The 57,671-nt window shown below is 67.9% G+C and carries 43 protein-coding genes, 1 tRNA gene and 1 CRISPR repeat array (2 of these 45 cut by a window edge); of the genes, 24 read left to right on the forward strand and 20 right to left on the reverse strand.

Going from position 1 to position 57,671, the window contains the following annotated elements; translation table 11 throughout:
- The 4 genes from EBL85_RS02475 to EBL85_RS02490 form a co-directional block, all read right to left on the reverse strand.
- Positions 1-1,080, reverse strand: the 5' portion of a protein-coding gene (locus EBL85_RS02475; protein ID WP_123140689.1) for an AAA family ATPase. Its footprint begins 642 nt before the window's first position; 1,080 of the gene's 1,722 nt are visible here — the first part of the coding sequence; its start codon is at positions 1,078-1,080; its stop codon lies beyond the left edge, outside the window.
- Positions 1,081-1,157: 77 nt separating this feature from the next.
- Positions 1,158-1,451, reverse strand: coding sequence for a PilZ domain-containing protein (locus EBL85_RS02480; protein WP_123140688.1), 294 nt, complete (start codon positions 1,449-1,451; stop codon positions 1,158-1,160).
- Between the two features lie 107 nt (positions 1,452-1,558).
- A complete protein-coding gene (locus EBL85_RS02485) occupies positions 1,559-2,488 on the reverse strand; it encodes a chemotaxis protein CheV (RefSeq protein WP_123140687.1) in 930 nt (309 codons plus the stop codon).
- 294 nt (positions 2,489-2,782) lie between these two features.
- Positions 2,783-6,640: an FAD/FMN-binding oxidoreductase gene (locus EBL85_RS02490; protein WP_123142083.1), complete on the reverse strand. Its 3,858-nt coding sequence runs from the start codon at positions 6,638-6,640 to the stop codon at positions 2,783-2,785.
- 206 nt (positions 6,641-6,846) lie between these two features.
- On the opposite strand from EBL85_RS02490, the gene EBL85_RS02495 reads away from it, so the two are divergent.
- The 9 genes from EBL85_RS02495 to EBL85_RS02535 all read left to right on the forward strand — a co-directional run bounded on the left by EBL85_RS02495 (position 6,847) and on the right by EBL85_RS02535 (position 17,486).
- Complete coding sequence (locus EBL85_RS02495) at positions 6,847-7,821, forward strand: TIGR01212 family radical SAM protein (protein WP_123140685.1); 975 nt, start codon at positions 6,847-6,849, stop codon at positions 7,819-7,821.
- Positions 7,822-7,841: 20 nt separating this feature from the next.
- Positions 7,842-8,837, forward strand: a complete 996-nt coding sequence (locus EBL85_RS02500) for a peptidase U32 family protein (RefSeq protein WP_123140684.1) — start codon at positions 7,842-7,844, stop codon at positions 8,835-8,837.
- Positions 8,838-8,985: 148 nt separating this feature from the next.
- Complete coding sequence (locus tag EBL85_RS02505; RefSeq protein ID WP_123140683.1) at positions 8,986-9,924, forward strand: U32 family peptidase; 939 nt, start codon at positions 8,986-8,988, stop codon at positions 9,922-9,924.
- An 85-nt stretch (positions 9,925-10,009) separates the two neighbouring features.
- Positions 10,010-11,878: an ATP-binding protein gene (locus tag EBL85_RS02510; protein WP_123142084.1), complete on the forward strand. Its 1,869-nt coding sequence runs from the start codon at positions 10,010-10,012 to the stop codon at positions 11,876-11,878.
- Positions 11,875-13,236, forward strand: coding sequence for a sigma-54 dependent transcriptional regulator (locus tag EBL85_RS02515; RefSeq protein ID WP_005220922.1), 1,362 nt, complete (start codon positions 11,875-11,877; stop codon positions 13,234-13,236). Before EBL85_RS02510 ends, EBL85_RS02515 begins: the two co-directional genes overlap by 4 nt.
- A 626-nt stretch (positions 13,237-13,862) precedes the next feature.
- Positions 13,863-14,870 carry a TRAP transporter substrate-binding protein gene (locus EBL85_RS02520; protein WP_123142085.1) on the forward strand — a complete coding sequence of 336 codons (1,008 nt, stop codon included), beginning with the start codon at positions 13,863-13,865 and terminating at the stop codon, positions 14,868-14,870.
- A gap of 179 nt (positions 14,871-15,049) precedes the next feature.
- A complete protein-coding gene (locus EBL85_RS02525) occupies positions 15,050-15,595 on the forward strand; it encodes a TRAP transporter small permease (RefSeq protein ID WP_123142086.1) in 546 nt (181 codons plus the stop codon).
- A complete protein-coding gene (locus EBL85_RS02530; RefSeq protein ID WP_123140680.1) occupies positions 15,592-16,992 on the forward strand; it encodes a TRAP transporter large permease in 1,401 nt (466 codons plus the stop codon). Before EBL85_RS02525 ends, EBL85_RS02530 begins: the two co-directional genes overlap by 4 nt.
- Positions 16,989-17,486, forward strand: a complete 498-nt coding sequence (locus tag EBL85_RS02535; protein ID WP_082805985.1) for a universal stress protein — start codon at positions 16,989-16,991, stop codon at positions 17,484-17,486. The genes EBL85_RS02530 and EBL85_RS02535 overlap by 4 nt, the downstream gene beginning before the upstream one ends.
- A 101-nt stretch (positions 17,487-17,587) precedes the next feature.
- Here the strand turns inward: EBL85_RS02535 and EBL85_RS02540 are convergent, their stop codons facing one another.
- Positions 17,588-18,058 (reverse strand): SCP2 domain-containing protein, encoded by a 471-nt coding sequence (locus EBL85_RS02540; protein ID WP_005220913.1) that lies wholly within the window; start codon positions 18,056-18,058, stop codon positions 17,588-17,590.
- A gap of 127 nt (positions 18,059-18,185) precedes the next feature.
- Between EBL85_RS02540 and EBL85_RS02545 the strand changes: the two genes are divergently transcribed.
- From EBL85_RS02545 to EBL85_RS02555, 3 genes are all read left to right on the forward strand, one after another.
- Positions 18,186-19,121 (forward strand): DUF808 domain-containing protein, encoded by a 936-nt coding sequence (locus tag EBL85_RS02545; protein ID WP_123142087.1) that lies wholly within the window; start codon positions 18,186-18,188, stop codon positions 19,119-19,121.
- A gap of 22 nt (positions 19,122-19,143) precedes the next feature.
- On the forward strand, positions 19,144-19,584 hold the full coding sequence (locus EBL85_RS02550) for an NUDIX hydrolase (RefSeq protein ID WP_123142088.1): 441 nt from the start codon (positions 19,144-19,146) through the stop codon (positions 19,582-19,584).
- Positions 19,585-19,744: 160 nt separating this feature from the next.
- On the forward strand, positions 19,745-20,203 hold the full coding sequence (locus tag EBL85_RS02555; protein WP_123142089.1) for a hypothetical protein: 459 nt from the start codon (positions 19,745-19,747) through the stop codon (positions 20,201-20,203).
- A 438-nt stretch (positions 20,204-20,641) separates the two neighbouring features.
- Here the strand turns inward: EBL85_RS02555 and EBL85_RS02560 are convergent, their stop codons facing one another.
- Positions 20,642-25,801 carry a RecQ family ATP-dependent DNA helicase gene (locus EBL85_RS02560; RefSeq protein WP_123142090.1) on the reverse strand — a complete coding sequence of 1,720 codons (5,160 nt, stop codon included), beginning with the start codon at positions 25,799-25,801 and terminating at the stop codon, positions 20,642-20,644.
- 885 nt (positions 25,802-26,686) lie between these two features.
- Here EBL85_RS02560 and EBL85_RS02570 point away from each other — a divergent pair.
- From EBL85_RS02570 to EBL85_RS02580, 3 genes are read left to right on the forward strand one after another with little or no spacing between them, the layout of a single operon-like run.
- A complete protein-coding gene (locus tag EBL85_RS02570; protein ID WP_123142092.1) occupies positions 26,687-28,291 on the forward strand; it encodes an NADH-quinone oxidoreductase subunit L in 1,605 nt (534 codons plus the stop codon).
- A gap of 14 nt (positions 28,292-28,305) precedes the next feature.
- Positions 28,306-30,846 (forward strand): YbcC family protein, encoded by a 2,541-nt coding sequence (locus EBL85_RS02575; RefSeq protein WP_123142093.1) that lies wholly within the window; start codon positions 28,306-28,308, stop codon positions 30,844-30,846.
- Complete coding sequence (locus EBL85_RS02580; protein WP_123142094.1) at positions 30,825-31,169, forward strand: hypothetical protein; 345 nt, start codon at positions 30,825-30,827, stop codon at positions 31,167-31,169. The genes EBL85_RS02575 and EBL85_RS02580 overlap by 22 nt, the downstream gene beginning before the upstream one ends.
- Positions 31,170-31,346: 177 nt before the next feature.
- Positions 31,347-32,527: a CRISPR direct-repeat array (repeat unit 37 nt; unit sequence GTCTTAATCCCCTTTAGATCGGGTCTCTGGTTCGGAC).
- Between the two features lie 163 nt (positions 32,528-32,690).
- Here the strand turns inward: EBL85_RS02580 and EBL85_RS02585 are convergent.
- The 5 genes from EBL85_RS02585 to EBL85_RS17035 form a co-directional block, all read right to left on the reverse strand.
- Complete coding sequence (locus EBL85_RS02585) at positions 32,691-33,872, reverse strand: EAL domain-containing protein (RefSeq protein ID WP_123142095.1); 1,182 nt, start codon at positions 33,870-33,872, stop codon at positions 32,691-32,693.
- Positions 33,872-37,237: a PAS domain S-box protein gene (locus EBL85_RS02590; RefSeq protein WP_190288027.1), complete on the reverse strand. Its 3,366-nt coding sequence runs from the start codon at positions 37,235-37,237 to the stop codon at positions 33,872-33,874. The genes EBL85_RS02585 and EBL85_RS02590 overlap by 1 nt, the downstream gene beginning before the upstream one ends.
- A 48-nt stretch (positions 37,238-37,285) precedes the next feature.
- Complete coding sequence (locus EBL85_RS17375; RefSeq protein WP_305027528.1) at positions 37,286-37,786, reverse strand: GAF domain-containing protein; 501 nt, start codon at positions 37,784-37,786, stop codon at positions 37,286-37,288.
- Between the two features lie 244 nt (positions 37,787-38,030).
- A complete protein-coding gene (locus tag EBL85_RS02600) occupies positions 38,031-39,323 on the reverse strand; it encodes an HNH endonuclease domain-containing protein (protein WP_123142098.1) in 1,293 nt (430 codons plus the stop codon).
- Between the two features lie 301 nt (positions 39,324-39,624).
- Positions 39,625-39,840: a hypothetical protein gene (locus EBL85_RS17035; protein ID WP_148040509.1), complete on the reverse strand. Its 216-nt coding sequence runs from the start codon at positions 39,838-39,840 to the stop codon at positions 39,625-39,627.
- Positions 39,841-39,853: 13 nt separating this feature from the next.
- Here EBL85_RS17035 and EBL85_RS02605 point away from each other — a divergent pair, with 13 nt between their 5' ends.
- A complete protein-coding gene (locus EBL85_RS02605; protein ID WP_123142099.1) occupies positions 39,854-40,435 on the forward strand; it encodes a bifunctional 2-polyprenyl-6-hydroxyphenol methylase/3-demethylubiquinol 3-O-methyltransferase UbiG in 582 nt (193 codons plus the stop codon).
- Positions 40,436-40,864: 429 nt separating this feature from the next.
- Here the strand turns inward: EBL85_RS02605 and EBL85_RS02610 are convergent.
- The 5 genes from EBL85_RS02610 to rpsU all read right to left on the reverse strand — a co-directional run bounded on the left by EBL85_RS02610 (position 40,865) and on the right by rpsU (position 45,494).
- A tRNA-Ile gene (locus EBL85_RS02610) sits at positions 40,865-40,940 on the reverse strand.
- A 47-nt stretch (positions 40,941-40,987) separates the two neighbouring features.
- Positions 40,988-42,859, reverse strand: coding sequence for an RNA polymerase sigma factor RpoD (gene rpoD, locus EBL85_RS02615; protein WP_123140668.1), 1,872 nt, complete (start codon positions 42,857-42,859; stop codon positions 40,988-40,990).
- 73 nt (positions 42,860-42,932) lie between these two features.
- Entirely contained in the window at positions 42,933-44,663 is a 1,731-nt protein-coding gene (gene dnaG, locus EBL85_RS02620; protein ID WP_123142100.1) for a DNA primase, read from the reverse strand.
- Between the two features lie 41 nt (positions 44,664-44,704).
- Positions 44,705-45,148 (reverse strand): GatB/YqeY domain-containing protein, encoded by a 444-nt coding sequence (locus EBL85_RS02625; protein ID WP_123140666.1) that lies wholly within the window; start codon positions 45,146-45,148, stop codon positions 44,705-44,707.
- A 130-nt stretch (positions 45,149-45,278) separates the two neighbouring features.
- The gene (rpsU, locus tag EBL85_RS02630) at positions 45,279-45,494 is read right to left on the reverse strand and encodes a 30S ribosomal protein S21 (protein ID WP_005220880.1); all 216 of its coding nucleotides are present in this window, start codon (positions 45,492-45,494) and stop codon (positions 45,279-45,281) included.
- Positions 45,495-45,688: 194 nt separating this feature from the next.
- Here rpsU and tsaD point away from each other — a divergent pair, with 194 nt between their 5' ends.
- Both tsaD and EBL85_RS02640 read left to right on the forward strand, forming a co-directional pair.
- On the forward strand, positions 45,689-46,744 hold the full coding sequence (gene tsaD / locus EBL85_RS02635) for a tRNA (adenosine(37)-N6)-threonylcarbamoyltransferase complex transferase subunit TsaD (RefSeq protein ID WP_123140665.1): 1,056 nt from the start codon (positions 45,689-45,691) through the stop codon (positions 46,742-46,744).
- Positions 46,745-46,750: 6 nt separating this feature from the next.
- Positions 46,751-47,896 carry a TMEM43 family protein gene (locus tag EBL85_RS02640; RefSeq protein WP_123142101.1) on the forward strand — a complete coding sequence of 382 codons (1,146 nt, stop codon included), beginning with the start codon at positions 46,751-46,753 and terminating at the stop codon, positions 47,894-47,896.
- A gap of 75 nt (positions 47,897-47,971) precedes the next feature.
- Here EBL85_RS02640 and plsY read toward each other — a convergent pair whose 3' ends face one another.
- The gene (gene plsY, locus EBL85_RS02645) at positions 47,972-48,565 is read right to left on the reverse strand and encodes a glycerol-3-phosphate 1-O-acyltransferase PlsY (RefSeq protein ID WP_123142114.1); all 594 of its coding nucleotides are present in this window, start codon (positions 48,563-48,565) and stop codon (positions 47,972-47,974) included.
- Between the two features lie 99 nt (positions 48,566-48,664).
- Between plsY and folB the strand changes: the two genes are divergently transcribed.
- Together folB and EBL85_RS02655 are read left to right on the forward strand one after the other, a co-directional pair.
- Complete coding sequence (folB, locus tag EBL85_RS02650; RefSeq protein ID WP_123142102.1) at positions 48,665-49,027, forward strand: dihydroneopterin aldolase; 363 nt, start codon at positions 48,665-48,667, stop codon at positions 49,025-49,027.
- 209 nt (positions 49,028-49,236) lie between these two features.
- A complete protein-coding gene (locus tag EBL85_RS02655; RefSeq protein ID WP_123142103.1) occupies positions 49,237-49,563 on the forward strand; it encodes a multidrug efflux SMR transporter in 327 nt (108 codons plus the stop codon).
- A gap of 307 nt (positions 49,564-49,870) precedes the next feature.
- Here the strand turns inward: EBL85_RS02655 and cbiB are convergent, their stop codons facing one another.
- The 3 genes from cbiB to cobM form a co-directional block, all read right to left on the reverse strand.
- Positions 49,871-50,818: an adenosylcobinamide-phosphate synthase CbiB gene (gene cbiB, locus EBL85_RS02660; protein ID WP_123142104.1), complete on the reverse strand. Its 948-nt coding sequence runs from the start codon at positions 50,816-50,818 to the stop codon at positions 49,871-49,873.
- Positions 50,809-51,960, reverse strand: coding sequence for an adenosylcobinamide amidohydrolase (locus EBL85_RS02665; protein ID WP_123140661.1), 1,152 nt, complete (start codon positions 51,958-51,960; stop codon positions 50,809-50,811). Before EBL85_RS02665 ends, cbiB begins: the two co-directional genes overlap by 10 nt.
- A gap of 146 nt (positions 51,961-52,106) precedes the next feature.
- The gene (cobM, locus tag EBL85_RS02670) at positions 52,107-52,889 is read right to left on the reverse strand and encodes a precorrin-4 C(11)-methyltransferase (RefSeq protein WP_123142105.1); all 783 of its coding nucleotides are present in this window, start codon (positions 52,887-52,889) and stop codon (positions 52,107-52,109) included.
- Between the two features lie 185 nt (positions 52,890-53,074).
- Between cobM and tcuA the strand changes: the two genes are divergently transcribed.
- The 4 genes from tcuA to EBL85_RS02690 form a co-directional block, all read left to right on the forward strand.
- Positions 53,075-54,460, forward strand: a complete 1,386-nt coding sequence (gene tcuA / locus EBL85_RS02675) for an FAD-dependent tricarballylate dehydrogenase TcuA (protein ID WP_123142106.1) — start codon at positions 53,075-53,077, stop codon at positions 54,458-54,460.
- Positions 54,447-55,568 (forward strand): tricarballylate utilization 4Fe-4S protein TcuB, encoded by a 1,122-nt coding sequence (tcuB, locus tag EBL85_RS02680; RefSeq protein ID WP_123142107.1) that lies wholly within the window; start codon positions 54,447-54,449, stop codon positions 55,566-55,568. Before tcuA ends, tcuB begins: the two co-directional genes overlap by 14 nt.
- 775 nt (positions 55,569-56,343) lie before the next feature.
- On the forward strand, positions 56,344-57,015 hold the full coding sequence (gene bluB / locus EBL85_RS02685) for a 5,6-dimethylbenzimidazole synthase (RefSeq protein ID WP_123142108.1): 672 nt from the start codon (positions 56,344-56,346) through the stop codon (positions 57,013-57,015).
- On the forward strand, positions 57,012-57,671 hold the 5' portion of the coding sequence (locus tag EBL85_RS02690) for a cobalt-precorrin-6A reductase (RefSeq protein WP_123140656.1). It continues 105 nt past the right edge of the window; the window shows 660 of its 765 coding nt (coding positions 1-660); its start codon is at positions 57,012-57,014; its stop codon lies beyond the right edge, outside the window. Before bluB ends, EBL85_RS02690 begins: the two co-directional genes overlap by 4 nt.

A 57,671-nucleotide genomic window follows, 5' to 3' on the forward strand; every position in this document is an offset into this window, starting at 1 on the left:
GAACCAGCGCTGGTTCCAGATCGGCGTCGCCGGGACGGCGGCGGACTTTCCCGCCCTGACCGCTTTGCTCGCCGGCTGATCGCCTTTGGTTCGTCTCAGCAGCGACGCCAGCGCCTTGATCGATCGACCCGACGGCGCCGCGCCAGCCACCGCCTCGGCCGGTGCGCCGCGCCGCGCCACCGCCCCGGCCGGCGGCGCATCCTGGTGTTCATCGATACTCGCCGACAGCGCCCGGATACGCTCGGCGATCAGTTGCTCGGGGGTCTTCTCGCCGGTCTCAGGCGCGAGCTGCCGGGGAGGCGGAGCGGGTTCGGGCTGGCGCGGACCCGTCTCGACATCGTAACAGCGCGCCTCCAGCCACGCGCCGGCGAGCGTATTGAGTTCCTTCGGACAGCCCTGGCTGCGGGCATGCAATGACTCGACATCGGTATCCGCGAGCAGGCCGAGCGGATTGTCCAGACCGGCGGCCTCGAGCCGATGACAGAGATAGGCGCGGGCCTGCTCGAGATTCAACGGACGCAGACTGAGACGGCTGATCCGCCCCGGATCGTCGGACTCGAGCTGGAGTGGATAACGCGCCAGCGCAGGGTCGCCGGTCAGCACCAGACGCGGCGGCTCACCGGTGCGCTCGAGCAACCCATGACGCAACCGCATCAGGGCGTGGACCAGATCGATACCGAGATGATGGGCATCATCGATCGCGATACAGAGCTCGGCCCCGGTGCTCAACAGCTGCGCCAGCAACTGCTCGAGCGAACGCGCCACCCGCCCATCGGCGCCAAGCTGGGCGCGGAGGGTTGCCTCGAGCATCTCCACCGAGGTCCCGGGACGCGCGCGAAAGGCGATCAGCTCGAAACGATCCGGCAACAGACCGAGCAGACGCATCAACTGCAGCGTTCGACCACTGCCTGCCGGGCCGGTCAACATCAGCACCGCACCCGGCGCCTCGAGCAGCTCGACGGCGGACTCGAGCAACTGATCGAGCAGCAGGTCGGTGTAGAGAAAGGCCTCGCCGGCGCGCTCGTCGAAGGGGTCCTGGGTCAGCCGCAAGCGGCTCAAGCAATCGGGATCGAGCGCCATCAGAGAGTCGTCATCAAAAACCAGCGCGGGCCCGCCATAACCGGACGGGCCCGCGCCTGGGAGGTGAAGTAAGGGGATCAGCCGGCGTCGGAGACGAATTCGACCCCGACGACCTGGCGCTCGCCATCGCGATCGACGCGCACCACACGACCGCTGCAGACCAGCGGCGCAATACGGTCACTCGGACTGCTGATGCTGACCTCGAGCCGCTCGCCCGGGGAGAGCGGTGCCTCACAGACCAGCGCACAACCCGACGGGCTGAGGTCGGTCAGGCGCACCGAGAGCGTCTCATCGCCATCCAGACGCTTGACGTTGGCCTCGGTATCGGCGTTCAGTCTCAGGAATTTACGACGTTCGTCATCGACCAGCATAGCGCCTCCTCAATGGATAAAAGGGATCCTCATGATGGATCGAGCGTCCCTGTCTACCGCTCGGGGCGGCTCATGCACCGCTCCGAGCCCGCCCCCCCTGGCAACCCTCAGGCGCTGGTCGCCGGCGGCTCCTTCAACCGCTCCAGCACCGCCTCGGCCAGGTCGTCCGGGCTGTACTTCTGGATGAACTTATTGGCCCCGGTCCGTTTCACCATGTCGACGTTGAACTCCCCGCTGATCGAGGAGTGCAGCAGGATATAGAGATCCGCGAGACGCGGATCCTTGCGGATCTCCGAGGTGAGCTGATAGCCGTCCATCTCCGGCATCTCGATGTCGGAGACGACCATGCTGAAGTGCTCGGCAACGTCGATGCCCTCCTGTTGCATCTGGTGGATCAGGTCGATCGCATGTTTGCCGTCGGTGAGCAGGGTGCACTCGATACCGAGCTGCTCGAGCGCCCGCTGGATCTGGTGGCGCGCCACCGCCGAGTCATCGACCACCAGCACCCGGCGATTCTCGGCATGAATCCGTCCACTCAGGTCCTTGGAGACATCGGTGCTCACGTGCACCACCTGGTCGAGCACCTTCTCGACATCGAGGATCTCGACCAACTCCTCCTGGATCAGCGTCACCGCCGTCACATAGACGTTCTTGCCCAGATGCGAGGGCAGCTGCTGCACCTGGTCCCACTGGGTGTTGACGATGCGGTCGACGCGACGGATCAGGAAGCCATGTACCGAGCGGTTGTACTCGGTGATGATGATATAGCCCTTTTCCGGCTCGGCCATCTCCGGACCACCGACCGCCTGCGAGAGGTCGATGATCGGCATGGTGATGCCGCGCAGTGTCGCCATGCCCTTGACCAGCGGGTGGGCGCCGGCCGGGCGCGTCAGCGGCTGATAGGGAATGACCTCCTTGACCTTGAAGACGTTGATCCCGAACAGCTGCTTGTGTTCGAGCTGGAACAGCAGCAACTCGAGCCGGGTGCCAGCGGCCTGATTGGACTCGAGGGTCGACCCGGTATTGTTCTTCGACATGAGGAAATTCAATCGCTTCTGACGTCACAGGGTATCGCGCGATGCTACACGTCGCACACACACGCTTTCAAGGTTGCGCGGCCAGCGGCCAGCGGCCAGCGGCCAGCGGCCAGCGGCCAGCGGCCAGCGGCCAGAAGGATTGAACCGCAAAGGCGCGAAGGGCGCAAAGGGGAACAAGCCTTCTGAACCCAGTTAGGTCGCGAAAAGCGCAGCGCGTCCGGCGAAAAGACCGCCAACCGCCAGCTCAGCAGCGACCAGCCACCACTCCCCGCTGACTGGCGGCTGGCGGCTGACTCAGAGCAACACGCGCTCGACGCCGCCGGCGCGGGCCTGCGCGATGAAGCGCTGCTGCCAGTCCTCGCCGATCAGGCGACGCGCCATCTCGACCACGATGTAGTCGGTCTCGAGACCGGTCTCGTCATGATACTTGGCCAGACCCTGCTGACAGGCCGGGCAGGCGGTGAGCAGTTTGGCCTCGCCGTGCTCGACCCGAGGGGCGCCGGTGAGTGCGCGCACCCCGGCCTCGAGCTCCTCGCGCTTGCGGAAGCGCACCTGGTTGGCGATGTCCGGGCGCTGTGCACCCAGGGTGCCCGCCTCGCCGCAGCAACGATCCGAGAGCGTCACCGGGTCGCCGATCAGACTCGACGCGACCTTGATCGGCGCGTGGGTCTTCATCGGGGTGTGGCAGGGATCGTGGTAGAGATACTTGACCCCGTCGACGCCCCGCAGGCTCATCCCCTTCTCCATCAGCCACTCGTGGATGTCGAGCAGCCGGCACCCCGGGAAGATCCGCTCGAACTCGTACTTCAGCAGCTGATCCATGCAGGTTCCGCAGGAGACCACCACGGTACGGATATCCATGTAGTTGAGGGTGTTGGCCACGCGATGGAAGAGCACCCGGTTCTCCATGGTGATGCGCTGACCGCGCGCCTCCAGCCCGGCGGCGCGTTGCGGATAGCCGCAGCACAGATAGCCCGGCGGCAGGATGGTCTGGGCGCCGCCGCGCCAGAGCATCGCCAGGGTCGCCAGCCCGATGTCGGAGAACAGCCGCTCCGAGCCACAGCCGGGGAAGTAGAACACCGCCTCGGCCTCCTCCTGCGTGATCCCGGGGTCACGCAGGATCGGGATCTGGGTCTTGTCCTCGAGCCCGAGCACCTGGCGGAAGGTCTGCTTGGGCAGCTCCACCCGGATCGGTCGCGCCACCAGCTCGACCACCTGACCGACCGCCTTCGGCTTGCCGGTGGTGATCCCCGGATGACGCCTGGGCGCGCGTGTCAGCCCCAGCAACCGCGCCACCCGGTGTCCGAGATTGATCCCGGCAAAGCCCCAGCGTGCCAGCGCGGTGCGCAGCAGACGGATCGCCCGCGGATCGGTGACGTTGAGAAAGCGCATTGCCGCCCAGGCCCCGGGGGAGAAGCGGTTGCGTTTGCGCGCGACCAGGATGCGGCGCAGCCGCATGGTGACGTCACCGAAGTCGATGTTCACCGGACAGGGGGCGAGACACTTGTGGCACACGGTGCAGTGATCGGCGACGTCGTTCATCGCGTCGAAGTGACGCAACGACAGCCCGCGCCGGGTCTGTTCCTCGTAGAGGAAGGCCTCGATGATCAACCCGGTGGCGAGGATCTTGTTGCGCGGCGAGTAGAGCAGGTTGGCACGCGGCACGTGAGTCATGCACTTGGGCTTGCACTTGCCGCAGCGCAGACAGTTCTTGACGTCGTCGTTGAGGGCGCCGAGCTCGGTCTCCTCGAGGATGATCGCCTCCTGCTGCACCAGCCGCAGCGAGGGCGTATAGGCGCCCTCGAGCCCGGCACCGGGCATCAGCTTGCCGCGGTTGAAGCGCTGCTCCGGGTCGACCCGTTCCTTGTAGGCGACGAAGGCCTCGAGCTTCTCGGGTTCGAGATATTGCAGCTTGGTCAGACCGATGCCGTGCTCGCCCGAGATCACCCCGCCGAGCCCGGAGGCGAGCGCCATGATCCGTGCCACCACCTCGTCGGCCTCCTGGAGCATGGCGTAGTCCGAGGAGTGCACCGGGATGTTGGAGTGGACGTTGCCGTCGCCGGCGTGCATGTGCAACGCCACGAACAGTCGCGAATCGCGCAACCGGCGATGGATCTCGACCAGACGCGTGCGCACCCGCTCCAGGTCCTTGCCGGAGAAGATCTCGTTGAGCTGCGCGGCGACCTCGCGGACATAGGACTGACGCAGGTCGCGACGCAGCATCATCGCCAACAGGGTGTCGCCTTCACGCACCCGCGCGCGTTCCTTCTCGTGAAGCAGTTCGAGATGTTCGGCGGCCGGGGCCTCGAGGTGTTCGAGGATCGCGCGCCAGCGCGCCCGTGCCGTCTCCAGCACCTCGCGCGCGGCATCGCGCTTGGCCGCGAGGATGGCGACGTCCTCCTCCGAGACCTCGTAGTCGCCGGCACGCCGCGCCTCCTCCAGTCCGCTGCCGAGGTAGTCGAGCACCGCGGCCATGATCGCGTCCTTGTTGCGGATCGACTGCTCGATGTTGATCCGCTCGATGCCCCGGCTGTAATCGGAGAGCCGATCGAGCGGGATGACCACGTCCTCGTTGATCTTGAAGGCGTTGGTGTGGCGCGAGATCGCCGCGGTGCGCGCGCGATCGAGCCAGAAACGCTTGCGCGCCTCGGGGCTGACGGCGATGAAGCCCTCGCCGTCGCGCGCCCCCACCAGCTCCACCACCCGTGCCGCGGCAGCATCGAGCGCGGCCTCGTCGTCGCTGACCAGATCGGCGATCAACACCATCTTCGGCAACTCGCGGCGCGAGGCCTTGGTGCTGTAGTCGACGGCGCGCACATAGCGCTCGTCGAGGTGCTCGAGCCCGGCGACCAGCACCTCGGGCAAGGACTCGATATAGTCCTTGATCTCGACGATCGCCGGCACCGCGAGATCGAGATCGGTGCCGAAGAACTCCATGCACACGGTGCGCACGTGATCGGGCATGCGGTGGAGGATGAAACGCGCCGAGGTGATCAGCCCGTCGCAGCCCTCCTTCTGCACCCCCGGGAGGCCGGAGAGGAACTTGTCGGTGACGTCCTTGCCCAGCCCCACCTTGCGGAACGAGGCGCCGGGCATCTCCAGGATCTCGGGCTCACCGACCGGGGTGCGCCCGTCGGTGTCGTAGCGCGAGACACGGAAGCGCACCAGCGCCTGATCGTGGATGCGCCCGAGGTTGTGATCGAGCCGCTCGATCTCGAGCCACTGCGCATCCGGGGTGACCATCCGCCACGAGGCGAGGTTGTCGAGCGCGGTGCCCCACAGCACCGCCTTCTTGCCGCCGGCGTTCATCGCGATGTTGCCGCCGATGCAGGAGGCGTCCTGCGAGGTCGGGTCGACGGCGAAGGCCAGACCGTTGCTGTCGGCCAGGTCCGAGACCCGCCGGGTGACCACGCCGGCGCCGCAGCGCACCGTCGGCACCCGGCCCTCGACCCCGGGCAACTCGATTCGCTCGACGCCCGAGAGCGACTCGAGCTTCTCGGTGTTGATCACCGCGGTGTGCTGATGCAGCGGCACCGCCGAACCGGTATAGCCGGTGCCGCCACCGCGCGGGATCAGCGACAGACCGCAGTCGATGCAGGCGCGCACGATGGCGGCGACCTCGGCCTCGCTGTCGGGGGAGATCACCACGAAGGGCAGCTCGACGCGCCAGTCGGTGGCATCGGTGGCGTGCGAGACCCGCGCCAGCCCGCCGAAATCGAGGTTGTCGGGGTGGGTGATGCCGGCAAGCGCCTTGCGCAAGCGGTCGCGATGGGCCGTCTCCTGGGTGAACCAGTCCTCGAGCCGGGCGACCGCACCGCGCGCCGCCTCCAGCAGCTCGGCAGCACGCTGATTGTCGTTGAGTCGCTGTTCGAACTGATCGAGCCGGTGACGCATCGCCTGCAGCAGCAGCTGACGACGATCGAGATTCTCGAGCAGATCCTCCTGCAGATAGGGATTGCGCGAGACCACCCACATGTCGCCCAACACCTCGAACAGCATCCGCGCCGATCGCCCGGTCCGTCGACTCCCCCGCAGCGACTCGATCAGCCGCCACATGGGCTCGCCGAGAAACCGGATGACAATCTCGCGGTCGGAGTACGAGGTGTAGTTGTAGGGGATCTCGCGGATGCGGGGCTGGGATTCGGCTATCATGAAGTTCCAGTTCTTGAATTGGGTTTTTCTTGCATTACTACAAAATGGTACTGCAAAGCTGGCCCGAACATGCCCCCGAGATTGTCAGGGGTCAGCCTCCGCCCCAGATCCCGACCACCGCGTCGGCCTTCGCCCCGGATCCCGGATTGCCCATTCGTTGATCTGGATCAAACGGTTATTCATCGAGCACGGTTAGCTTTAGTCGGATGCCCCCGCCCCAAGCTCAACAGCGCATCCTCAGCGATCGCGTCAATACCTTTGGACAGTATCTGCTGAACCGCTATGGTCAGCGGGTGCACAAACTCGCCCTCAACGCGGGTTTCACCTGCCCCAACCGCGACGGCACCAAGGGCCGGGGCGGCTGTACCTTCTGCAACAACGTCTCCTTCAGCCCCAACGCCAAGGAGCCGCCCTCGATCGCCGAGCAGATCGAGTCGGGCCGCACCGTGCTCGCCAAGCGCACCGGGGCGCGCCGCTTCATGGCCTACTTCCAGGCCTACACCAATACCTACGACCCGATCGACGCGCTGCGCGAGCGCTACGACAGCGCACTCGTCCACCCCGATGTCATCGGGCTGTCGATCGGCACCCGCCCCGACTGCGTGCCCGAGGCGGTGCTCGACCTGCTCGCGCGCTATCGCGCCCGCGGCAAGGAGATCTGGCTCGAACTCGGACTGCAGTCGGCCGATGATCGCACCCTCGAGCGCGTCAACCGCGGCCACACCTTCGCCGACTACCAGCGCGCGGTGCAGGCAGCACACCGCCGCGGCATCCCGGTCTGCGCCCATCTCATCGTCGGTCTCCCCGGCGAGGGACGCAACCACGCCATCGAGAGCCTCGAGCGCGTGCTCGGCGTCGGTGTCGAAGGACTCAAGCTGCACGCCCTCCACGTCGTGCGCCACACCCGCCTGGCGGTCGACTGGCGACGCGGTCACTACCAGCCGCTCGCGCTGGAGGACTACGTCGACACCTGCGCCGACATCATCGAGCGCACCCCGCCCGAGGTGACCTTCCACCGGGTCACCGGCACCGCCTCGCGCGATATCCTGCTCGCCCCCGACTGGTGTAGCCAGAAATGGGCCGTGCTCAACGGCATCGAAGCCGAGCTGTATCGGCGCGGCACCCGACAGGGTGACCTGATCACGCCCTCGTCCTGCCGCAAACTTGCAAGTACCGCCTGACTCGCTGGAGACCATCCACCATGGAACTCGTCTGTCCCGCCGGCAACCTGCCGGCGCTGAAGGCCGCCGTCGACAACGGCGCCAACGCCGTCTACATCGGTTTTCGCGACGATACCAACGCCCGTCACTTCGCCGGCCTGAACTTCGGCGACAAGCAGATCCGTGACGGCCTGCGCTACGCGCACGATCGCAACGTCAAGGTGCTGGTCGCCGTCAATACCTATGCCCAACCGAATGGCTGGGAGCGCTGGAGCGCGGCGGTCGACCGCGCCGCCGATCTCGGCGTCGACGCCATGATCGCCGCCGACATGGGCGTGCTCGACTATGCCGCCAACACGCACCCGCAGCTCAACCTGCACCTCTCGGTGCAGGGCTCGGCGACCAACCCGGCGGCGATCAACTTCATGCACCGCCAGTTCGGTATCAAGCGCGTGGTGGTGCCGCGCGTGCTCTCGCTCGCCCAGGTCGCACACCTGATCGAACGCTGCGACGTACCGGTCGAGATCTTCGGCTTCGGCAGCCTGTGCGTGATGGTCGAGGGCCGCTGCCTGCTCTCCTCCTATGCCACCGGCCAGTCGCCCAATACCTTCGGCGCCTGCTCGCCGGCTTCCCACGTCGAGTGGATCGACACCGCCGAGGGCCAGGAGACGCGCCTCGGCGGGGTGCTGCTCGAACGCCGCGGTCACGGCGAGCCGGCCGGCTATCCGACCATCTGCAAGGGTCGCTATCAGGTCAACGGCAAGCTGCGCTATGCCATCGAGGAGCCGACCAGCCTCAACACCATGGAGATCCTCCCCGATATCATCGCCTCCGGGGTGAGCGCGATAAAGATCGAGGGACGCCAGCGCAGCACCCGCTACGTCACCCAGGTCACCCGGGTATGGCGCGAGGCGATCGACGCCTGCCGCCGCGACCCCCAGAACTTCCGCCCGCGCGACGACTGGCGGGCGGCACTGGCTCAGGTCTCCGAGGGCACCCAGACCACGCTCGGCCCCTACCACCGCCAGTGGCACTAGCGATCACCGGGAATCGGCGGCGCGTCACCACGCTCCGGTCGACGCGTCGCTCCCCGGCCGCCAGACCCGAACGGACACAGCCGGGGGCGTGACGACGATCGCCGCCCCGGTCAATCCATCCCAACAGCCCCACTGACACCCGATAGCCATGCAACCCCAGCACACGCCAAACCAGCGCCCCCGTCTCTCGCTCGGCCCCCTGCTCTACCATTGGCCGCGCGAACAGGTGATGGACTTCTACGCCGAGATGCTCGAGACCCCGGTGGCGACCATCTATCTCGGTGAGACCATCTGCTCCAAGCGCCGCCTGCTGCGTCCCGAGGACTACTGGGAGCTGGCCGAGCGCGTCGCCGCCGCCGGCAAGGAGCCGGTGATCTCGACCCTGGCGCTGATCGAGTCCGACGGCGAACTCAAGACCCTGGAGCGACTCTGCTCCGACCGGCGCTTCCTGGTCGAGGCCAACGATCTCGGCGCGCTGGAGTATCTCGACGGTCACCCCTTCGTCGCCGGTCACTCGATCAACCTCTACAACGATCGCACCCTGGCCTTTCTCGCCCGCCACGGACTCAAGCGCTGGGTGCTGCCGGTCGAACTCGGTCGCGACACCGCGCGCGCACTGATCGCAACCCGCCCCGAGGGCGTCGAGTGCGAGCTGTTCGCCTTCGGGCGGCTGCCGCTGGCCTACTCGGCACGCTGCTTCACCGCCTACAACCGCGATCTCGCCAAGGACGACTGCCAGTTCTGCTGCATCGACTACCCCGACGGACTGACCATCGACACCCAGGAGGGCGATCACTTCCTCACCCTCAACGGCATCCAGACCCAGTCGGCGAGCACCCACACCCTGCTCGGCGCGCTCGACGAGGTCACCGCGCTCGGCGTCGAGCTGCTGCGCATCAGCCCGCAGTCGCGCCACACCAGCGACATCATCGCCGTGTTCGACGCCTGTCTGCGTGGTGACATGAGCCATGGCGAAGGCCTGGCCAAGCTACGCGAGTACGCCCCTTCGGGGCTGTGCGACGGCTACTGGACCGGTGCCGCGGGCTATGCCGGCGGCACCGGCGTCGCCGTGCCCGGACCGGCCTGATCCCGCCACCCCGGCGCCTCGGGGCCCGAGGCGCCGCCCGCCATCACGCGGGACGGCGCGTCCGGCCCCGGGCCGGAAGACACGCTTGATCGTCGAGCAGCCGCCATCCCCCCGCCCGCACCCCGCCCGCCATCTCCCCTGGCTGGCGCTGTTCGCGCTCGTCTGCGCCGGGCTCTGGGGGCTGGCGCGCTGGGCCTATCACGACGGCGTCGAGCGGCTGGCCGAGCAGGCGCGCACCGACCTCGACCTCTACGTCGTCCATCTCCAGGGGCTGCTGGCCAAGTACGAACCGCTGCCCGAGCTGCTCGCCACCAACCCGCGCCTGACCGAGTTCCTCCGCACCCCGGGCGGGCGCGAGAGCATCGTCGCGCTCAACCGCTATCTGGAGACGGTCAACCGCATCAGCGACGCCACCGACACCTATCTGATGGACGCCGCGGGACTGACCATCGCCGCGAGCAACTGGAACGCCGAGCGCCCCTTCGTCGGCCGCGACTTCAGCTTCCGCCCCTACTTCCACGACGCCATGGACGGTGAGCTCGGGCGCTACTTCGCCCTCGGCACCACCTCCAAGCGACGCGGCTACTACTTCGCCTACCCGGTGCGCGAGAACCACGAGATCCTCGGCGCCGTGGTGGTCAAGATCGACGTCACCGAGGCCGAGCGACGCTGGGCGAAGTCCGGGCATGTCTTCCTCGTCACCGACCCCGACGGGGTGATCTTCATCTCCACCGAACCGGCACAACGCTTTCGCACCCTGCACCCGCTCGCCCCCGAGGTCAGACGGCGCATCCGCGCGAGCAACCGCTATCTCGACGCCAGCCTCGAGCCACTCGAGCTGGCTGTGCGCGACACCACCGCCGACGGCACCCTGGTCCGGCTCGGCCCGCCCGCATCCTGGCCGGAGCCACCGCCCTACCTGCTGCAATCGCGCGCGATGCAGAACGCCGGCTGGCAGGTCCACGTGCTCTCCAACACCAGCACGGTGATGCGCGACAGCCTCAAGCTCACCGCCCTCGCCGGCGCACTGCTCGCGGTCACCGCGCTCGGCGTCGCGCTGCTGTTACAGCGCCAGCGCAGCCGCCGCGCCCATGCCGCACTCACCGAGCGCGCACGCGCCACCCTCGAGCGCATCAACCTCGAACTCGAGGCCCGGGTCGCCACCCGCACCGAGGAGCTCACCCGCACCAATCGGCGGCTGCGCGCCGAGGTCGACGAGCGGCTGCGCGCCGAGCAGGCGCTGCGCGAGACCCAGCAGGCACTGATCCAGTCGGCCAAGCTCGCCACCCTCGGGCAGATGTCGGCGAGCATCAACCACGAACTCAACCAACCACTGGCGGCAATCCGCACCTATGCCGATAATGGACGGCTGCTGCTCGCCAAGGAGCGTCATCAGGAGGTCGCGGCCAACCTCGGTCAGATCCTCGCGCTCACCGAGCGCATGGCCAAGATCGGCTCCCAGTTCAAGCTGTTCGCACGCAAGACCTCGGGCGAGCTGACGCCACTGCCACTGGCGGCGGTGATCGAGGGGGCTACACGGATCATCACGCCGATGCTCGCGCGCTGTCACGGCGAGCTGATCGCGCGCATCCCCGACCATCTGCAGGTCCGCGCCAACGACGTGCTGCTCCAGCAGGTCATCGTCAATCTGCTCGGCAACGCCTGTCAGGCCATCGCCGAGGCCGAACAGCGCCGCATCGAGATCGATGCCCGCCGCGAGGGCGACACCGTGGTGACCTGGGTGCGCGACACCGGCCCCGGCATCCCCGAGTCCGACCTGGCGGTGATCTTCGAGCCCTTCTTCACCACCAAGGCCGCGGGCGACGGGCTCGGGCTGGGGCTGGCGATCTCCTCGCGCATCACCACCGAGATGGGTGGCGCGCTGGTGGCCAAGCCCGCCCGCGCGGGCGCCTGCTTCGAACTGCGCCTGCCGGCTGCGGAGAGCCCTGAATGAGTCAATCGCCACATGTCATCTTCGTCGACGACGAGCAACACATCCGTGCCGCCAACCGCCAGACCCTGGAACTCGCCGGGCTCACCGCCCAGGTGTTCGACCGCGCCGAGCGTGCCCTGCCGCTGCTCAGTCGCGACTGGCCCGGGGTGCTGATCACCGACATCCGCCTGCCCGGGATCGACGGACTCGAACTGCTCGCCCAGGCTCAGGCCATCGACCCCGACCTGCCGGTGATCCTGATCACCGGTCACGGCGACATCAGCACCGCGGTCAACGCGATGCGCGCCGGGGCCTATGACTTCATCGAGAAGCCCTACCCCGCCGAGCGCCTCCTCGACACCGTGCAGCGCGCACTCGACAAGCGCGCCCTGGTGATGGAGAACCGCAACCTGCGCGTCGAGCTGATGGCCAACACCGCGCTCGGTCCACGCATCATCGGCCACAGCCCGGCGATGCGCCGGCTGCGCGCGACCATCTCGCAGATCGCCGACACCGGCGCCGACGTGTTGATCCTCGGCGAGACCGGCACCGGCAAGGAGCTGGTGGCGCGCTCGCTGCACGAGCACAGCAACCGCCGCGACCGCAACTTCGTCCCGGTCAACTGCGGCGCGGTCCCCGAGAGCATGATCGAGAGCGAGCTGTTCGGTCACGAGGCCGGCGCCTTCACCGGCGCCAAGGCGCGGCGCATCGGCAAGTTCGAGCACGCTCACGAGGGCACCCTGTTCCTCGACGAGATCGAGAGCATGCCCGCACCGGCCCAGGTGCAGCTGCTGCGCGTGCTCCAGGAGCGCACCATCGAGCGGCTCGGCTCCAACCAGCTCATCCCGCTCGACTTCCGCGTGGTGGCGGCGACCAAGATCGACCTGCGCGAGGCGGCCACCGCCGGCGACTTCCGCGAGGATCTCTACTACCGGCTCAACGTGCTCACCCTGCACATCCCGCCGCTGCGCGAGCGTCGCGAGGACATCCCGCTGCTGTTCCATCACTTCCTGCTCGTCGCCCAGGATCGCTTCCAGCGCGACGCGCCCTTCCCCGAGCAGGACCAGATCAGCCGTCTGCTCGGTCACGACTGGCCCGGCAACGTGCGCGAGCTGCGCAACCTCACCGAGCGCTACGTGCTGATCGGCGAACAGTACGACTGGTCGCTCGAGACCCTGTTCGCCGGCGACCCCGACAGCGGCCTGCCGCAGACCCTGCCGACCCAGGTCGAGTGCTTCGAGCGCAGTCTGATCGTCCAGGCGCTGGCGGCCAACAAGGGCAGCATCAAGGACACCATGACCACCCTCGGCATCCCCCGCAAGACGCTCTACGACAAGATGCAGAAGCACGGACTCGACAAGGACGACTACAAGGACTGAGCACGGATCGGCGGATATCCGCCGTGCCGCTCACCCCGCAATGGGTGGGATTCCACCCACTCCACCACGCCCCGCCACGCGCCAGCCGTGGAATCGTCGACAGCGCCCCGCGACATCACCCCGCCGAGCAGCGCACACACAGCGCAACCTGCTGAAAGAAAAAAGTAATATTCGAAAGTCAGGGAACACCGAAATGGCACCGCCCCGGCGCTGAAAAAACCTGGCCCACGAATTGCTTTAATGTGGCGCTCGATCCAACTGGATCGGCGAGACATCACCCATTCTCGTGCGAAACGGCTACTCCCGCCTCGGCGGGGACGGCCATGCCCCGGGGCCCGGAGTGAATCCGACAGGAAGGCGAGCGGGAAAACAGGCCTTCACAATCAGGAACATGGGACACCATCGACCGCTCTGAACAGAACGGCACGAGGTGTCTGCGCCACGGATGGGCGCGAAGAGCGCCGAGACCCGCGCTACTCTTCCCGAGGGCGAACCCTGCCGAGCCGACAGCGCCAGCAGGACGCCCGCCCTGGAACAGACCGGCACTTGAGTGAAAAACCGCCGCCCACCGGGCGGCCCGCTAACCCACCCCGACCAGAAAGGCGGGGCCTCTTGCGGAGGAACTGATGAAACCGACCTTAGCCGCACTCTCCCTGGCTGCGATCACGGCCGCATCCACGCTCGTCACCGGCACCGCCAGCGCCGCCGATGATCCGATCGTGATCAAGTTCTCGCACGTCGTGGCCGAGAACACCCCCAAGGGCCAGATGGCGCTGAAGCTCCAGGAGCTGGTTGAAGAGCGCATGGGCGACCGCGTCGTTGTCGAGGTCTACCCCAACTCGCAGCTGTTCGGCGATGACAAGGTGCTCGAGGCGATGCAGCTCGGCGACGTGCAGCTGGCCGCGCCCGCACTCTCCAAGTTCGGTCGCTACACCAAGAAGCTCGCCCTCTTCGACCTGCCCTTCCTGTTCGAGGACCTCGACGCGGTCGATCGCTTCCAGCAGAGCGAGGCCGGTCAGGAGCTGCTCAGCTCGATGGAGAAGAAGGGGCTGATCGGTCTCGGCTACCTCCACAGCGGCCTCAAGCAGTTCAGCTCCAACGAGCCGCTGCGCGTGCCCGAGGACGCCGCCGGCATGAAGTTCCGCATCATGTCCTCCGAGGTGCTCGAGGCGCAGTTCAAGGCGGTCGACGCCACCCCGCTGAAGAAGCCCTTCTCCGAGGTCTTCACCCTGCTCCAGACCCGCGCGATCGACGGTCAGGAGAGCCCCTGGTCGAACACCTACACCAAGAAGTTCTTCGAGGTGCAGCCCTACATCACCGAGTCCAACCACGGTCTGCTCGACTACATGGTGGTGACCTCGGCTGAGTTCTGGAACGGTCTCCCCGACGATCTCCGTGCCGAACTCAAGGCCACGATCGACGAGGCGGTGGCCTACGGCAACCAGGTCGCCCGCGAGAAGGACCTCGACTATCGCCAGAAGATCGTCGACTCCGGTCGCACCGAGATCATCACCCTCACGCCCGAGGAGCGCGCCCAGTGGCTGCAGGCGATGAAGCCGGTGTGGGAGGAGTTCGAGGACGAGATCGGCGCCGAGCTGATCGACGCCGCCTACGCCTCGAACCGCGGCAACTGAGCCCCGCCGACCTGTCCTGACCTCCAGGACGGGTCGTCACGTCAGGCTCAATCAGCGCGCCCCGCGGCCCCGCCCGCGGGGCGCATCGCATCATCGACGGCCCGACCTTGCGTGCCAAGCGGCGCGCCAGTGTCTACCCTCAATCTGACCACCTTCATTCAACTCGAGCGTCATTGACCATGTTCTTGCGCTTCATCAACAAGACCGAGGAGGCCATCATTTCGCTGCTGCTGGTGGCGATGACCCTCCTGGTGTTCGCCGAGGTCGTCATGCGCTTCGGCTTCAGCACCGGCGTCTCCTGGGGCCAGGAGGCCACCCTGCACCTGTCGGCCTGGTTCGTCCTGTTCGGCGTCTCCTACGGCCTCAAGGTCGGCGCCCATATCGGGGTCGACGCCTTCGTGCGCCTGTTCTCGCCGCTCGTCCAGCGGCTGATCTCGGCGCTCGCCATCCTGCTCGCGCTGGCCTATTGCGGACTGTTCATCTACGGCGCCTGGATCTATCTGGGCAAGATGAAGATGATCGGCATCGAACTCGAGGACATCGCCATCCAGGCCTGGATCGCCGACAGCATCCTGTTAATCGGACTGGCCATGCTCTCGATCCGCCTGCTCGAGCTGCTGTGGGCCGTGGCCACCGGTCGCGCCACCGGCTTCCACCAGACCAACGAGGCAGAGGAAAGCATGCACCTGGCCGAAGAACTCAAGCGCGAGGTGGCCGATAAATGACCACTGCAACCCTGTTCCTGCTGCTGTTCGGTTGCATGCTGCTGGGCATGCCGATCGCCATCGCGCTCGGGCTGTCCAGCATCACCACCATCCTGCTGTTCTCCAACGACTCGCTCGCCTCGATCGCGCTCAAGCTGTTCGAGGCGCTCTCCGGGCACTACACCCTGCTGGCGATCCCCTTCTTCATCCTCTCCTCGGCGTTCCTCTCGACCGGCGGCGTGGCCAAACGCCTGATCCGGTTCGCCACCGACGTGGTCGGACACATCCGTGGCGGTCTGGCAATGGCCTCGGTGCTCGCCTGCATGCTGTTCGCCGCCGTCTCCGGCTCGTCGCCGGCGACCGTCGCCGCCATCGGCACCATCGTCATCGCCGGCATGGTCAAGTCCGGCTATCCGAAGGAGTTCGCCGCGGGCGTCATCACCAATGCCGGCACCCTCGGCATCCTCATCCCGCCCTCGATCGTGATGCTGGTCTATGCCGCGGCCACCGAGGTCTCGGCCGCGCGCATGTTCATGGCCGGCTTCATCCCCGGGTTGATGATGGGCCTGATCCTGATGATCGCCATCTATATCGTCGCCCGCATCAAGAAGCTGCCCTCGCAGCCCTGGCCCGGCTTCCGCGAGATCTTCCGCGCCGCCTTCAGCGCCTCCGGCGGCATCCTGCTGATCGTCATCGTGCTCGGCTCGATCTACGGCGGCGTGGCCAGCCCCACCGAGGCGGCGGCGGTGTCTGCGGTCTATGCCTTCCTGGTCGCGGTCATCGGCTACCGTGACATGGGTCCGCTCAAGACCGTGCCCTGGCGCTACCAGGGCGAGGGCTTCTTCCGCATGCTCGGGCGCAACACCTGGCAGGTACCCACGGCGCTGGCCACCAGCTTCGCCCACCCCGAGGTGCGCAAGGTGGTGCTGGATGCGGCCAAGGTCTCGATCATGCTGCTGTTCATCATCGCCAACGCGATGCTGTTCGCCCATGTGCTGACCACCGAGCGCATCCCGCACCAGATCGCCGAGTCGATCGTCGCGTGGGGCCTCGAGCCGTGGATGTTCCTCATCGTGGTCAACATCCTGCTGCTGATCGCCGGCAACTTCATGGAGCCCTCGGCGATCCTGCTGATCATGGCGCCGATCCTCTTCCCGATCGCCATGCAGCTCGGTATCGACCCGATCCACTTCGGTATCATCATGGTCGTCAACATGGAGATCGGCATGCTCACCCCGCCGGTCGGGCTCAACCTGTTCGTCACCGCCGGCATCACCGGCGAGAGCATCGGCTGGGTCATCAAGGCGGTGCTGCCGTGGATGCTGCTGCTCCTTGGCTTCCTGATGTTGATCACCTATATCCCGCAGATCTCGCTGTTCCTGCCGGAATACATCGACCAATTGCAGGGTTATAAATGATGACGAACCAGATGCCGACCTATCAGCACATCCTCTACGCATCGGACTTCGGCACCCACACCCGTCCGGTCTTCCACAACGCCGTGGCACTGGCCAAGAGCACCGGCGCGCGGATCACCATGCTGCACGTGGTCGAGCCGATGGGCAGCACCGGCCAGACGGTGGTCGGCGCCTATCTGCCCGACATGAACCGCAAGCAGCACGAGCAGGAGGTGCTCAAGGAGGTGCTCGCCACCCTCCACAAGCGCCTGGCCAAGTACTGCGCCGAGGTCCCCGGCTCGTGCAACGCCGAGTCGGAGATCGTCGAGGCGCTGGAAGTGGCCAGCGGCCTGCCCTCGGAGGAGATCCTGCGGGTGGCCAAGGCGCGCGAGGCCGATCTGATCGTGCTCGGCACCCGCACCCATGCGCAGATGGGGCTGGGTGCGATCGGTTCGACCGCTCGCAAGGTGCTGCACAACAGCCCGATCCCGGTGCTGATCGTGCCCAACCACTGAGAGGACGCGCCAGGGACGGCGCCAGGACGGCATCGCAACGAAAACGCCCCGTCAGGCTTGGCCTGACGGGGCGTTTTCATCTGCACCGAAGCGGCATCGGCTCAGTGACCGGGGAAGCGCACCCCGGCCATGCGATCGATCGCACGGGTCAGCGGCTGCCAGCGCTCCGGCGGCTCGAAGGCGTCGAGGAAGTTCTTCAGATACAGACCGAGCTCGGTGCTGCCCGACATCCGCAGCCGGCGTTGGAAGAACAGGGTGTCGGCGTCCTCCTGACGCGCCGCCAGCATCATGAATTCGCGGGTATCGCCGGCGATGCTGGCATCGGCCGGACGCTGCTCGCCGTAGCCCTGGATGCGGCCATTCTCGAAGCCGAGGCGATAGCGCACGCCCATGTCGGCGATCTCGATGGCGACCTGACGCCCCTCGAGGAAGTCGAGCTCGCCATCGGCGATCGCCTCCTTCATCACCTGATTGAGGATGCGCGCCAGCGCGCGGCTGTGAAAGGTCGTCGGCATCAGGCGCAGCGGCAGGGAGAGCGGGCGCAGCAGACGGGGGGGAAGGACAGACGACATGGTGGTAGTGATCTCTATCAAGGACTTTTATCAGATTAACATTGGATTTTCGCTGCTCTCTCGACACAAGCGAATGACGCATGTCAAATAGCCACTTTGGCCGTTCGCCACCGGGAGACCCGTCACCATGGCCACCAGCCTGCTCGCCCTGCTCGACGACATCGCCAGCGTGCTCGACGACGTCTCGCTGCTGACCAAGGTCGCGGCGCGCAAGACCGCGAGCGTCCTCGGCGACGACCTCGCGGTCAACGCCGAACAGGTCCACGGGCTGCGCGCCGAACGTGAACTGCCGGTGGTCTGGGCGGTGTTCAAGGGCTCGCTGCGCAACAAGCTGATCCTGGTCCCGGCCGCGCTGCTGATCAGCGCACTCGCCCCCTGGGCGATCATGCCGCTGCTGATGCTCGGCGGGCTGTTTCTCTGCTACGAGGGCTTCGAGAAGGTCGCCCACCGTCTCCACGGCAACCCCAAGGGCGAGACGCGCGAGACCGAGCTCGAACAGGCCCTCGCCGACCCCGCGACCGATCTCGCCGCCATCGAGCGCACACGCATCGCCGGCGCCATCCGCACCGACTTCATCCTCTCGGCCGAGATCATCGTCATCACCCTGGGCACCGTCGAGCAGGCCGGCTTCCTCACCCAGGTGCTGGTTCTCGCCGGCATCGCGCTGCTGATGACCATCGGGGTCTACGGGCTGGTCGCGGCCATCGTCAAGCTCGACGACGCCGGGCTCTATCTCAGTCGCAGCGGCGGCGAGGGGGCACTCGCCAGCGCGCGACGCCGACTCGGCAAGGCCATCCTGCGTGCCGCGCCACGGCTGATGAAGGGGCTGTCGATCGTCGGCACCATCGCCATGTTCCTGGTCGGCGGCGGCATCCTCGTCCATGGCCTGCCGATCATCGGCGAACCGCTCCACCATCTCGCCGAGGTCCTCGCCGGGCTGCCCGTGCTCGGCGCTCCGCTCGCAACCCTGGTGCCGCTACTGATCAACGCCCTGATCGGCATCCTCGCCGGCGCCCTGGTACTCAGCGTGGTCGAGGCCATCGGTCGGCTGCGTCGCGCATAGCCCCAACCCAGGAAGGTCAACGATGCCCGCACCCGTCACCCCGCTACTCACCGTCGACGTCATCATCGAGCTGATCGACCGACCCGAGCGTCCGATCGTGTTGATCGAGCGGCGCAACCCGCCCCACGGCTGGGCCATCCCCGGTGGCTTCGTCGATCCCGGCGAGCGGGTCGAGCGCGCCGCGGTCCGCGAGGCGCTGGAGGGGACCGCACTGCAGGTCGAGCTGCACGCACTGCTCGGCGTCTACTCGTCGCCACTGCGCGACCCGCGCGCCCATACCGCCAGCGCGGTCTATATCGCCACCGCCAGCGGCGAGCCCGAGGCCCGTGATGATGCCAAGGGCGTCGAACTGTTCCATCCCGATACGCTTCCCGAGCGTCTCGCCTTCGATCACGCCGAGATCCTCACCGACTATCGCCGCTTCCGCCTGGTCGGCACCCTGCCCCCGCCACGCCTGGGTTGATCCACCGTCACACAATCCGACGGCGCCACGACCAGACCGGCAAGCACCGAGCCGCTCGGCACCTCGTGACGGCACAGCCTGGGGGAACAGACCACTTGATCGAGATCGCCTGGGCGTCAACATCAAGCCCCGTCAACCGATCACCAGGAGCACCATCGGTATGCGCCCGATCCGCCATCTTGCCACCCTGCCACTGCTCGCGCTCCTCGTCGCCTGCACCGGCATGCCCACCACCGAGGATGACCTCACCGACACCGCCATCCCCCGCCTGCTCGGTCCCGACGAGACCCTGGTCGAGGTCCAGACCAGCGACACCGAGCCACTACGCCTCGAAGGCCGCATCGAGGGCTATGCCGGTCCCGCCTACGCCATCCGCAGCACCCCCGGCGAGCGCCTGAAGATCACCCTGGAGAGCGCGAGCAGCAACGTCTATTTCAACGTCCACGACGCCGCCGACGGCAGCGCCACCGCGGTCTTCCGCGGCGAGTTCGAGGGTCGCACCGCCACCCTCACCGCCACCGCCCCGACCGTCTGGCTGATCCGCCCCTTCCAGCCCCGCGCCTCGGCACGACGCGGCGAGCGCATCGACTTCAGCATCCGTATCACCCGCAACGGATAGGTCAGCGCCGCCAGCCGCCAGCCGCCAGCCGCCAGCCGCCAGCCGCCAGCCGCCAGCCGCCAGCCGCCGGGGGATTGAACCGCAATGGCGCGAAGGACACGAAGGGGGTTCGTAGGGTGGGCAAAGCGCAGCGTGCCCACCGCGTGCTGGCGAAGACGTGATCTGAGAGACAGGTCGTCGAGGCGGGGTTGTTCGGAATCCCTTCGGATCGAATCCCCCCCCTTTTTGACCAAAGGGGGCTTTCAGGCCCGCGTGTCATGACGGTTCGAATCAGCTTCCAGCTATCAAAGTAGGTAGGGTTGCCAACGGCAACCCAACACTTTCAAACCCTTCGCGTTCTTCGCGTCATCGCGGTTCAATCCCCCGGCGGCATGGGCATGATGCCGCAGCCCTGAGACGCCGACCGGCGCGGGACGCCGCCCCTGGTGCCCCGCGCGATCAACCCGCCGACAGCGCCGCCACCCGCCTCCGCGGCCGACCGATCAGCCGCGGCACCACCACCTCCCAGCGCGTGCAACGCAGCTTGCCGCGAAATTGCGGCTCGCTGTCCTCGGCCTCGCGACGGATGATGGCGACGACCTCGCAGACCGGATCGACCAGCCCCAGCCGGAAGGCGCGCGCGGTCCGCCCGACCACCTGACCGTCGGCGCGGCGCAGCAGATACCGCTCTCCCTCGGAATCGAGGAACAACCGCTCGCCCGGCGCGATCGCGGCGATCGCGGCATGGATCGGTGCCGTTGCGGGCTGGCGCCCCGGATAGCCAAGGTCGATCTCCTGCAACCCCAGCGGCTGATAACACACCTCCAGCTCGGGGGCGTGCGCGAGCCGCACCTGGCGCTCGAACAGCCCCTCGCCGAGCGCATCGAGACAGGGGTTCCCCGCGCCGATGGCGCACAGCGTCAGGGTCTCGCGGGCACGGGTCATGCCGACGTAATAGAGTCGGCGCATCTCATCGATCGCCTCGGGCGCCGCGCGCCAATCACCGTCGAGCAGCACCAGATGGCGGAACTCCAACCCCTTGGCCGCGTGCACCGTGCCGAGGAAGAGCCCGGGGCGCGGTTGCTGGCGGATCTCGCGGGCATGATCGTAGAGCCAGTCGATCAGCGTCGCCGGTGCGAGCTGGCAATCGCCGAGCTCGCCGGCCAGCGCCACCAACGCCTCGGCGAAGAAGCGCCGCCAGCGCGGCTCGAGCCCCAGCGTCGCGATCCGCGCCCGTACTGCGGCGGCATCGAGCACCTGCTCGCGAGGCAAGGCGCGCAACGCGTCGATCACCCGCAGGAAGCCGCGCTCGCGGGTCAGCGGCAGCGCCCGCCCCTGTTCGGCAGCGAGGTGATAGGGCACCCCGGCGCGCTCGCACCAGGCCTGCAGCGGGCGCAGATAGCGATGGCTGCGCGCCAGCACCGCACAGCCCTGCCACTCGCCCTCGCCCTCGAGCGCGAGCAGCCGGCGCAGCTCGCCGAGCGCGGCCTGGGCCTGTTGGTTACCGCTGGCGCGGTCGTGCTCGGGCAGACGCAGACAACACACCCGCCCCGCCGCCACGGGGTCGAGCCCCGCCCAGCGCCCGCCCGACGGCGCCTGCGCGCGCGCGGCATCGACCCGCACCGGGTGCGCCTCCTTGAGCCTGTCGGGATTGGTCGCGATCAGCCGGTTGGCGGCGGCGACGATGGCGCCGCTGGAGCGATAGTTCTCCACCAGATAGGCGATCTCGGCGTCGTACTCCTCGCGATAGCGCTCGATGTGGCGGTTGTTGCCACCACGCCAGGCATAGATGTTCTGGTCGTCGTCGCCGACGGCCAAGATGCACAGCCCGGCGTCCTGCTCGCCCTCGGCGCGCCGCCGCGCCAGCGCACTGACCAGACGGTACTGACGGTCGTCGATGTCCTGGTATTCGTCGACCAGGATGTAGCGATAACCGCGCAGCAGCTGCTCGCGCAGATCGTCCTCGCCGTCGACCTCGACCGCGCCCTCGAGCAACGCCGCGGCGCGGTCGAGCACCTCGCCCAGGCAGGCCTCGTCGACGCTGTCGCGCCGCTCGAAGCTGGTGCCGGTCAGGCGCATCGCCATGGCGTGATAGGTCAGCACCGTCAGCCCCCAGGCATCGCGCCCGACCAGGTCGAACAGACGCCGGCGGATCTCGTTGGCGGCGTGACGGTTGAAGGTGAGCGCGATGACGCTCGCCGCCGGCACCCGCAACACCCGCAGCAGATAGGCGATGCGGTGCACCACCACCCGGGTCTTGCCCGAGCCCGGCCCGGCGAGCACCAGCCGGTTGCGATCGTCGTGGGCGGTGACGATACCGCGCTGGATCGCGTTGAGCGGCTCGACGATCGCCTGCCACGACGCCTCGCTGGTGGCCAACTTCAACACCTCGGCCTTGCCGGCGAAGTAGCGACGCTGGAAGGCCTGGCGGGACTGGCTGAAATAGTCGGCCAGCAGCGTCCGTGCCGCGTCCATGCCGCTGTCGAGGGCGCGCTCGGCGTACTCGCGCATGGCATGGATCTGAAAACGGCGCTCGCGATAATGGGCATCGAGCCGATCATGGTCCTTGCGCTGGTAGCCATCGGTGCGCTCGGATGCGAGTTCGATGGTCATCGCCCGACGCATCACCGTCATGCCGTGATTGAGCGCCAGCACCTCTTGCTGATGGAGATAGAGCAACACGTGCTCGATGGCCGCGCGGCGCTGCTCCGGGCACAGGGTGGCAGCAAGCACCGCATCGCCCTCGATGCAGCCGAGCAGCTCACCGAAGGTGGTGCTGACCAAGACGTCCTTGCGCCGGACCCCCTCGGGGACCCGCGCGATGAGGAAACGCAACAAGGTCGCCGCGAGCGCGCGCCGGCGCTCGCCGAAGGCGTGAATCCGCCTCCAGCCCCAGCGCCCGCGCAACCGCAATCGGAGATGGTCGCGGCTGAAGGCATCCAGCTCGAAGGCGCCGGGCTGGCGACTGTCGCCATCGCGATCCTGCGCGAGCCCGCGCAACAGCCTCAGCACCCGTGGCGGGCTGAGCCCGTGCTGCCCGGTCTCCTCGCGCAGTCGCGCGGTGAGCCGGGGCAGATTGAGGTCCTGCCACTCGCCCTGGTCGGCATCCGGGGCAAGCTCCGGCAACAGCGCGAACAGCGCCTGTTCGAGCGCGAGACAGCGCTCCAGGCGCCCCTTCGCCGCACCACTGACGCCATGACGCAGATACAGCGTGAGCTGGGTGTCGTTGTCCACCAGCCCGAGCTGTTCGAGCTGGCGCAGCACCCCGGTCACCTCCTCACCGCTGGTCCCGGTCGCCCGCGCCAGGGCGTCGGTGTCGATCCGCGCATCGGCCGCGGCGGCGTAGAGACAGTCGAGCACGGTGTCGAAGATCGCGCGCTGGCGGCGCGGCAATCCCGCCCGGTCGAGACGGGCGGCGGCGCGCGCGCGATCCGGCTCGTGCAGCCGCGCGGGGAAGATGCGGGTCTCGTTGACGTCGCGTTCGAGCAACGCGGCGCGCTCCAGCCAGGCGAGCGCGGTCACCACCTTGATCTCGGCGTGATCGGCATCGGCGTCGAACCCGGCATCGAGCGCGGCGTGCTGGAGGATCTCGCCGCTGCTGACCACCAGTTCGGCGGCATCGCCACGCCGCCCGTGGATCTGGCGCAGCGCACGGAGGATCTGCTGGATGTCGCGCAGACTCAGCTGGGTGCGGGCAGCGAGCCCGAACTGGGTCTCGATGTCCTGCGGATCGTAGAGCAGCACGCAGCGCGCCGGTTGCTGGTCGCGCCCGGCGCGACCGGCCTCCTGCAGATAGTTCTCCAGCGAGCCGGGGATGTCGGCGTGCACCACCAGCCGCACATCGGGCTTGTCCACCCCCATGCCGAAGGCGTTGGTGGCGACGATCACCCGCAGCGCGCCGCGCTTGAAGGCGTCCTGAATGTCCTTCTTGGCGTTCGGCGCCAGCCCGGCGTGGAAGTGCCGACAGTCCCAGTCCTGCCCGCTGAGGAACTCGGCCAGCTCCTCGGCATGGCGCCGACTGGCGGCGAACACCACGGCACCGCCGGGCGAGTCGGACTCGGGAAAGGTCTCGGTGAGCAGCTGATGGATGCGCACCGGCTTCTCGGCGGCGCCGACCGGCAGCACCCCGTAGTCGAGATTGGCGCGTCGGGGCGTGCCGATCAGGTCGCGGAAGCCGATCCCCAGCACCTCGGTGAAATGGGCACGGATGTCCTCCAGCACATCGGGCTTGGCGGTGGCGGTGAAACAACCGATCGGCGCCACCGGCGCATCGTCGCCGCCGAAGCGGCGGATGAAACGCGCGACATAGAGATAGTCGGGCCGGAAGTCGTTGCCCCACTTCGACAGACAGTGCGCCTCGTCGAAGATCCAGGCACCGACATCGCGCTGGGCGATGGCGGCGCGGAAGGCGCGGTTGCGAAACTGCTCGGGCGAGACCAGCAGGAGACCGACCGCGCCGCGCCGGATGCGATCGAGCACGTCGGCACGCTCGGGCAGGGTCAGCAGGCCGTTGAGCGTCGCCGCGCAGTGCAGGTTGTGCGCCAGCAGCCCGTCGACCTGATCCTTCATCAACGACTGCAATGGCGAGACGATCACCGTCAGCGCGCCATTGCGCTGATAGCGGTTGAGCGCCGGGAGCTGGTAGCACAGCGACTTGCCGCCGCCGGTGGGCAACACCGCCAGCAGCGACTCGCCGCGCATCCCACCGAGCACCAGATCGTGTTGCAGGCTGCCGCCCTCGGGCTCGCGGCGGAAATCCTCGAAGCCGAAATAGCGCCGGAGCTGAGTCCTCGGGTCGTGGACCTGCGCGCAATAGGCGCAGGCGGGATCGCCACAAGGGGTGTCGCGCAGCCGCGCGATCAGCTCGGCGGTAGCGGGGAACTGATGGCGCACCCAGGGCGCAAGCACCGCCTCGCCCGCACCCGCCAGCAGCCAGGACAGCGCATAGGCCAGCGACCAGCGCCGCTCGGTGTCGATGACCAACCCGGCGAGCAGTGTCTCCAGCGCGGCGGGACAGACCCGCACACCCGCTTCTGTCGTCTCGTCGACGAGCAACCCGCGCAGCGCCCCGACCAACCAGTCCGCCGCGTGTGGCGCGTGCCCGGTCAGGCCCGCGAACCAGGCGCCGAGCCCGCCATCCGCGCGCTCCGTGAGCAGGGTCTGATAGCAGTCGAGCAACACGGGACGGCGCGCGCCCAGCGCGGCGAGGGCCTCGGTCTCGGCATCGAACAGGGTCGCGGTCGCGCGACAGTCGGCCAGCGGCGAGTTACGGCTTGCCGCAACGGCCTTGTAGTCCTTGACCAACTGGTGATAGGGGTCCTGGGGGAAGGCCAGCGGCGAGAGCCTGAGGGTATCGATCGCCGGCAGGCGCAACAGCCTCAGATCGGGGGCGGCAGCGCGCAACAGCGGCAGGTCGTGGTCGAGGACATTGTGACCGAGCACGCAGTCGGCCCCTTCGGCCAGGTCATCGAGGCGCTGCAGCGCGGCATCGAGCCCGCCGTCGGTGTCCAACTCCAGCGTCTCGCCGGCCCCCTGGCGCAGCGCACCGATCTTGAAGATCCGGGCAGGCGCCTCGTCGCCTGCGGGAACCACCTCGAGGTCGACGATCAACCCATCCACCGAACGCCCAGCTCCTGCTCGAATCCTGCATCCTCGACCGCCAACCACCGGGCGCGCCGCAAACCGTGGACGTTAGACGCAGATCGCGACCGATGCAAGATCGGTCGCCAGAAGATTGAACCGCGATGACGCGAAGGACGCGAAGGCTTTTTGTAGGGTGGGCAAAGCGCAGCGTGCCCACCAGCCACCAGCCACCAGCCACCAGCCACCAGCCGCCAGCCGCCAGCCGCCAGGAGCCAGGAGCCAGGAGCCAGGAGCCAGGAGCCAGGAGCCAGGAGCCAGGAGCCAGGAGCCAGGAGCCAGGAGCCAGGAGCCAGGAGCCAGGAGCCAGGGGATCGAACCGCGATGACGCGAAGGACGCAAAGGGCTTGAAAGCCCCCTTTGGTCAAAGGGGGTTGGGGGGATTCGATCCGAAGAGATTGCGATCAACCCGGGCTCGACGTCCCGTCCGCGCACCGCTCAGTCGACGAGCTGGGAACGCCCGTGGACGTGTCACCCGGCATCGGCGCGCCGTCATCGGGCAACGGCGCCGGTGTTGGGTTGCCGTCGGCAACCCAACCTACAGCTGGCGGCGGGGCGCGGGACGCCATCCTGGAACAACGGTGCCTTTGTCCACCTTGCGAAATCCCTTCGCGTCCTTCGCGTCATCGCGGTTCGATCTTCTGGCGGATGGCCCACGGTGGGCACGCTGCGCTTTGCCCACCCTACGATCGTTGCACACCCTTCGCGTCATCGCGGTTCACTTCCCTGTCGATCGCTCAGCGCAAACGCTTAACCATCGAAATAAATCGATACAAATCAGCTAAAAGATCGATTTTTTAAGGAGGGATGACCGACCTACCCTGAGTACATCGCCCATGGATTGCTCAGTCGGGAGGATTCGGTATGACGCTCACGCTCCCCACCCTCGCCGCCCTGCTCGCGCCCACCGTGCTCTGGACCGCCGGGGCGCTGCCCGGCCTGCGCGCGCGGGAGGCCGGGCCCGGGATGGCCCGGCTCTCCGGGCTGGCGGCCTGGACGGCCTTCGCGCTGGCGCTGGTCGCGCTCATCGGGCACGGCTTCGGCCCGGCGCAGTCGGTCACCCTGCTCTCGCTGCCGGTACCGCTGTTCGGCGGCCTCGGGCTCGGGGTCTATCTCGACGGGGTGACCGCGATCATGCTCTGTCTGGTGTCGCTGGTCGGCGCCGTGGTCACCCGCTATGCGCGCAACTACATGGCCGGCGACCCCGGCGAGGGGCGTTTCCACCAGTGGTTGCTGCTGACCCTGGCGGCGATCCTCACCCTGATCGTCGCCGGCAACCTGCTGCTGTTCGCGCTCGCCTGGATCGCCACCAGCCTGAGCCTGCACCGCCTGCTGCTGTTCTACCCGGAGCGGCCCGGCGCACAGCTCGCCGCGCACAAGAAGTTCGTCTTCAGTCGCATCGGTGATGTCAGCCTGCTGATCGCGGTGGTGCTGATCGGCGCCGAGTTGCACACCCTGGAGTTCGCCGGGCTGCACGCGGCCATGGCGGGGCATCTCGGACCGCTGTCGGCACCCTTGCAGTGGGCGGCCTGGCTGGTGGTGCTGAGCGCGGTGCTCAAGTGCGCCCAGTTCCCCTTCCACGGCTGGTTGTTGCAGGTGATGGAGGCGCCGACCCCGGTCTCGGCGCTGCTCCACGCCGGGATCGTCAATGCCGGTGCCTTCCTGGTGATCCGCATGAGCCCGATCATGTCCTTCTCGGGGGCGGCGCTCGACGCCCTCGCGCTGATCGGGCTCGTCACCCTGGTGGTGGCCTCGCTGGTGATGCTCACCCAGACCAGCATCAAGGTCTCGCTGGCCTGGTCGACCTCGGCGCAGATGGGTTTCATGCTGCTCGAGGCCGGGCTCGGACTCTACAGCCTGGCGCTGCTGCACCTGGTCGCCCACTCGCTCTACAAGGCGCACGCCTTCCTCGCCTCGGGCAGCAGCGTCGACGGCTTCCGCGCCCCCACGCCGCAGCTCGCGCAGGCCCCGCTCGCGTCCTGGCAGTGGCTGGTCGCCTTCCAGGGGGCGCTGCTGATGGCGCTGCTCGCCGCGCTGGCCTTCGGCATCGATCCAGGTCACCAACCGGCGCTGCTCGTCGCCGGGGCGATCGTCACCGTCGCCGTCGCCCAACTGTTGCTGCAGGCGCTGCGCCTCGGCGCCGAGGCCGCGCTGCTGCCGCGCGCGACCCTGATCGGCGCCCTGGTCTGCGTCGGCTACTTCGGGCTGCACCGACTGTTCGAGCTGGCCGTCGCCGACGATCTGGTGGCACTGCCGGTCGCCGCCGCGCGGCTCGGCACCCTCACCGCGCTGGCGATCGTCGCCGTCTTCGTCGGCCTGCTGTTGCTCCAGCATCTGTTCACCCGGCTGCACGGACCGCTGCGCCAGACGATCCAGGTCCATCTCTACAACGGACTCTATGTCGACATCCTGGTGACCCGGCTGATCACCCGACTGTGGCCGCCGCGTCCGGCGACCGTCACGGCCTGATGGAGGGATCTCCGATGAAGCCCAATGACCTGCACACCCCGGAGCCACGCATGGCCGGCCAACTGCCACTCGATGCCGAGACACCCGGTCCCGGCGAGCACAACCTGATCGAGGCGATCGAGACGGCCTGTGCGCGCATCGCACCGGTGTGGCCGCTCGACCGCTTCGTCGCGGTCAACCCCTTCCACGGGCTGCGCGCACTCGACTTCGACCACGCCGGGGATCTGCTGCGACGCATCGCCGGGGTGCGGATGTACATGCCGCGCGGCTATTTCCGCGAGCGGCTCGAGCGCGGCGAGATCGGCGAACGGGACCTCGTCGAGGCCGCCGCACGCTGCGCCAGCACGCTCACCCCCGAGCAGCTGCGTGCGGCGCTCGACCGGGAGCGCGCGCCACGCACCGGGGTGCCGCTGATCACCGCGCTGATCGACGAGCTCGACGCCGACGACTGGTCGGAATTCGTGATCGATCGCATCAGCCATCACTGCGCGGCCTACTTCGACATGGGTCAGGCGACCTGGCAGCACCCCTGGTCGGGGATGCGGCTCTACGACGCCTGGCGCGCCTTCGCCGCACTCGACTACAGCGCCGACATGATGGGCCAGAGCGGCATCCGTGCCCGGGTGCGCGCCCTGCCCGAGGCGCCGCGCGCCTGTATCGGCGCGGCCCTGGGACGGCTCGGCATCCCCCAGGCGGCCTGGGCCGACTATCTCCATGCCGCGCTGCTCGATGTCGGCGGCTGGGCGGCCTGGACCCGGCTGCTGCGCTGGGAGGCCGAACTCGAGGGCGGCAGCGACGACCACATCGAGGCGCTGCTCGCCATCCGTCTGGCCTGGGAGGTCCTGGTCTACGAGCACAAGGCCAGCCCCGGTCTCGCCACCCGCTGGCACGCGCTCTGCGCCGACCTCGAACGACGCGCCGGCGACCCCGACGCGCCCGACCCCGAGGACGCCATCGACCGGGTGCTGCTGTGCGCCCAGGAGCTGGCCTATCAACGCGGTCTGATCGCGCGACTGCGCGCACACCGCCACAGCGCACCCGCCACCCGCCCGCCGCTCCAGGCCGCCTTCTGCATCGACGTGCGCTCCGAGGTGATCCGCCGCGCGCTGGAGACCGTCTGCCCCCGGGTCCAGACCCTCGGCTTCGCCGGTTTCTTCGGCGCCCCCATCGCCCACCAGCCGTTCGGCGCCGATCGACCACGCCCGCAGCTCCCCGTGCTGCTCGCACCGCGCTACCGGGTCTGCTCCGAGCTGCACGAGGCCGAGCCCGAGGAGCAGGCCGAGGCGCTGGCCGCCCAGCACCGACGGCTCGGCATTGGCAAGGCATGGAAGACCTTCAAGATGGGCGCGGCCTCGTGCTTCTCCTTCGTCGAGGCCGCCGGCTTCTGGCTCTACGTGCCCAAGCTCATCGGCGACAGCCTCGGCTGGAGCCGCCCGGTCCCGGCCCCGGACGATCCCAGGCTCGACCCCGAGCAGGCCGCGCGCCTCGCCCCCAGCCTCGCGCCCTGTGGCCACCCTCATGCCGATCACGCACTCGGCATCCCCGAGGCCGAGCGCGTCGCGCTCGCCGAGGGCATCCTCCGCGGCATGTCGCTGACCACCGGCTTCGCCCGACTGGTGCTGCTGGTCGGACACGGCAGCAGCAGCGTCAACAACCCCCATGCCACCGGGCTCGACTGCGGCGCCTGCGGCGGCCAGAGCGGCGAGACCAACGCCCGCGTGGTGGCGGCGCTGCTCAACGCCCCGGAGGTCCGCGCGGGACTCGCCGAGCGCGGTATCGCGATCCCGGAGGACACCTGGTTCCTGCCCGCGCTCCACGACACCACCACCGACCGCATCCGGCTGTTCGACCACCAGCGACTCCCCGCCGACTCTGCCGAGGAGCTGGCCGAGCTCGGCAGCCGACTCGATCAGGCCGGCGAGCTGACCCGGCTGCAACGCGCCACACTGCTCGGGCTCGGCGGACGCGAGGGCCGGGCGCTGACCAAGCGGGTCGAGCACCGCGCCCGCGACTGGTCGCAGGTGCGCCCGGAGTGGGGGCTGGCCGGCAACGCCTGCTTCATCGCCGCACCCCGCGCGCGCACCCAGGGTCTCGACCTCGGAGGCCGCGCCTTCCTCCACGACTACGACTGGCGCGCCGATCACGGCTTCGCGACCCTGGAGCTGATCATGACCGCGCCGATGGTGGTCGCCGCCTGGATCAACCTCCAGTACTACGCCTCCTGCGTCGACAACCGCCGTTTCGGCAGTGGCAACAAGGTGCTGCACAACGTCGTCGGCGGCGCCATCGGTGTGATCGAGGGCAACGGCGGCGATCTGCGGGTGGGGCTGCCGCTGCAGTCGTTGCACGACGGCCGACGCTGGATCCACGAGCCGATCCGGCTGAGCGTGTTCATCGAGGCGCCGCAGAGCGAGATCGACGCGGTGATCGCGCGCCACGACCTGGTGCGCGAGCTGGTCGAGCACGGCTGGCTGCACCTGTTCCGCATCGAGTCGAGCGGCGACTGCGCCCGACGGACGGAGGACGGGGACTGGTGCACGGTCGAGCCGCACTGAGCACGCACGGGGCGGGGCACTGGACCCCGGCGGATCTCGCCGGGGTGGTCGCGGGACACTGGCTCGGCCCGATGCCCGCCGCCCTCGCCGCCGCCAGCGCCGAGCGCTGCATCCTCATCGGCCCCGGCTTCGCCGCCACCGCCGCACCCACACCATCAGCCCAGGTCGAGCATCATTCCAGTCAACCGCCGACACTGGCGGCACGGATCCTCGCCGACACCGATCCAGCGACCTGCATCCTCGTCAAGGGGTCACGCGCGATGGCGCTGGACCGGCTGGTCGAGGAGCTGAGTCAGCGCACCCCTTCCCTCGCCAACGACTGACCATCCCACCCTCGCCGACAGTCAGACGGCCCCGTCTCCCGGCCCCTTTCGATCACGTCCAGACAGAAAAAAACCGCCCAGGGGCGGCGCACAAGCAGGGGGTGTTCACGGATAGACCTGCCATCTCTGACCTCTGGTTTGGACCACCGAGCAACGCGCACTGCGCGAGCAGGTCGTGTCCTAACCCCCTTTAGATCGGGTCTCTGGTTCGGACGCCGACGTCCGCCAGGACGGCGCAGGCGGCATCGTGTCTTAATCCCCTTTAGATCGGGTCTCTGATTCGGACCATCGACCACCTCGCGAAAGGTGAGATGGACGCCGTCTTAATCCCCTTTAGATCGGGTCTCTGGTTCGGACCGATCCCCACTAACCTGCTGGGAGAAAAGAGGAAAGTCTTAATCCCCTTTAGATCGGGTCTCTGGTTCGGACCAATCAGGCAGCGGAAGCCGAACAGGCAACGCGGTCTTAATCCCCTTTAGATCGGGTCTCTGGTTCGGACGAGACCGCCTCGGCGCTGGAAGAGGCCGTCGCAGTCTTAATCCCCTTTAGATCGGGTCTCTGGTTCGGACCGCCGAGCCGCCAGCGGCCCGCGCGGGCAAGGGGTGTCTTAATCCCCTTTAGATCGGGTCTCTGGTTCGGACAACCCAACCCGCCGCCGGGCTAGCCTGGCGGCACCGTCTTAATCCCCTTTAGATCGGGTCTCTGGTTCGGACGTTCCCGCCAAACCTGCCAACTGGAGACTATGACGTCTTAATCCCCTTTAGATCGGGTCTCTGGTTCGGACCAGTCACTACAACGACTGGACTTTCTCTTTCCGCCGTCTTAATCCCCTTTAGATCGGGTCTCTGGTTCGGACCCGGGCAGACGCCGCACTGCCGAAGGCGGTGCGCGTCTTAATCCCCTTTAGATCGGGTCTCTGGTTCGGACAAATGAAGCAATATAGTGGACGTAAACGCGACACGTCTTAATCCCCTTTAGATCGGGTCTCTGGTTCGGACGCGCGACAGCCTGTGCCCGCGCTGCGCCATGCTCGGTCTTAATCCCCTTTAGATCGGGTCTCTGGTTCGGACCGCGGACAACAACCGCGACGTCGTCCGCAGACTGGTCTTAATCCCCTTTAGATCGGGTCTCTGGTTCGGACGGCGGGCCATGCGCCCGCCACCAGCCACCAACGGGGTCTTAATCCCCTTTAGATCGGGTCTCTGGTTCGGACTCCCTGAAAGGCCCGCTGCCGAGCGATCTGTTGCTGGTCTTAATCCCCTTTAGATCGGATCTCTGGTTCGGACAATGCTTCGTTCCGCTGTCAGCACAGAAATGCTCGGTCTTAATCCCCTTTAGATCGGGTCTCTGGTTCGGACTGCCAGTTGCCAGAAAGGCTTTCCAAACAAGCACCTGCGAGGGTGGTTCGCAAAAATTCCGGCAACCGAAAAGTTGACGTGCACGCGTGACTCTCCGAGGGCTGCGCCAAGGGTCCGAGGGACTCAAGGTAAGCGACCCGATGCCCGCTGTCCACCGTCCCACTCAAGACTCGATCTCGAGCAGTCGGCGCGAGGCCTCGCGGACCAGCTCGGGCAGGTCGATCGCCGGCACCGGGTAGCCGACGTGATAGCCCTGGATGGAGTCGCAGCCCTGGGCATGGAGATAATCGAACACATCCTGCGTCTCCACGCCCTCGGCGCAGACGGTCAGGCCGAGGTTGTGGCCGAGTTCGATGCTGGCACGGATGATCACCCGCGCCTCTGGCTGGTCGATGCAGTCGACCACGAAGGAGCGATCGATCTTGAGTTCGCAGAAGGGCATGCGATAGAGCTGCACCAGCGACGAGTAACCGGTGCCGAAGTCGTCGCAGGAGAGATTGAAGCCCTTGAGCCGCAACCGCGTGAGGATGTCCATGGCGCGCTCCGAGTCGCGCATCGCCCCGGACTCGGTGACCTCCAGGGTGAACCATTCGGGCGAGGCGCCGGCGCGCTCCACCAAGGCCGCGAGGCGGTCGGGATAGTCGAGATCCTGGATCACCGCCGGGGCGATATTGACCGCGACCGACAGGTGCAGCCCCTCGGCCCGCCACTGCACCAGCTGGCGAGCGCTCTGCTCGACCATGGTCCAGGTCAGCGGCAGGATCATCCCGGTCGATTCGGCCAGCGGGATGAACTGCGCCGGCTCGATCAGACCATGCTGCGGATGCTGCCAGCGCGCCAGCGCCTCGGCCTCGCAGATGGCCGGGCCACCGGGATGCACCAGACAGGCCTTGGGCTGGAAGAAAGGCAGGATGTCGCCTTGATCGAGCGCTTCGCGCAGATCCGCCGCGCCGGGCTTGAATGTCCGCACGCCGATGGGCGCGATCAGGTTTTCGAGATCCTGGATGGAGAACGGCTTCCTGAGCGAGCCGAGCATCCGCAGCCCGTGGGTCTGGCCGATGCGCATCGCCGAGCTGACCACGCGGGTGTCGAAGCCGCTGATGACGACGATCGGCGCCGCGCAGCCCTGGTCGGCGAGATAACGCAGGATCTCCACCCCGTCGCCACCGGGGAACTGCAGATCGAGGGTGATCAGGGTCGGATCGATCGCCGTGAACACCGTCTCGAAGTCATCGCGAGACATCACCACCTGGACCTCGTAGCCCAGGTCCTCGGCGACGTCGCGAATGAGATCACACACCCCGGGGGTGTCATCGACGACGAGAAGTCGCTCGCTATGCCTCATCAAGCATCATCCTTCGCTGAATTGACCGATTCGACAATGGCGCCGCCCTCCGGGTCGAGCAGCGTGCTCAGCACCTCGGCGAGCTTGCGCTCCGAGAACGGCTTGGAGATGAAGGGGTACGCGCCGAGTGCGCCGGCCAGATGGTCGCGAGGATGCCCCGAGGTCAACAGCACCGGCAACGTCGGACGCAGGGCGCACGCCTGCTCGGCCAGCTCGGGACCGGAGAGACCGCCGGGCATGACGACGTCGGAGAACAGCAGCGCGATCTCGGGGTTAGCACGCAGCAACGCCAGGCCTTGCTCGCCATCCTCGGCGCTCATCACCCGATAGCCGAGCTCCGCCAACAGCGCGGTATGGGTCTCGCGCACCCGGCGATCGTCCTCGACCAGCAGGATCAGCTCACCCCGGCCATGACGGACGAGCGCCCGCCGGGCACCAGCACGCCAGGCCCCACTCTCCTGATCGTCGTCGGTGGCCTGTGGCAGATAGATGCGGAAGGTCGCCCCCTGACCGGGCTCGCTGTAGACCTGGAGATCGCCCATCGACTGGCGCACGAAGCCATAGAGCATGCTCAACCCGAGCCCGGTGCCCTGACCGGCGGGCTTGGTGGTGAAAAAGGGTTCGAAGATGCGTCCCTGGATCTCGCGGGGGATACCGGCACCGGTGTCGGTCATGCCGATCATCACGAACTCGCCGGCATTGAGCTGGGGATGGGTGGCGGCATAACGCGCGTCGAGTTCGATGTTGTCGGTCTCGATCAGCAAGCGTCCGCCCTCGGGCATGGCATCGCGGGCATTGATCGCCAGGTTGAGCAGGGCCGATTCGAGCTGCACGGGGTCGACCATCACCGGCGCGATCCGCTCGCACAGCCGCAGCTCCACCTCGATCTGCGAGCTGAGGGTGCGCCGCAGCAGGTCGGTCATCCCCGAGACCAGCGTATTGACGTTGGTGAGCCGGGGCGCAAGCGGCTGACGACGAGCGAAGGCGAGCAACTGCCGGGTCAGCTCGGCGCCCCTGGCCGTCGCCTCCAGGGCGTTGCGCACGTTGGTGCGAACCCGGTCGTTATCGCGTACCCGGCGCTCGACCAGTTGCAGATTGCCCATCACCACTGCCAGCAGGTTGTTGAAGTCGTGCGCGATGCCACCGGTGAGCTGACCGATCGCCTCGAGCTTCTGCACCTGACGCAACTCGTCCTCGGTGCGTTTCTTGTCGGTGACATCGTTCATCACCGCCAGGGCGCGCACCAGCCGCCCCTCGGCGTCGACCTCGGCGATCGCCGAGAGCTCGATCTCCAGCGGCGTGCCGTCGCGACGCACGAGGGTATAGGCCACCCCCTCGCAACTGCCCTGACGCACCAGCATCGGCAATGCCTGCTGGGTGTAGAAGTGGCGTGACGCCGCGGTGAGGAACTCGACCACCGGACGACCGATGACCGCCTCGCGGGTATAACCGAGCTTGCGCAACCAGTAATCGCTGACCGCCACCAGCCGACCCTCGGCATCGATCGAGCTGAGCATCACCGGGGTGTCGTTATAGAGTGAGCGATAGCGTTCGCGACTCTCGCGCAACGCCTCCTCGGCACGGATGCGCTCGGTGACGTCGGTGAGGATACCGACGAAATGGACCAACTCGCCGTCGTTGTCAAAGACCGGTGCGAGCGAGATCTGGTTCCAGAACAGGCTGCCGTCCTTGCGATAGTTACGCAGCAACACCGTGACCGGCTGCCGCCCGCCGAGCGCCTCCCGGAGCGTCTCCACACCGGGCTGATCCGAGTCGCCGGCCTGCAACAGTCGGCAGTTATGACCGACGACCTCGCTGGCGCGATAGCCGGTGATGCGCTCGAACTCGGGATTGACATAGACCAGCGGGTTGTCGGCGCGGCGCGCATCGGTGATGAGGATGCCGCAACTGGCCGCCTCGATCGCGCGGTCGCGCAGATTGAGCGCGGCCTCGGCCAGCTTGCGCGGGGTGATGACCTCGGTGAACATGATGATCCCGCCGACCGACTCGCCGTCGAACCAGGGGTGGATCTCCCAGCGCACCCAATCGACCGTACCGTCGGCCCGGGTGAATGGGTCCTCCTCGCAACGCTCGATCTGCCCCTTCAGACAACGCTGATGGATGGCGCGCCAGCGCTCCGGGATCTCGGGGAAGATGTCGTAATGGCAGTGGCCGAGCAACGCCCGATCACCGAGCCCGTAATCGATGCGCCAGCGCTCGCTGCACAGCAGATAACGCATCTCGCGATCGAACATCGCCACCGCCGCCGGGGTATGACGGACGAAGGTCTGCAGCCGCGCGCGCTCCATGCGCAACGCCTGCGCGGCATCATGGCGCACCGAGACATCCCGCACCACGCAGATCGACAGCCGCAGACCGGCCGCGTGCATGGCGCTGCGCGAGACCTCGAGCGGGATCTCGCTGCCGTCGTCCCGACGCCCCCGCATCTCGCACGAGAGATCGACATCGTCCAGGGCCAGGCCGGGGATCAGCGTCTGGACATCGTGATCGACCATGGCGCTCGCCGCGCGCCCGAAGATCTGCGCCGCGGCCGGGTTCGCCGAACGCACCCGACCCTCGGCATCGACGGTGATGATGCCCTCGGCGACGTGCTCGGTGATACCGCGCAGCAGCTCGCGCTCGCGCATGATCCGGCGCGCCATCGGGCGGAAGCTGAAATGCCAGATCCCGACCAGACACAGCAGCAGCGAGAGAAACAGCGCCACGCCGAACCAACGGACCGCGCGGACGCCATCAGTCACCTCTTGCTCGAACTGCTTGGTGAGCGCCTCGAGCCCGAGCACCACCTCATTGCGCAACGCCCACAGCTCCGGGAGCACGCCCCCCGTGCCGCCGCGCTCGCCGAGACCGGATGCCAGCGACTCGCGCACCCGGGCAAGATAACGCACCATGGCGTCATCGAGCCGATAGGGCAGCTCGTGATAGATCGCCTCCACCGCGTGACTCTCCGCGCGCGCCAGCCGCAACTCGGCAGAGCCGTCGATCAACGCGCGATGCACCCGTTCGAGCTGGGCCAGATTGGCCGCGAGTTCATCGTGCAGGCGTTTCACCTGCCCCGGCTCCTCGGTCAGCGGCAGCCGGGTCATCAGGGCATCCACCCGGGTCACCAGCATCCGCTGCCGCCCCGAGAGATTGACCACCCGGCTCGCCCCCTCGAGTTCGCGCAAGCCCTCGGAGAGGACGAGAAAGCTTGCGCTCAGCAACAGCGCGATGATCGTCAGGCTGGCGATCAGATAACCACGCAGGGCGAAGACCTCACCGACACCGACCGCCCTCGGCAGCAAGACACGTCCACCGGTACGACCACCGGCGACCGTGAACGCACTGTCAGCTCGATCAGGCATCGCCCCCTGCCCCTCTGTCATGCTCGTCCCAGATTCATCCGGGCGATATCAATGGATCCCGCCACGCACCTGACGCAATTCCAGCAGATCCATGGTCAGGCGCGCGAGATCGCGCAGGATCAACTGATGCCCGCCGGACATCCCCGGGCGGGGCGTGGCGTCGATCACGCACAGGGTGCCGAGCGCGAAGCCGTCGGCGGTGAGCAGGGGCGCCCCGGCGTAGAAACGGATGTGCGGCGGCCCAGTCACCAGCGGGTTGTCGCAAAAGCGCGGGTCGCGCGTGGCATCGGGCACCACCATCACCTCGGTGCCCCGGATGGCGTGCGCGCAGAAGGCCCATTCGCGCGGGGTCTCGCGCCCGGCCAGCCCGCAGGCCGACTTGAACCACTGTCGATCCCGATCCACCAGCGAGATCAGCGCGATCGGCGCCGAGAACAGAAAGGCCGCGACCCGCGTCAACCGATCGAACCCTTCCTCGGGCGGCGTATCGAGCAGACCGTAGCGCGCGAGCGCGGCCAGACGATCCGCTTCGTTGCTGTCTTCGCTCATAATCCCCCGCTTGACCCCCATGAAGACTCCCGCTCGGCCCAGGCACACGACACGCAGCGACCCTCGGTCAACGGCGTGATGCAACCGTAGCTACAGGGATGGTGGCAGTGGGGGGGGAAGCCAAGCCGGAGGCGATGGGGGGCGGGGAAGCCTCAGAGCACTGAAAACCCGAAGTGATGAACGAACAGATCGTGCAATCCGGGAACGATGTTGATGAGCGCTTCGGTCGGGATGGTTTCGTCGATCAGGATGGGCAAAGCGCTGAGGGCGGGGGCGCGTGCCCGAGATCCTGACTGTCGGCGACCTGATCGGTCGCCGCTTCCAGGCGCATCGGGTGCGGGAGGGCCACCACACTCGGGGCAGTCATGGGGTCCACACTCAGGGACCTGTAGTGCCAGTCGGGAATGAAGCCCTGGTTGGTGGCCAGAGTCAGTAGAGGACCGAGAGTGCGCGCGTAGGCATTCTGGAGTTGATCGAAGTCCAACAGCGCTTCCAGCGACGGTAGATGCAAATCGGCCAGATAGTCCTCGACCACCTTGCCGAAGCGCGCCTCGCCGAGCGACTGGCGGGTGATCAACAAACCGCGATGCTGCAAGGACACGAAGCCCGGCAGATAGTCAACGCTCGGGAGCCGGTTGGATTTGGCCGAGTTCACCGCAGACGGGGTTGGGATCAGGTTCCAGAGCTGATCGTGAACCACGAACGACCACGGCAGATAGTGATCGAGGGCGAAGCTCGCGGCAGTCAGCGGCTCGCCGGAATAGATGCAGGTCAGCGGGGGACCGGTCTCCTGCTCCAGGATCCCGCGCCAATACTTCGTCTGCTTGGTCAGCGCCTCGCGCTTGGCCGGAGGAAAGAGTTTGTTCGACAGACTCGGAGTGGTTGGATTGCGCCGCTGCATGTAGTGCAGCCAGCGCCACGCCGCCCAGCTCTTGATGATCGACCAGTGTCGCTCCAAATAGGCCACCCAGGCTGGATGCCAGCGTATGGCCGAGCAGTGCTGATAGTCGTCGCTATCGAAGCGGTAGAGTGGACGTGCCGTCTCGAAGTGGGCATTAGTGATCGCGGGCATGGCGCGCTCGAACACCATCCAGGCACCGCGATCGACGCCCTGCAAGTGCGGTTCAAGGAAGGGAGCCAGCAGACGATAGGGGACGAACTCCATCAGCCGCCCGGCGTCCTTGAGCGAAGCCGCTTCCAAGGCTGCACGCAGTGCCTTGTGATCCACAACGCTGTGATTGGCGCCACCCAAGTCCAGCTCTAGCCCATCGAGCTTCTGCGCGATCGTATCCTGAGCGCCGAACGACAGCTTGAAGAAGGTGTGCGGATACCACGCGATCACCAGCATCTCGACGGTGAGTTCATCGTATGTATAAGGCCGTTCGGCGTCGAAGCGGTGACGCTTGAGCAGATCCAGAAGCGCGAGGAAGAAAACGAACTTGTAAGAGTTCGTGGTGTGCCGGAACAATGCCGAGAGCGCGCTGATGTTGAGTTCGGGTGCAGGAGGTAGCGAGTTGTTCCCGATCGGATCGATCATGCTTCGGCGTACCCTATCGATCTGAGCAGCGCATCGATGCAGGCGCTCGATGAGCGCCAAGTCTCTTCCATCATGGCCAGCTGGTCACCTTCCAGGTTGGCGAAACCCAAACGAGGGGCAATGTCCCCATCATCCCATCATCCAGAAGGGCCAGCGTCAAGGTCTCGACATTGAAGCGAGCGGGCCAGCTCGGGGACGGTGACCTCGGCCCAGCTTGGGATGTCGTGCTCAGGCAAGTGCTCCAGTGTCGGGCACCTCCCCCACGAGGGGGCGAGCATACTGACCCAACAGGCATCCATCGTCAGCCGATGGCGTAGGGGAGCGGCTCGGCGGTCTCGTCGATGGTCTTGGCAGCCGCCGCGAGAAAGCCGTCGATGCGCTCAAGACCTTCCTGACATCCCAGAAAGCGATGATCCAGCAGGGTATTTTCGATGCTATCGCGGGCGAGTTCTGAGACCTGGGAGTCCAAGGGCGATGGCGATTTCGGGCGGCGTGTAGACGCGTAACTGTAGTGCACCCACAATCCCCGCATGACTCTTGATTACTACAACACCCATGCCAGCGCTTTCTTCGCCGCGACGCACGACGTCGACATGGAGCCGCTCTACGCACGCTTTCTCGCTCATGTCCCGCCGGGCGGGCGACTGCTCGATGCCGGATGCGGCTCTGGCCGTGATACCCGCGCCTTCCTGGAACGCGGCTATACCGTGACCGCTTTCGATGCCTCGCCGACCCTGGCCATCCTCGCCACCGCCCATTGCGGGATCGATGTCGAGATTCGCCGCTTCCAGGAGGTCGAATGGTCTGCAACCTTCGACGGCATCTGGGCCTGTGCGAGTTTGCTGCATGTGTCGCTGACCGAGCTGCCTGCCGCTTTGCACCGACTCGCGCGATCGCTCAAACCTGCCGGTGTGCTCTATGCCTCGTTCAAGTACGGCACGGGCGAGCATGAGCACAACGGTCGACGATTCACCGATCTCGATGAGGATAGGCTTGCAACACTGGTGTCCGAGACCGAGGAACTGGAGACTGTGGAGGTCTGGACAACGGCCGATCGGCGACCGGGGCGAGAATCCGAGTGCTGGCTGAATGCGCTGCTACGACATCCGTAAGGTGTTGAAGTTTGGCGGGACATGATGGGGCCAGACGCAGCAGTCATCCTGAAAATGATATCGACTACCCAATGCAAGCGGTTCTCCACCCCCGGTGTCGGTGCACCGCTTGGCAGCGCTGACGAGCGTCGTGCGCGAGGCGGGTGATGTCGTAGCCGAACTCGCGGCAGATTTGCTCGCCGAGGTAGCACTCGGCCTCGACCATGGCGACGCTGTGCAGTCTTCTCGTCCAGTGAGCTGGAGCAGGCAAAGCGAGGTCGTCGTCGACCCGGCATCGACGCACCTCACAGCATCCATGACCACTGTCGGCCTCCTCGTCGGTCTCGGCGCGCACCTGGCACCTTCACGTCGAGCCGTCTCGAAGTCGTCACTGACTGCTGTGTAGGGTTCAGACGACTGCCTTCGTCGTCGATCCGGGGATGTCAGAGTTGGTGGGCCGTGTAGGATTCGAACCTACGACCAAGGGATTATGAGTCCCCTGCACTAACCGCTGTGCTAACGGCCCGATGGGGTCTGACCCGCCGCGGATGGGCGGGTCGAAAGGATAGCCGATCAGTCGGCGTCGAGGAAGCTGCGCAGGCGTTCCGAGCGGGTCGGGTGGCGCAGCTTGCGCAGGGCCTTGGCCTCGATCTGGCGGATGCGCTCGCGGGTGACGTCGAACTGCTTGCCGACCTCTTCGAGGGTGTGGTCGGTGTTCATGTCGATGCCGAAGCGCATGCGCAACACCTTGGCCTCGCGCGAGGTGAGGCTGGCGAGCATGTTCTGGGTGGCCTCGCGCAGCCCCTCGGAGGTGGCCGAGTCGACCGGGGAGACGACGCCGGCGTCCTCGATGAAGTCGCCGAGGTGCGAGTCCTCGTCGTCACCGATCGGGGTCTCCATGGAGATCGGCTCCTTGGCGATCTTGAGCACCTTGCGCACCTTGTCCTCGGGCATGTCCATGCGGATGGCCAGCTCCTCGGGGGTGGCCTCGCGGCCCATCTCCTGGATCATCTGACGGGAGATGCGGTTGAGCTTGTTGATGGTCTCGATCATGTGCACCGGGATACGGATGGTGCGCGCCTGGTCGGCGATCGAGCGGGTGATCGCCTGACGAATCCACCAGGTGGCGTAGGTCGAGAACTTGTAGCCGCGACGGTATTCGAACTTGTCGACCGCCTTCATCAGGCCGATGTTGCCTTCCTGGATGAGATCGAGGAACTGCAGCCCGCGGTTGGTGTACTTCTTGGCGATCGAGATCACCAGTCGCAGGTTGGCCTCGACCATCTCCTTCTTGGCGCGACGGGCCTTGGCCTCGCCGATCGACATCTTGCGGTTGACGTCCTTCACCTCGGTGATGGTGAGGAAGTTCTCGCGCTCGAGGTCCTGGAGCTTGCGCTGGGCGCGACGCACGTCGGCGGCCAGGGGCTCGAGACGCGCGGCATAGGGCTTGCCGCTGGCGAGCAGCTTGTCGAGCCACTCGGGGCTGCTCTCGTTGCCGCTGAAGCCCTCGATGAAGGCCTTGCGCGGCACGCCTGCCTGACGCACGCAGAGCGACTGGATCTGGCGCTCCTGGGCGCGGATGCGCTCGATGGTGCCGCGCAGCAGCTCGGCGAGCTCCTGGAACACCGCGGCGACCAGCTTGAACTGGAGGAAGACCTCGGAGGTCTCGGCCATCGCCTTGCGCGAACGCTCGTCGTCGCGGCCGTACTGCTCCAGCGCCTCGCGCATCACCGCGAAGTGCTCGCGCAGCAGCTTGGCGCGGCGCGCCGCATCCTCAGGATCGGGGCCGGTGTCGACCGGGGTGTCGTCTTCGTCGTCGTCGTCATCGTCGGCGTCGCCATCGTGATCGGCGTCGTCGTCGGCAGCGGCGTTGTTCTTGTCCTTCTGCTGGGCTGACTGACCGTGCTGGACCGGGGTGGCCGGCTCGTCATCGGTGGCGTCGTTGAAGCCGGAGATGACATCGGTCAGGCGCTTCTCCTCACGCTCGACCTGGTCGAACAGCTCGATCAGGCGCTCGACTGCACGCGGATAGACCGACAGCGCGGCAAGCACCTGGTTGAGGCCGTCCTCGATGCGCTTGGCGATGATCAGCTCGCCCTCGCGGGTGAGCAGCTCGACCGAACCCATCTCGCGCATGTACATCCGCACCGGATCGGTGGTGCGACCGAACTCGCTGTCGACCGAGGCCAGCGCCGCCGCCGCAGCCTCCGCAGCCTCGTCGTCGGAGACCGCAGAATCGCTCAGGGTCTGGTCATCGGAGTCGGGCGCGGTTTCATGGACCATGATCCCCATGTCGTTGATCATGCGCACGATATCTTCGATCTGCTCGGCCTCGACGATACCGGGAGGCAGGTGATCGTTGACCTCGGCATAGGTCAGAAACCCTTGTTCCTTGCCCCTGGCGATCAGCTGCTTCAGCTGCGACTGATGATGTTCTTGGTCCATGGGATACCTTGACTAATGCTGCGGAAGGCGGCTTTTGAGCAAACTTCCGATTGTAGCACGAAAAATCACAAAGTTATGAGTCATCGCGATGAGTGCGTGGATCATCCGGGTCCCGCCCGACCCGTGCACGCAGCTTGTCGTCGAGGCTGCGCAACCATTCGCGCTTGCGGACCTCGGCACCGAGCCGCTCCAGCGCCCCGTCGAACTCCGGCCCCGCGCCCTCCTCGGAGACATGCCGCAGGAACGGATGTACGCTCAGGCGCTGCAGATAATCGAAGTGCGGGTGATCACGCCAGCGCTCGATCAACGCAGCCTTGGTGAGAGTTGGGTGCTGCCGAATGGTTTCAAGCAACTCCACGAGGATTCCGACCCCTTGATTCGAGGCGCGTCGCCAGTCCGTCGGCAGCTCGTCCACCCGCGCCATCAGTGACGGGTGATTGAGCAGCAGCGCGATGGCCCAGGCGGTACGGCTCGGGCGCTGCTGCTCCAGCGCGCTCTGACGCGGCGCCCGCGATGTTCGACGTCGCGACGAGGGCGCGCGCCGCTCCAGCCCGACCAGCTCGCTCAGGCGCTGCTCGAGCAGGTCACGAAAGACCCCCGCGGGCACCCGATCGATCAATGGCCGGGCCAGCGGCGCGAGCCGCGCCCGGCCATCGATGGTGGTCATGTCGACCTGGGCGGTGAGCTGGTCGAACAGGAACTGCGACAGCGGCGTCGCCTGCTCGACCCGGGCAAGGAAGCCCTCAGCGCCCTCCTTGCGCACCAGGGTGTCCGGGTCCTCGCCCTCGGGGAGGAACAGGAAACGCTGGGTCTGGCTGCCGCTGGCCAGCGGCAGCGTGGTCTCCAACGCCTTCCAGGCCGCGTCGCGACCGGCGCGATCGCCATCGAAGCAGAACACCAACTCGGGCGCGGTGCGCGAGAGGCGCTGCAGATGGTCCGCGGTGGTCGCGGTCCCCAGGGTCGCCACGGCGCAGTCGATACCGTGTTGCGCCAGGGCGATGACGTCGAGATAGCCCTCGACCACCAGCACCCGCTCGAGCCCGCGCCGGACACCGCGCTGGGCCTCGAACAGTCCGTAGAGTTCGCGACCCTTGTGAAAGAGCGGCGTCTCCGGTGAGTTCAGATACTTGGGGCGGCCGTCACCGAGGATCCGCCCCCCGAACCCGATCACCCGACCGCGCCGATCGCGGATCGGGAAGATGATGCGATCGCGAAAGCGATCGTAGCGCCGCCCGTCCTGCTCGCCGATCAGACCGCAGTCGACGAGCTGGCGACAGCGCTCAGGCGTACGCCCCAGACGCGAGAGCAGGAAATCTCCACCCCCGGGCGCGAAACCGATACCGTAACGGGCGGCGATCTCGCCGCTCAACCCACGCGACTTGAGATAATCGATCGCCCGCGCGGCCTGCGGGTGCTCGCGCAGCTGGCGGCGAAACAACCCGTCGGCCTCGTCGAGCAGGGCGAACAACGGGCCGTGATCCGGCCCGCGCACCTGCTCCCCGCCCTCGATCGGGACCTCGACACCGGCGAGCCGGGCCAGTTCGTCGATGGCCTCGCGAAACGGCAGACCATCGTGCTCCATGAGGAACCCGATGGCGGTACCGTGAGCGCCGCAGCCGAAACAATGATAGAACTGCTTGGCCGGACTGACGGTGAAGGACGGGGTTTTTTCTTCGTGGAAGGGACAACGCGCCTGGAATTCCTTTCCGGCCTTGCGTAGCTGGACCCGCGCGCCGATGACATCGACGATGTCGACGCGCGTGAGGAGATCATCGATGAACTCCGGAGGGATCTTGCCAGCCATGCGCGGATGCCAACGCCCGGAGGCGCGCGACGATCCGGTACTCAGCCCCCGAGCCGCTGCTTGACGAGCGCGCTCACCGCGCCCATGTCAGCACGCCCCTGGATCTTCGGGCGCAGCACGCCCATCACCTTGCCCATGTCGCTCATCGCGGCGGCACCGGTGGTCTCGACGGCCTCGTCGATACAGGCGGCGATCTCGGCCTCGGTCAGCTGCGCGGGCAGATAGGTCTGGATGATCTCGACCTCGGCGCGCTCGCCGCTGGCCAGGTCGTCGCGACCGGCCTGGGTGTACTGATCGATCGAGTCGCGACGCTGCTTGACCATCTTGTCGAGCACCGCCAGCACCTGGGCGTCGTCGAGCTCGATGCGCTCGTCGACCTCGCGCTGCTTGACCGCGGCCATGATCAGCCGGATCACCGCGAGCCGGTCCTTGTCGCCCGCCTTCATGGCGGACTTCATATCCGCTTGGATTTGCTGCTTGAGCATGTGTCTTTCAGGAAGCCTGAGGGATGGGGTCAGGCCGAGATCGTTTCGCTCTGGACGCGCAACGGAACCGACAGGGCGAGACAGGCGCCGGTCCGTCGACCTCGGTCAGGGATACGCCGGGGATGGAACCTCAGTACGGGCGTTCCCAGCGACGTGCCTCGCGCTGCAGCTTCTTCTGGTGGCGCTTGACGGCCGCAGCCTTCTTGCGCTTGCGCTCGGAGGTGGGCTTTTCGTAGAACTCGCGACGGCGGACCTCAGCAAGCACCCCTGCCTTCTCGCAGGAACGCTTGAAACGTCGCATGGCGACCTCGAACGGCTCGTTTTCTTTGACGCGAACGCTGGGCATGGATTGTCCTTTATGGCTCCAAGTGGGTTGATTGGGCAATACAAAGAAGGGGGATTTTACGAGAACCCCGAGTCGATTGCAAAGACGAAAGCACATACACCCCGGCGAGAAACCTCGCCAGGGGACCGGGGCCTGTGGGCCCGAGCGCGTATACTAAACCGTTTGCGATTCCAGTGTTCGAGGGCCATTGCGGCATGCGTGTGTTAGGTATCGAGACATCCTGCGACGAGACCGGCGTCGCCCTGTACGACGGCGAGCATGGTCTGCTCGCCCACGCGGTCTACAGCCAGATCGCGATCCACGCCGAGTACGGCGGCGTGGTGCCCGAGCTGGCCTCGCGCGATCATGTCCGCAAGGCGCTGCCGCTGATCCGCGAGGTGCTCGACGAGGCCGGACTGACGCGCGAGGACATCGACGCCGTGGCCTTCACCGCCGGCCCCGGGCTGATCGGCGCGCTCCTGGTCGGCGCCGCGCTCGGGCGCAGCCTCGCCTGGGCGCTCGGCGTGCCGGCGGTGGGCGTGCACCACATGGAGGGGCACCTGCTCGCACCGCTGCTGGAGGACTCGGCCCCCGCCTTCCCCTTCGTCGCCCTGCTGGTCTCGGGCGGACACACCCAGCTCGTCGACGTCACCGGGGTGGGACGTTACCGCATCCTCGGCGAGTCGCTCGACGACGCCGCCGGCGAGGCCTTCGACAAGACCGCCAAGATCCTCGGTCTGCCCTACCCCGGCGGACCGGCGCTCTCGCGCGAGGCCGAGCAGGGCGATCCGACGCGCTATCGCTTCCCCCGCCCGATGACCGACCGGCCCGGACTCGACTTCAGCTTCAGCGGCCTCAAGACCTTCGCCCTCAACACCCTGCGCGAGGCCGAGGCGGAAAGCGGCGGCAGCATCGACGCACAGACCCGCGCTGACATCGCCCGCGCCTTCGAGGAGGCGGTGGTCGACACCCTGGTGATCAAGTGTCGCCGCGCGCTGCGCGAGACCGGGCGCCGCCGCCTGGTGCTCGCCGGCGGGGTCAGCGCCAACCGCAGGCTGCGCGCACGCATGGGTGAGGCGCTCGCCGCCGAGGGCTGTGAGGCGCACTACCCCCGCCCCGAACTCTGCACCGACAACGGCGCCATGATCGCCTATGCCGGCTGGCAGCGTCTCGCCGCCGGCGCGAGCGAGCCGCTGCTGTTCAAACCCCGCGCGCGCTGGCCGATGGAAGAGCTCGCACCGCTCACCCCTGCCATCGAAACGGAGATATAGAGCACGATGGACAGCTTCACCGAGACCACCCACCGCTCTTGGTTCAGCCGCATCGGCGGCGCGCTCACCGGCATCCTCTTCGGCCTCATCCTGGTGGTCGTCGCCAGCTCGCTGCTGTGGTGGAACGAGGGACGCGCGATCGATCGCACCCGCACCCTCGATGCCGGCGCCGAGGCCGTGGTCTCGATCGCCGCCACACCGGTCGACCCGGCCAATGATGGCGAACTCGTCCATCTCAGCGGCACGACCCACACCGATGCACGGCTGCGCGACCCCATCTTCGCCATCGAGGTCCCGGCGATCCGCCTGGAGCGCCAGGTCGAGATGTATCAGTGGAGTGAGCAGCGCGAATCGGAAACGGTCAAGGAACTCGGCGGCGGCGAGACCACGCGGACCACCTACAGCTACCAGCGCACCTGGTCGAGCCAACCGATCGACTCCAACGGCTTCCGTCACCCCGAGGGGCACCACAACCCGACGATGCCCTACACCAGCGAGCAGTGGCAGGCCGACCGGGTGACCCTCGGCGCCTTTCGCCTTGCACCCGCGTTCGTCTCGCAGATCGGCGGCGCGCGGACGCTCCCGGTCGACGCCGAGGAGGCACCGACGGGCTTCGTCAGCGACGGCAGCGGCTTCTACAAGGGCACACCGGCGAACCCCGAGGTCGGCGACCTGCGAGTCAGCTTCCGGGTGGTCGACCCCGATGGCGAGATCAGCGCGATCGGGCGCCAGCAGGGCGACACCCTGGTCACCGCGCGACTCAAGCACGGCACCATCGCCCTGCTCGAGCCGGGGCAGATCGACGCCATCACCATGTTCGAGCACGCCCACAGCGCCAACGCCCTGCTCACCTGGGGGCTGCGCGTGGGCGGCGTGGTGGCGCTGTGGATCGGCCTGGCGCTGATCCTCGCGCCGCTCAAGGTCATCGCCGACCTGATCCCGATGCTCGGCAGCCTGGTCGGCTTCGCCACCGGACTGGTCGCGGCGCTGCTCGCACTGGCTACCGGCAGCCTGGTCATCGCCCTGGCCTGGATCGCACATCGTCCGTTGCTCGGCGGCGCCTTGCTGGTCGCCGCACTGCTGTTCGCCGTGCTCGGCGCCGGACAGTGGCGCAAGGGCGCACGACAGGCCGCGACCAGCACCACCGCCTGAACGCACGAACGCGCCGCCTGCATCGGCAGGCGGCGCGTTCGTGGTGAGCGCGACAGCTGGGCGGCGGCGAACGACTCAGTCGCCCGCGCTGATCCGTCCCTCGGTGCCTTCGAGCAGGTTGCGGATGTTGCTGCGGTGACGCCAGATCAGCAGCCCGGTGATGATCAGCTGCATACCGATCAGCGGCTTCTCGTCCCAGAACAGCCATACGAACAGCGGCGCCAGCGCCATCGAGATCAGCCCCGAGAGCGAGGAGATCTTCAGCACCTTGGCGACGAACAGCCACACCGCGGCGACACAGAGCCCGATCGGCCAGTAGAGGCCGAACTGCACGCCGAGCGCGGTGGCGACCCCCTTGCCCCCCTTGAAGCCGAAGAACACCGGATAGAGATGGCCGATGAAGGCCGCCAGACCGACCCCGGCGAGCGCCAGCGGGTCGAGCCCGAGCAGGTGCCCGGCGAGCATCGGCACCAGCCCCTTGAGGCTGTCGCCGAGCAGGGTGATGGCGGCGGCCTTCTTGCCGCCGAAGCGCAGCACATTGGTCGCGCCGGGGTTGTTCGAGCCCTGGGTGCGCGGATCGGGCAGCCCCATCAGACGGCAGACGATGATGGCGCTGGAGAGCGAGCCCAGCAGATAAGCGACGATGATGAGCAGGATGGATGTGATCATGGCGCGCATTGGACCCGGGATGCCGCCACAGGTCAAGCCTCGCGCGTACCGGCGCGGGGGCGTATCCTCTCTCGCTTTTCGCCGCCACCGGAGCCTGTCATGGACACCGTCTTCATCCGCGGCCTGCGCGTCGACACCGTCATCGGCATCCACGACTGGGAGAAGGAGCAGCCGCGCCCGCTGATCCTCGACCTGGAGCTGGCCACCGACGCCGCCCGCGCCGCCGCCACCGACCACATCGACGACGCCCTCGACTACGACGCCGTCGCCCGCCGCATCCGCCGCGAGGTCACCGACAACCGCGCCGAGCTGATCGAGACCCTGGCCGAGCGCTGCGCCGCCGTGCTGCGCGAGGAGTTCGGCATCCCCTGGGTACGACTGCGCATCAACAAGCCCGGCGCCATCGGCGTGGGCATCGACGTCGGCGTCGAGATCGAGCGCGGCTCGCGTCAGAACAACTGAGCCGCTGAGACCCTAAAGGGCGCGAAGGAGAGAAGAGCAAGAGCCTCCAGCGATCAGCCACCAGCCGCCTGTGGCTGTCTGTCCTCACGCGGCTTGGCTTTCTTCGCGTCCTTTGAGTCTTTGCGGTTCAATCCCCTGGCGGCTGGCGGCTCTTCAGCACCCACTCACCTAACTTCACTACCCACGCATCACGGAGACACGACCTCACAATGGCCTGGATCTATCTCGTCATCGCCGGCATGTTCGAATGGGGTTGGCCGGTCGGGCTCAAGCTCGGGCTGACCGATCAGGGCATGCGCTGGGGTTGGATCCTGTTCGCGGCCGCCTGCATGGTCGCCAGTGGCGCACTGCTGCTGCTCGCCCAGCGCGACATCCCGATCGGCACCGCCTACGCAATCTGGACCGGCATCGGCGCCGTCGGCGCCTTCGCCATCGGCATCTGGCTGTTCGCCGAACCGGCCACCCTCGCCCGCTTCTTCTTCGTCGGCCTGATCGTCATCGGCATCGTCGGACTCAAGCTGGTCTCGCCGGAGTAAGGGGGGGGCGAGCCGCCGGCTTTCAGCCGCCAGCCTCCAGTGCGGTAGGCCGGGCAACGCGCAGCGTGCCCGGCGAAGAGGCGGATAGCTTGTGAAGATGGGCACGTTGCACTTTGCCCATCCTACGCGGCTTGCCGTTTGCGACGGTCGCTGAGTGAGGACGCCGACTGGAGGCTGGCGACTGAAAGCTGGAGGCTGATAGCGGGTCGCTTTCCCCTTCGCGTTCCTTGCGGCTTTGCGGTTCAATCCGCTGGCGGCTGGCGGCTGGCGGCTGGCGGCTGGCTGCTGGCTGCTGGCGGCTGATGCGCTATCGGCTCGCGACCACCATCAACCCGAACCCCAGCGCCAGCAGCGCGGCGACCAGGATCAGCCGCAGCGCGCGGCGCAGGTCGGCGCCGTCGAGGTCGGCGGGCCAGTCGGGATCGCCGATGTAGGCCTCGCCCATCAGCACGCCGCCGTACCACACCGGACCGAGCAACCGCACCCGCAGCGCCCCGGCACAGGCCGCCTCGCTCCAGCCCGAGTTCGGGCTCGGCAGCAGCGTGCGATAGCGCAACGCCGGCCACACCAGCCGGGGATGGCCGCGCAACAGCGCGGCGGCGAGCGCGATCAGCGGCACCGAGAGGCGCGCCGGCAGCCAGTGCACCACATCATCCGAGCGCGCCCCGGCCCAGCCGAAGCGACGATAGCGATCGTTCTTGTAACCGATCATCGAATCGAGCGTGGAGATCGCCTTGACCACCACCAGCCCCGGCACCCCGAACAGACACAAGGCCCACAGCGGCGTGAGCACGCCGTCGGTGAGATTCTCCGACAGGCTCTCGATGGTGGCGCGGACGATCCCGGCACGATCGAGCCGGTCGGTGTCACGCCCGACCAGCATCACCATGTGCCGTCGCGCCGCCGGCAGATCATCGAGCGCGCGCAGCACCCGCAGCCCCTGCCCCAGCAGGTCGCGGGTACAGAGCAGGCTGTAGGCGATGAACAGGTCCCAGCCGAAGGCGAGCGCCGGGTGCAGCGCAGCGAACCCGAGATGGCCGACCCACCACACCCCGAGCGCGCCGCCGACCACCAGCAGCCAGTGCAGCACGCCCCCGAGATAGCCATCGAGCCCACGCGCGAAGAGCACGCGCTCGCAGGTCTGGATCCAGGCGCCGATCAGCCGGACCGGGTGGAGACGATAGACCGGATCACCGAGCAAGGCATCGAGCAGACAGGCGCCGAGGACCAGCGCGACGGAAGAGGTCAGTTCCATTTGCGCGCAAACCCCTCGACCACCGCCAGTGCCGCCAGCTCGGCGGGCGCAAGCCCCGGTTCGGCGAGCAGACGCTCGCGCAGCGCCACGAAGGCATCCGGACACACCGCCACCGCCGCGCCGAGCTGCGCGGCCTGGTTGAGCACCGCCTCGCGGGCGACCTCGGCGTGCAATACCCCGTCGCGGGCCAGATCCAGCACCTCGGCCAGGGCGAAGGCCGCCGCCGCGCTCAGCGGGTCGTGCACCAGCGCCTGCAGGTTACGGGCGAAGACCTCGGCGAGATCCGCCGCCAACCAGCGCTCGGCGGCGCGGCACAGCGCCTGCTCGTCGCAACCGTGACGTCCGAGCGCGCCGCAGAGGTTGCGCCGCAGCTCGGGACAGAGCCCGTTTTGCAACAGCAGCGAGCGGGTCACCGCCTGATGGGTGGCGTGCCCGAGCAGCTCGCCGAGCAGGTTGTGCCCGCCGGCCCACTGCCGCTCCCATTCGCCCTCGCGCGCCAGCGGCGCGGCGATGGCGAGCTGATCGGTGCCGGTGCCCGTGGCCAGCGCGCTCGATTGCAGGCTGGGCACACGTAGATCGAGCACCGCCGCGCTCTTGCCCTCGGTCACCAGGGTCGCGGCGCGCACCAGACAGGCGGGCGTACAGGGCTGATTGATGAACACCAGGGTGATGATGGTACCGGCGCCACGCTCGGGTGGCGCGGTCTCGGACGCGGCACCGCGTGCCCGACAGCCCTCCTCGCACTCCACCCAACCGGCGCGATCCCCGGCACGGGTGGCGTTACCGAGCACCCCGGCGGTGGCGGCCACGGTCACCGCCAGATCGCCCTCGGCGGCGCGCCCGAGCACCGCGCACTGCATGTTGGCGGCGGTGGCCATCAGCGCGGTGCGCGACGGCGGCAACCCGGCATCCTCGCAGGCGCGCACATGATAGCCACCCGGCCCCTCGTCGACCGCGGTGGCCCCGCGCGGATCGTGCGCCACGCCCTCGCAGCCCTGGTGATTGGCCACATGGCTCAGATCCTCGCGCAGCCCGCCGTTGATCCGGCAGGTACTGAGCACCCGGTGCGGCCGCGCCAGCGCGGCGTACAGATAGCGGCCCCGACGATGGAGCTGATAACGATCGGTCTCTTCGAGCAACATGGGCGGGACCTGAGAGTGGCTGAATCGTGGGGGCGAGGAGAAGCTGCCAGCTTTCAGCCGCCAGCCTCCAGTAGGCGCTCGCATCCAGCCGCGATCGTCAGAGACAAACCGCCCGGCTGGCGGCTGGCGGCTCAAGTGCCTGACCTCTACCCCTCGCCACGCGCCGGGCGGAAGCGGCGCGGGAAGCTGGCGTCGTAGAGCTTGGAGGTGGCACGCGGGGCGTGCTGGCGGGCGCCGAGCGCGGGGCTGACCAGGATCAGCGCCTGACGCTCGACCTTGGCCTCGCGGCAACGCGCGGCGATGTCGGCGATGGTGCCGCGCAGCACCAGCTCCTCGCCCGGCCAGGTCGCCTTGTGCACCACCACCACCGGCGCATCGGCAGCCCAACCGGCCTCCTCCAGGGTCTGGGCGATCGACTCGATGCGCTCGATCGAGAGGAAGATGCAGAGGGTGCAGCCGTGCGCGGCGAGCCCGGCGAAGCGCTCGCGTTCGGGCATCTTGGTACGCTCGGAGACGCGGGTGAAGATCACCGTCTGGGTGACCTCGGGCAGGGTCAGGCACTCGCCGGCGGCCGCCGCCGAGGCCATCGCCGAGGACACCCCGGGGACGATGCCGACCTCGACCCCGGCGGCGTCGAGCGGGCGCGCCAGCTCGGCGACCACGCCGTAGAGGGTCGGGTCGCCGGTCTGCAGACGCACCACCGTCTGGCACCGCGCGGCGCGATCGAGCAGCCACTCGGTGACCTGCGCCAGGTCCATCGACTTGGAGTCGGCGATCTCGCACTCCGGCGAGGCCCACTGCAGCGCGGTCTCGGCCACCAGCGAGCCGGTATAGAGGATGGCATCGGCCTCGGCCAGCAGCCGGGTACCGCGCACCGTGATCAGGTCGGGCGCGCCCGGTCCGGCGCCGACGAACCACACCTTACCCATGGGCTCGGCTCCTGCGCGATGCGACGCGTGCGCGGATCAGGGATGGGGTCGGTTGCATGGGGCGCGGTCCTCTCGTATGGTCAAGGCCAAAGCCGAGTATTCTTGTAACCCATGTCACCCCTTGTCAAACCACCCGCGCCCGGCCCGCTAGAGCGGCCCTGCCCCACCACCCGTCCCCTGCAGCGATGACCCCCGACCCGACCCCGGACGTCCTCGTCGCCGGTGGCGGCACCGCGGCGCTGTGCGCGGCGATCAGCGCACGCCGCGCCGGCGCCCGGGTGACCCTGCTCGAACAGGCGCCCCGCGCCCGACGCGGCGGCAACACCCGTCATGCGCGCAACTTCCGCTATGCCCACGACACCGCCAACGCGCTGTCGAGCGGCCCCTATCCGGCGGCGACCTTCCTCGACGACCTGCGGGGGGTGACCGAGGACGGCGCCGACCCATTGCTCGCCCGAGTGCTGGTCGAGTGCTCGGCCGACCTGCCCGCGTGGCTCGACGGCTGCGGGGTGGCGCTGCAGCCGCGTGCCAGCGGGGTGCTGCCGCCCTCGCGCAAGACCGCCTTCCTGCTCGGCGGCGGCACCGCGATGCTCAACACGCTCTATGCCGAGGCCGAACGGCTCGGCGTCGCCATCCACTACCAGTACGCGCTCGAGGACCCGGGCCTGGACGGCGAGCGGGTCGGGCGGGTCGGCGTGCGCGACCCGCACGGCGCGACCCTGCACCTCGCCCCCGGCGCACTGATCCTCTGCAGCGGCGGCCCCCACGCCAACCGCGACTGGCTCGCCCGGCACTGGGGAGCGCGCGCCGACGGCATCCTCAATCGCGGCACCCCCTACTCCGAGGGCCGAGCGCTGCTGCGCCTGCTCGAACAGGGCGCCGAGCCGATCGGCGACCCGGGACGCGCCCACCTGGTCGCGATCGACGGGCGCTCGCCGGTCGATGACGGCGGCATCGTCACCCGGGTGCGCTGCATGCCCGCCGGGATCGTCGTCGACAGCGCCTGCCGACGCTTTCTCGACGAGGGCGGCGATACCGCCTCGACCCGCTATGCCCGTTGGGGCCAACGGCTGATCGACTGTCCCGACCAGGTCGCCTATCTGGTGCTCGACACCCCGGCGTGGCAGAGCGCCCCACCCTCGCTCTACCCACCGATCACGGCCCCGACCCCGGAGGCATTGGCCGTGCGCCTCGGGCTCGACCCGGCGGCGCTCGTTGCCACCCTCGCCGCCTACAACGCCGCCGTGCGCCCGGGCGAGACCCCGGAGGACGGCCACACCGAGGGGCTGGAGCCGCCCAAGAGCGGCCATGCGCGGGTGCTCGACACCCCGCCCTTCGCCGCCTACCCGATGCGCCCGGGCATCACCTTCGGCTACCAGGGCCTCGCCGTCGCCCCCGACACCCGGGTGCGGCTGACGCGCGGCGGGGTCGCCACCAACCTGTTCGCCGCCGGGGTCGCGATGCAACCCAACCTGATCCCGCGCGGCTATGTCTCCGGACTCGCGCTCGCCATCGGCATGGTGTTCGGGCGCATCGCCGGCGAGGAGGCGGCGAACCATGTCCTCAGCTGATCCCCGCACCGAGACGCGGCGCGTGCTCGCCATCTGCAACGCCTGCGGCTACTGCAACGGCTTCTGCGACGTCTTCGAGTCGGCGCGGCTGCGCCCGGCGCTGACCGACACCGACCTCGAACACCTCGCCCACCTCTGTCACCACTGTCGCAACTGTCTCTATGCCTGCCAGTACGCGCCGCCGCACCCCTTCGCGGTCAACGTCCCCCGGGCGCTGACCGCGCTGCGCCACCACGCCTATGTGCGCCACGCCTGGCCGCGCCCGCTGGCGCGGCTGCTGGTCCATGCCCCGGCGAGCGCGCTGCTGGTGGCGCTGGCGACCATCGTGCTGGTGCTCGGCGCGGTGCTCGCGCTGGTGCCGCATGCGATACTGTTCGCCGCGCACCAGGGCCCCGGTGCCTTCTATGCCGTGATCCCCTGGGGCTGGATGAGCCTGCTCGCGGCGCTGCCGCTCGGTTGGTCGCTGCTGGCCGTCGCCGTGTCGCTGCGCCGGGTGTGGCGCGAGGGCACGAGCGCCGGCGAGCCGCCACCGGGCTGGCGCGACTGGCGCGGCGCGCTCGCCGACCTCGTCACCCTGCGCAACCTGCGTGGCGGCGGTCCCGGTTGCAACGACCTCGACGACCGCCCCTCGCACTGGCGCCGTCGGCTGCACCACACCCTGCTGCTCGGGCTGCTCGGCTGTCTCGCCGCGACCACGATCGCCACCGTCTACCACCATCTGCTCGGGCTGCAGGCGCCCTACCCCTGGTGGAGCCTGCCGGTGGTACTCGGCACCCTCGGCGGACTGGCGATGACGGTCGCCACCCTCGGTCTGGCCTGGCTCACCCTGCGCGCCGATCCGACACCGAGCACCAGCGCGAGCCGTGGCGCCGACGCCGCGCTGCTCGCACTGCTCGCCGCCGTCGCACTCAGCGGTCTGGCGCTGCTCGGCTGGCGTGCCACCGCCGCGATGGGCGTACTGCTCGCGCTCCACCTCGCCACCGTGATCGCCTTCTTCCTGCTCATCCCCTACAGCAAGCTCGTCCACGGCGGCTACCGCGCCCTCGCCCTGCTGCGCGAGGCCGCGGCGAGGCGTCGGCGGGTCCGGCGCACGGTCGGCGATGCTTGAACCGCGGAGCAGCTTTCAGCCACCAGCCGCCAGCTGACAGCCCCCAGCGGAGAGCGCCGACGCTCAGTGACTGGCGACTGGTGGCTGAGGCCGGTGTGCGGCCGGGATGTTTGAACCGCGGGGCAGCTTCCAGCCGCCAGCTGACAGCCGCCAGCGGGGAGCGCCGACGCGCATGACTGGCAAGGTTCGGCGCACGGCCGGGGATGCTTGAACCGCTAAGATACTGTCTTTCCCGTCAACCGCCGATCATGCACACCAGTCTCCCCGACTGGAGGCTGGATGCTGATCGCTGGAGGCTGGCTCGAACCGCAAAGTCGCGAAGCGCGCAAAGTGAGTGAGGGGGTAAGGTTGGCGTAGATCGCGACCGGCGCGGGTCCGCACCGCCGTCTGGTCAGCGCGCCTGCTGGCGGCTGAACGCTGAACGCTGAACGCTGAACGCTCAGCGACAGCGTAAGACGCCTTGCTCCGCCGGGCACGCTGCGCTTTGCCCGGCCTACCGGATCGCCGTCTCTGCTCAAACCCTTCGCGCCCTTCGCGCCATTGCGGTTCAATATCCTGGCTGCTGGCTGCTGGCTGCTGGCTGCTGGCTGCTGGCTGCTGGCTGCTGGCTGCTGGCTGCTGGCTGCCGCCGAACTGACCCATACCCCTTGCGCGCCGGGATCGCGCGCGTCATCGCCGCACCCGCGCCCCGCCCCGGGTATAATCCGCGCGCCGTGCGGTCATCGAACCGTCATCCGGCCTCCCACCACGACAGCACGATAAGGAGGACAGAGCCTTGGCGCACAACCAATGGGCATTCACCGACAGCGAACGCGAGGCGGTCTACAAGGCGATCTTCTCGCGGCGCGACGTGCGCCGCGAGTTCCTCCCCGACCCGGTCCCGGAGCCGGTGTTGCGCCGTCTGCTCGCCGCCGCCCATCACGCGCCGAGCGTCGGTTTCATGCAGCCCTGGGACTTCGTGGTGGTGCGCGACCGCGACACCCGCGCCGAGATCAAGGCCGCCTTCGCCCAGGCCCACGCCGAGGCCGCCGAGCAGTTCGATCCCGCATCGCGCGAGACCTATCGCGGCCTCAAGCTCGAGGGCATCCTCGAGGCCCCGCTGGGGATCTGCGTCACCTGCGACCGCAGCCGTCACGGCCCGGTGGTGATCGGGCGCACCGCCAACCCCGAGATGGATCTCTACAGCAGCGTCTGCGCCATCCAGAACCTGTGGCTCGCCGCGCGCGCCGAGGGCATCGGCGTCGGCTGGGTGAGCATCATCCACCACCGGCGGCTGCGCGAGATCCTCGCCATCCCCGAGGACATCGACGTGATCGCCTATCTCTGCGTCGGCTATGTGCGCTTCTTCCACGAACGCCCGGAGCTGGAGAGCGCCGGCTGGCTGGAGCGCGCCGCGCTCGACGGCCTGATCCACGAGGAGCGCTGGCAGGGCGGACAGGCACGATGAGGGCAACGGTGATCATCCTCGGTGGCACCACCGAGGGCTATGCGCTGGCCGAGGCGCTGGCGGGACGCACCGGGATCCGGCTGATCAACTCGCTGGCCGGACGCACCGACAACCCCAGGCTGCCCGCCGGCGAGACCCGGGTCGGCGGCTTCGGCGGCGCCGAGGGGCTGGCCGACTTCCTGCTGACGGTCCAGGCCGATGCGGTGATCGACGCCACCCACCCCTTCGCCGCGGCGATGGGCTGGAACGCCCACGCCGGTTGTGCCGCCGCCGCGGTGCCGCTGCTGCGCATCGAGCGCCCGGCGTGGCAGCCGCAGCCCGACGACCAGTGGTTCGAGACCGACGATTGGGAGGGCGCGCGCGCCCGGTTGCGCGCGCGCGGCGCACGACGCGTGCTGCTCGCGCTCGGTCGTCAGGAGCTTGCGCCCTTCGCCGGACTCGACGACATCCACTTCCTGATCCGCGCGGTCAGCGCGCCCGACCCCATGCCACCCTTCGCCGACGCCGAGCTGCTGCTCGCGCGCGGGCCCTTCGGCCTGGAGGAGGAGCGCGACCTGCTCGACACCCACCGGATCGATACCATCGTCTGCAAGAACAGCGGCGGCACCGCTACCGCCGCCAAGCTCACCGCGGCGCGCGAACGCGGCATCGAGGTG

The organism is Marichromatium sp. AB32 (assembly GCF_003718675.1).
In the GTDB taxonomy this organism is placed as follows: domain Bacteria; phylum Pseudomonadota; class Gammaproteobacteria; order Chromatiales; family Chromatiaceae; genus Marichromatium; species Marichromatium gracile.

Excerpts from the sequence above, each read along its gene's own strand:
- tsaD (WP_123140665.1), top strand. The coding sequence starts at position 45,689 with ATGCGTGTGTTAGGTATCGAGACATCCTGCGACGAGACCGGCGTCGCC.
- EBL85_RS02485 (WP_123140687.1), bottom strand. The coding sequence starts at position 2,488 with ATGTCGAAGAACAATACCGGGTCGACCCTCGAGTCCAATCAGGCCGCT.
- EBL85_RS17375 (WP_305027528.1), bottom strand. The coding sequence starts at position 37,786 with ATGAGCGAAGACAGCAACGAAGCGGATCGTCTGGCCGCGCTCGCGCGC.
- tcuA (WP_123142106.1), top strand. The coding sequence starts at position 53,075 with ATGACCCCCGACCCGACCCCGGACGTCCTCGTCGCCGGTGGCGGCACC.
- EBL85_RS02550 (WP_123142088.1), top strand. The coding sequence starts at position 19,144 with ATGCCCGCACCCGTCACCCCGCTACTCACCGTCGACGTCATCATCGAG.
- EBL85_RS02540 (WP_005220913.1), bottom strand. The coding sequence starts at position 18,058 with ATGTCGTCTGTCCTTCCCCCCCGTCTGCTGCGCCCGCTCTCCCTGCCG.
- EBL85_RS02575 (WP_123142093.1), top strand. The coding sequence starts at position 28,306 with ATGAAGCCCAATGACCTGCACACCCCGGAGCCACGCATGGCCGGCCAA.
- tcuB (WP_123142107.1), top strand. The coding sequence starts at position 54,447 with ATGTCCTCAGCTGATCCCCGCACCGAGACGCGGCGCGTGCTCGCCATC.
- EBL85_RS02515 (WP_005220922.1), top strand. The coding sequence starts at position 11,875 with ATGAGTCAATCGCCACATGTCATCTTCGTCGACGACGAGCAACACATC.
- EBL85_RS02530 (WP_123140680.1), top strand. The coding sequence starts at position 15,592 with ATGACCACTGCAACCCTGTTCCTGCTGCTGTTCGGTTGCATGCTGCTG.
- EBL85_RS02625 (WP_123140666.1), bottom strand. The coding sequence starts at position 45,148 with ATGCTCAAGCAGCAAATCCAAGCGGATATGAAGTCCGCCATGAAGGCG.
- cbiB (WP_123142104.1), bottom strand. The coding sequence starts at position 50,818 with ATGGAACTGACCTCTTCCGTCGCGCTGGTCCTCGGCGCCTGTCTGCTC.
- EBL85_RS02555 (WP_123142089.1), top strand. The coding sequence starts at position 19,745 with ATGCGCCCGATCCGCCATCTTGCCACCCTGCCACTGCTCGCGCTCCTC.
- EBL85_RS02585 (WP_123142095.1), bottom strand. The coding sequence starts at position 33,872 with ATGAGGCATAGCGAGCGACTTCTCGTCGTCGATGACACCCCCGGGGTG.
- EBL85_RS02570 (WP_123142092.1), top strand. The coding sequence starts at position 26,687 with ATGACGCTCACGCTCCCCACCCTCGCCGCCCTGCTCGCGCCCACCGTG.
- rpsU (WP_005220880.1), bottom strand. The coding sequence starts at position 45,494 with ATGCCCAGCGTTCGCGTCAAAGAAAACGAGCCGTTCGAGGTCGCCATG.
- rpoD (WP_123140668.1), bottom strand. The coding sequence starts at position 42,859 with ATGGACCAAGAACATCATCAGTCGCAGCTGAAGCAGCTGATCGCCAGG.
- folB (WP_123142102.1), top strand. The coding sequence starts at position 48,665 with ATGGACACCGTCTTCATCCGCGGCCTGCGCGTCGACACCGTCATCGGC.
- EBL85_RS02600 (WP_123142098.1), bottom strand. The coding sequence starts at position 39,323 with ATGATCGATCCGATCGGGAACAACTCGCTACCTCCTGCACCCGAACTC.
- EBL85_RS02605 (WP_123142099.1), top strand. The coding sequence starts at position 39,854 with ATGACTCTTGATTACTACAACACCCATGCCAGCGCTTTCTTCGCCGCG.
- EBL85_RS02665 (WP_123140661.1), bottom strand. The coding sequence starts at position 51,960 with ATGTTGCTCGAAGAGACCGATCGTTATCAGCTCCATCGTCGGGGCCGC.
- EBL85_RS02480 (WP_123140688.1), bottom strand. The coding sequence starts at position 1,451 with ATGCTGGTCGATGACGAACGTCGTAAATTCCTGAGACTGAACGCCGAT.
- EBL85_RS02545 (WP_123142087.1), top strand. The coding sequence starts at position 18,186 with ATGGCCACCAGCCTGCTCGCCCTGCTCGACGACATCGCCAGCGTGCTC.
- EBL85_RS02590 (WP_190288027.1), bottom strand. The coding sequence starts at position 37,237 with ATGCCTGATCGAGCTGACAGTGCGTTCACGGTCGCCGGTGGTCGTACC.
- EBL85_RS02520 (WP_123142085.1), top strand. The coding sequence starts at position 13,863 with ATGAAACCGACCTTAGCCGCACTCTCCCTGGCTGCGATCACGGCCGCA.
- dnaG (WP_123142100.1), bottom strand. The coding sequence starts at position 44,663 with ATGGCTGGCAAGATCCCTCCGGAGTTCATCGATGATCTCCTCACGCGC.
- EBL85_RS02535 (WP_082805985.1), top strand. The coding sequence starts at position 16,989 with ATGATGACGAACCAGATGCCGACCTATCAGCACATCCTCTACGCATCG.
- EBL85_RS02505 (WP_123140683.1), top strand. The coding sequence starts at position 8,986 with ATGCAACCCCAGCACACGCCAAACCAGCGCCCCCGTCTCTCGCTCGGC.
- EBL85_RS02500 (WP_123140684.1), top strand. The coding sequence starts at position 7,842 with ATGGAACTCGTCTGTCCCGCCGGCAACCTGCCGGCGCTGAAGGCCGCC.
- EBL85_RS02490 (WP_123142083.1), bottom strand. The coding sequence starts at position 6,640 with ATGATAGCCGAATCCCAGCCCCGCATCCGCGAGATCCCCTACAACTAC.
- EBL85_RS02495 (WP_123140685.1), top strand. The coding sequence starts at position 6,847 with ATGCCCCCGCCCCAAGCTCAACAGCGCATCCTCAGCGATCGCGTCAAT.
- cobM (WP_123142105.1), bottom strand. The coding sequence starts at position 52,889 with ATGGGTAAGGTGTGGTTCGTCGGCGCCGGACCGGGCGCGCCCGACCTG.
- EBL85_RS02525 (WP_123142086.1), top strand. The coding sequence starts at position 15,050 with ATGTTCTTGCGCTTCATCAACAAGACCGAGGAGGCCATCATTTCGCTG.
- plsY (WP_123142114.1), bottom strand. The coding sequence starts at position 48,565 with ATGATCACATCCATCCTGCTCATCATCGTCGCTTATCTGCTGGGCTCG.
- EBL85_RS02640 (WP_123142101.1), top strand. The coding sequence starts at position 46,751 with ATGGACAGCTTCACCGAGACCACCCACCGCTCTTGGTTCAGCCGCATC.
- EBL85_RS02655 (WP_123142103.1), top strand. The coding sequence starts at position 49,237 with ATGGCCTGGATCTATCTCGTCATCGCCGGCATGTTCGAATGGGGTTGG.